This is a genomic window from Tropicibacter sp. S64 (assembly GCF_049803835.1).
Taxonomy (GTDB): domain Bacteria; phylum Pseudomonadota; class Alphaproteobacteria; order Rhodobacterales; family Rhodobacteraceae; genus Pacificoceanicola.
The window spans coordinates 57,672-112,491 of the sequence record NZ_JBNAGK010000014.1 but is presented as its reverse complement, the minus strand read 5'-3'; the positions used below and the strand labels follow the sequence as shown (position 1 = coordinate 112,491).

The 54,820-nt window shown below is 65.2% G+C and carries 59 protein-coding genes, 1 tRNA gene and 1 pseudogene (1 of these 61 running past the window's edge); 38 read left to right on the top strand and 23 right to left on the bottom strand.

Annotated features, from left to right (window positions below):
- Nucleotides 1-55: 55 nt before the first annotated feature.
- The 5 genes and pseudogenes from ACP159_RS20590 to ACP159_RS20570 all read left to right on the top strand — a co-directional run.
- Nucleotides 56-841 (top strand): annotated as a pseudogene (locus ACP159_RS20590) (ABC transporter ATP-binding protein); the annotation flags it as partial.
- Between the two features lie 171 nt (nt 842-1,012).
- Nucleotides 1,013-1,438, top strand: coding sequence for a TOBE domain-containing protein (locus tag ACP159_RS20585; RefSeq protein WP_425101636.1), 426 nt, complete (start codon nt 1,013-1,015; stop codon nt 1,436-1,438).
- 78 nt (nt 1,439-1,516) lie between these two features.
- Nucleotides 1,517-2,407 (top strand): ABC transporter permease subunit, encoded by an 891-nt coding sequence (locus ACP159_RS20580; protein ID WP_425101597.1) that lies wholly within the window; start codon nt 1,517-1,519, stop codon nt 2,405-2,407.
- Nucleotides 2,404-3,222 (top strand): ABC transporter permease, encoded by an 819-nt coding sequence (locus tag ACP159_RS20575; protein WP_425101596.1) that lies wholly within the window; start codon nt 2,404-2,406, stop codon nt 3,220-3,222. The genes ACP159_RS20580 and ACP159_RS20575 overlap by 4 nt, the downstream gene beginning before the upstream one ends.
- Entirely contained in the window at nt 3,219-4,508 is a 1,290-nt protein-coding gene (locus tag ACP159_RS20570; RefSeq protein WP_425101595.1) for an NAD(P)/FAD-dependent oxidoreductase, read from the top strand. The genes ACP159_RS20575 and ACP159_RS20570 overlap by 4 nt, the downstream gene beginning before the upstream one ends.
- 1 nt (nt 4,509) lies before the next feature.
- On the opposite strand, the gene ACP159_RS20565 is transcribed toward ACP159_RS20570, so the two are convergent.
- Together ACP159_RS20565 and ACP159_RS20560 are read right to left on the bottom strand one after the other, a co-directional pair.
- On the bottom strand, nt 4,510-5,193 hold the full coding sequence (locus ACP159_RS20565; RefSeq protein ID WP_425101594.1) for an EI24 domain-containing protein: 684 nt from the start codon (nt 5,191-5,193) through the stop codon (nt 4,510-4,512).
- The gene (locus ACP159_RS20560) at nt 5,190-5,768 is read right to left on the bottom strand and encodes a nitroreductase family protein (RefSeq protein WP_425101593.1); all 579 of its coding nucleotides are present in this window, start codon (nt 5,766-5,768) and stop codon (nt 5,190-5,192) included. The genes ACP159_RS20565 and ACP159_RS20560 overlap by 4 nt, the downstream gene beginning before the upstream one ends.
- Nucleotides 5,769-5,868: 100 nt before the next feature.
- Here ACP159_RS20560 and ACP159_RS20555 point away from each other — a divergent pair, with 100 nt between their 5' ends.
- On the top strand, nt 5,869-6,126 hold the full coding sequence (locus tag ACP159_RS20555) for a DUF167 domain-containing protein (RefSeq protein ID WP_425101592.1): 258 nt from the start codon (nt 5,869-5,871) through the stop codon (nt 6,124-6,126).
- Here the strand turns inward: ACP159_RS20555 and ACP159_RS20550 are convergent.
- Nucleotides 6,123-6,359 carry a hypothetical protein gene (locus ACP159_RS20550; RefSeq protein ID WP_425101591.1) on the bottom strand — a complete coding sequence of 79 codons (237 nt, stop codon included), beginning with the start codon at nt 6,357-6,359 and terminating at the stop codon, nt 6,123-6,125. The two genes, ACP159_RS20555 and ACP159_RS20550, sit on opposite strands and share 4 nt — an antisense overlap.
- Before the next feature lie 156 nt (nt 6,360-6,515).
- On the opposite strand from ACP159_RS20550, the gene ACP159_RS20545 reads away from it, so the two are divergent.
- From ACP159_RS20545 to ACP159_RS20530, 4 genes are all read left to right on the top strand, one after another.
- Nucleotides 6,516-7,241 (top strand): M48 family metallopeptidase, encoded by a 726-nt coding sequence (locus tag ACP159_RS20545; protein WP_425101590.1) that lies wholly within the window; start codon nt 6,516-6,518, stop codon nt 7,239-7,241.
- A 93-nt stretch (nt 7,242-7,334) separates the two neighbouring features.
- Complete coding sequence (locus ACP159_RS20540) at nt 7,335-7,598, top strand: DUF6455 family protein (protein WP_425101589.1); 264 nt, start codon at nt 7,335-7,337, stop codon at nt 7,596-7,598.
- Complete coding sequence (locus ACP159_RS20535; RefSeq protein WP_425101588.1) at nt 7,595-7,897, top strand: DUF6455 family protein; 303 nt, start codon at nt 7,595-7,597, stop codon at nt 7,895-7,897. The genes ACP159_RS20540 and ACP159_RS20535 overlap by 4 nt, the downstream gene beginning before the upstream one ends.
- A gap of 5 nt (nt 7,898-7,902) precedes the next feature.
- Nucleotides 7,903-8,175, top strand: coding sequence for a DUF6455 family protein (locus tag ACP159_RS20530; RefSeq protein WP_425101587.1), 273 nt, complete (start codon nt 7,903-7,905; stop codon nt 8,173-8,175).
- A 63-nt stretch (nt 8,176-8,238) separates the two neighbouring features.
- Here the strand turns inward: ACP159_RS20530 and ACP159_RS20525 are convergent, their stop codons facing one another.
- Entirely contained in the window at nt 8,239-9,219 is a 981-nt protein-coding gene (locus ACP159_RS20525) for a complex I NDUFA9 subunit family protein (RefSeq protein ID WP_425101586.1), read from the bottom strand.
- Between the two features lie 150 nt (nt 9,220-9,369).
- Between ACP159_RS20525 and ACP159_RS20520 the strand changes: the two genes are divergently transcribed.
- Nucleotides 9,370-9,456, top strand: a tRNA-Leu gene (locus ACP159_RS20520).
- A gap of 47 nt (nt 9,457-9,503) precedes the next feature.
- Here ACP159_RS20520 and ACP159_RS20515 read toward each other — a convergent pair.
- On the bottom strand, nt 9,504-9,866 hold the full coding sequence (locus ACP159_RS20515; protein ID WP_425101585.1) for a response regulator: 363 nt from the start codon (nt 9,864-9,866) through the stop codon (nt 9,504-9,506).
- Nucleotides 9,867-10,142: 276 nt separating this feature from the next.
- On the opposite strand from ACP159_RS20515, the gene ACP159_RS20510 reads away from it, so the two are divergent.
- The gene (locus tag ACP159_RS20510) at nt 10,143-13,217 is read left to right on the top strand and encodes a transporter substrate-binding domain-containing protein (protein WP_425101584.1); all 3,075 of its coding nucleotides are present in this window, start codon (nt 10,143-10,145) and stop codon (nt 13,215-13,217) included.
- A 141-nt stretch (nt 13,218-13,358) separates the two neighbouring features.
- Here ACP159_RS20510 and ACP159_RS20505 read toward each other — a convergent pair whose 3' ends face one another.
- From ACP159_RS20505 to ACP159_RS20475, 7 genes are all read right to left on the bottom strand, one after another.
- A complete protein-coding gene (locus ACP159_RS20505) occupies nt 13,359-14,096 on the bottom strand; it encodes a hypothetical protein (protein WP_425101583.1) in 738 nt (245 codons plus the stop codon).
- Nucleotides 14,093-14,908: a trypsin-like serine peptidase gene (locus tag ACP159_RS20500; RefSeq protein ID WP_425101582.1), complete on the bottom strand. Its 816-nt coding sequence runs from the start codon at nt 14,906-14,908 to the stop codon at nt 14,093-14,095. The genes ACP159_RS20505 and ACP159_RS20500 overlap by 4 nt, the downstream gene beginning before the upstream one ends.
- Nucleotides 14,905-15,705, bottom strand: a complete 801-nt coding sequence (locus ACP159_RS20495; RefSeq protein ID WP_425101581.1) for a trypsin-like serine peptidase — start codon at nt 15,703-15,705, stop codon at nt 14,905-14,907. The genes ACP159_RS20500 and ACP159_RS20495 overlap by 4 nt, the downstream gene beginning before the upstream one ends.
- 97 nt (nt 15,706-15,802) lie before the next feature.
- Complete coding sequence (gene glcF / locus ACP159_RS20490) at nt 15,803-17,092, bottom strand: glycolate oxidase subunit GlcF (protein WP_425101580.1); 1,290 nt, start codon at nt 17,090-17,092, stop codon at nt 15,803-15,805.
- 3 nt (nt 17,093-17,095) lie between these two features.
- Nucleotides 17,096-17,443 carry a hypothetical protein gene (locus tag ACP159_RS20485; protein ID WP_425101579.1) on the bottom strand — a complete coding sequence of 116 codons (348 nt, stop codon included), beginning with the start codon at nt 17,441-17,443 and terminating at the stop codon, nt 17,096-17,098.
- Nucleotides 17,443-18,567 (bottom strand): FAD-binding protein, encoded by a 1,125-nt coding sequence (locus ACP159_RS20480; protein WP_425101578.1) that lies wholly within the window; start codon nt 18,565-18,567, stop codon nt 17,443-17,445. Before ACP159_RS20480 ends, ACP159_RS20485 begins: the two co-directional genes overlap by 1 nt.
- A 42-nt stretch (nt 18,568-18,609) precedes the next feature.
- Nucleotides 18,610-20,058 (bottom strand): FAD-linked oxidase C-terminal domain-containing protein, encoded by a 1,449-nt coding sequence (locus ACP159_RS20475; RefSeq protein WP_425101577.1) that lies wholly within the window; start codon nt 20,056-20,058, stop codon nt 18,610-18,612.
- A gap of 136 nt (nt 20,059-20,194) precedes the next feature.
- Here ACP159_RS20475 and ACP159_RS20470 point away from each other — a divergent pair, with 136 nt between their 5' ends.
- From ACP159_RS20470 to ACP159_RS20460, 3 genes are all read left to right on the top strand, one after another.
- Entirely contained in the window at nt 20,195-20,605 is a 411-nt protein-coding gene (locus ACP159_RS20470; protein ID WP_425101576.1) for a CopD family protein, read from the top strand.
- A gap of 1 nt (nt 20,606) precedes the next feature.
- The gene (locus tag ACP159_RS20465) at nt 20,607-21,317 is read left to right on the top strand and encodes a DUF599 domain-containing protein (protein WP_425101575.1); all 711 of its coding nucleotides are present in this window, start codon (nt 20,607-20,609) and stop codon (nt 21,315-21,317) included.
- A 108-nt stretch (nt 21,318-21,425) separates the two neighbouring features.
- Complete coding sequence (locus ACP159_RS20460; RefSeq protein WP_425101574.1) at nt 21,426-21,707, top strand: hypothetical protein; 282 nt, start codon at nt 21,426-21,428, stop codon at nt 21,705-21,707.
- 2 nt (nt 21,708-21,709) lie between these two features.
- Here the strand turns inward: ACP159_RS20460 and ACP159_RS20455 are convergent, their stop codons facing one another.
- Nucleotides 21,710-22,789: a 2Fe-2S iron-sulfur cluster-binding protein gene (locus ACP159_RS20455; RefSeq protein ID WP_425101573.1), complete on the bottom strand. Its 1,080-nt coding sequence runs from the start codon at nt 22,787-22,789 to the stop codon at nt 21,710-21,712.
- Between the two features lie 3 nt (nt 22,790-22,792).
- Nucleotides 22,793-24,031, bottom strand: coding sequence for an aromatic ring-hydroxylating oxygenase subunit alpha (locus tag ACP159_RS20450; RefSeq protein WP_425101572.1), 1,239 nt, complete (start codon nt 24,029-24,031; stop codon nt 22,793-22,795).
- A gap of 442 nt (nt 24,032-24,473) precedes the next feature.
- Between ACP159_RS20450 and ACP159_RS20445 the strand changes: the two genes are divergently transcribed.
- From ACP159_RS20445 to ACP159_RS20380, 14 genes are all read left to right on the top strand, one after another.
- Nucleotides 24,474-25,205: a response regulator gene (locus tag ACP159_RS20445; protein WP_425101571.1), complete on the top strand. Its 732-nt coding sequence runs from the start codon at nt 24,474-24,476 to the stop codon at nt 25,203-25,205.
- A gap of 9 nt (nt 25,206-25,214) precedes the next feature.
- Nucleotides 25,215-27,506 carry a sensor histidine kinase gene (locus ACP159_RS20440; RefSeq protein WP_425101570.1) on the top strand — a complete coding sequence of 764 codons (2,292 nt, stop codon included), beginning with the start codon at nt 25,215-25,217 and terminating at the stop codon, nt 27,504-27,506.
- 47 nt (nt 27,507-27,553) lie between these two features.
- Nucleotides 27,554-27,952 (top strand): response regulator, encoded by a 399-nt coding sequence (locus ACP159_RS20435; protein ID WP_425101569.1) that lies wholly within the window; start codon nt 27,554-27,556, stop codon nt 27,950-27,952.
- 28 nt (nt 27,953-27,980) lie between these two features.
- Entirely contained in the window at nt 27,981-29,087 is a 1,107-nt protein-coding gene (locus tag ACP159_RS20430) for a sensor histidine kinase (RefSeq protein WP_425101568.1), read from the top strand.
- Between the two features lie 165 nt (nt 29,088-29,252).
- Nucleotides 29,253-29,705, top strand: a complete 453-nt coding sequence (locus ACP159_RS20425) for an RrF2 family transcriptional regulator (RefSeq protein WP_425101567.1) — start codon at nt 29,253-29,255, stop codon at nt 29,703-29,705.
- A 416-nt stretch (nt 29,706-30,121) separates the two neighbouring features.
- Entirely contained in the window at nt 30,122-30,370 is a 249-nt protein-coding gene (locus ACP159_RS20420; RefSeq protein WP_425101566.1) for a hypothetical protein, read from the top strand.
- Nucleotides 30,371-30,400: 30 nt separating this feature from the next.
- Entirely contained in the window at nt 30,401-31,243 is an 843-nt protein-coding gene (locus tag ACP159_RS20415; protein WP_425101565.1) for a formate/nitrite transporter family protein, read from the top strand.
- A 64-nt stretch (nt 31,244-31,307) separates the two neighbouring features.
- Entirely contained in the window at nt 31,308-33,032 is a 1,725-nt protein-coding gene (locus ACP159_RS20410) for a protein kinase domain-containing protein (RefSeq protein WP_425101564.1), read from the top strand.
- A 23-nt stretch (nt 33,033-33,055) separates the two neighbouring features.
- Nucleotides 33,056-33,523, top strand: a complete 468-nt coding sequence (cynS, locus tag ACP159_RS20405) for a cyanase (RefSeq protein ID WP_425101563.1) — start codon at nt 33,056-33,058, stop codon at nt 33,521-33,523.
- A 111-nt stretch (nt 33,524-33,634) separates the two neighbouring features.
- Nucleotides 33,635-34,327, top strand: coding sequence for a phosphatidylserine decarboxylase (locus ACP159_RS20400; RefSeq protein WP_425101562.1), 693 nt, complete (start codon nt 33,635-33,637; stop codon nt 34,325-34,327).
- Between the two features lie 3 nt (nt 34,328-34,330).
- Nucleotides 34,331-35,104: a CDP-diacylglycerol--serine O-phosphatidyltransferase gene (pssA, locus tag ACP159_RS20395; RefSeq protein WP_425101561.1), complete on the top strand. Its 774-nt coding sequence runs from the start codon at nt 34,331-34,333 to the stop codon at nt 35,102-35,104.
- Nucleotides 35,105-35,116: 12 nt separating this feature from the next.
- Nucleotides 35,117-35,785: a class I SAM-dependent methyltransferase gene (locus ACP159_RS20390; protein WP_425101560.1), complete on the top strand. Its 669-nt coding sequence runs from the start codon at nt 35,117-35,119 to the stop codon at nt 35,783-35,785.
- A 62-nt stretch (nt 35,786-35,847) separates the two neighbouring features.
- Nucleotides 35,848-37,080 (top strand): lytic murein transglycosylase, encoded by a 1,233-nt coding sequence (locus ACP159_RS20385; RefSeq protein WP_425101559.1) that lies wholly within the window; start codon nt 35,848-35,850, stop codon nt 37,078-37,080.
- Between the two features lie 54 nt (nt 37,081-37,134).
- Nucleotides 37,135-37,815, top strand: a complete 681-nt coding sequence (locus ACP159_RS20380; RefSeq protein ID WP_425101558.1) for a sirohydrochlorin chelatase — start codon at nt 37,135-37,137, stop codon at nt 37,813-37,815.
- Between the two features lie 119 nt (nt 37,816-37,934).
- Here ACP159_RS20380 and ACP159_RS20375 read toward each other — a convergent pair whose 3' ends face one another.
- From ACP159_RS20375 to ACP159_RS20345, 7 genes are all read right to left on the bottom strand, one after another.
- The gene (locus ACP159_RS20375; protein WP_425101557.1) at nt 37,935-39,578 is read right to left on the bottom strand and encodes a thiamine pyrophosphate-dependent enzyme; all 1,644 of its coding nucleotides are present in this window, start codon (nt 39,576-39,578) and stop codon (nt 37,935-37,937) included.
- Nucleotides 39,579-39,735: 157 nt separating this feature from the next.
- A complete protein-coding gene (locus ACP159_RS20370; protein WP_425101556.1) occupies nt 39,736-40,779 on the bottom strand; it encodes an AbrB family transcriptional regulator in 1,044 nt (347 codons plus the stop codon).
- Nucleotides 40,772-41,074, bottom strand: coding sequence for a DUF4387 family protein (locus tag ACP159_RS20365; RefSeq protein WP_425101555.1), 303 nt, complete (start codon nt 41,072-41,074; stop codon nt 40,772-40,774). The genes ACP159_RS20370 and ACP159_RS20365 overlap by 8 nt, the downstream gene beginning before the upstream one ends.
- Nucleotides 41,071-42,423 (bottom strand): acyclic terpene utilization AtuA family protein, encoded by a 1,353-nt coding sequence (locus ACP159_RS20360; protein ID WP_425101553.1) that lies wholly within the window; start codon nt 42,421-42,423, stop codon nt 41,071-41,073. Before ACP159_RS20360 ends, ACP159_RS20365 begins: the two co-directional genes overlap by 4 nt.
- Before the next feature lie 97 nt (nt 42,424-42,520).
- Nucleotides 42,521-44,023, bottom strand: a complete 1,503-nt coding sequence (locus ACP159_RS20355; protein WP_425101552.1) for a tripartite tricarboxylate transporter permease — start codon at nt 44,021-44,023, stop codon at nt 42,521-42,523.
- Complete coding sequence (locus ACP159_RS20350) at nt 44,023-44,463, bottom strand: tripartite tricarboxylate transporter TctB family protein (protein ID WP_425101551.1); 441 nt, start codon at nt 44,461-44,463, stop codon at nt 44,023-44,025. Before ACP159_RS20350 ends, ACP159_RS20355 begins: the two co-directional genes overlap by 1 nt.
- Nucleotides 44,460-45,419, bottom strand: coding sequence for a Bug family tripartite tricarboxylate transporter substrate binding protein (locus tag ACP159_RS20345; protein WP_425101550.1), 960 nt, complete (start codon nt 45,417-45,419; stop codon nt 44,460-44,462). Before ACP159_RS20345 ends, ACP159_RS20350 begins: the two co-directional genes overlap by 4 nt.
- Nucleotides 45,420-45,528: 109 nt before the next feature.
- On the opposite strand from ACP159_RS20345, the gene ACP159_RS20340 reads away from it, so the two are divergent.
- The 7 genes from ACP159_RS20340 to ACP159_RS20310 all read left to right on the top strand — a co-directional run bounded on the left by ACP159_RS20340 (nt 45,529) and on the right by ACP159_RS20310 (nt 51,177).
- Nucleotides 45,529-46,194 carry a response regulator transcription factor gene (locus ACP159_RS20340; RefSeq protein WP_425101549.1) on the top strand — a complete coding sequence of 222 codons (666 nt, stop codon included), beginning with the start codon at nt 45,529-45,531 and terminating at the stop codon, nt 46,192-46,194.
- Nucleotides 46,191-47,573, top strand: a complete 1,383-nt coding sequence (locus ACP159_RS20335; protein WP_425101548.1) for a sensor histidine kinase N-terminal domain-containing protein — start codon at nt 46,191-46,193, stop codon at nt 47,571-47,573. The genes ACP159_RS20340 and ACP159_RS20335 overlap by 4 nt, the downstream gene beginning before the upstream one ends.
- Nucleotides 47,543-48,571 (top strand): ABC transporter substrate-binding protein, encoded by a 1,029-nt coding sequence (locus ACP159_RS20330; RefSeq protein WP_425101547.1) that lies wholly within the window; start codon nt 47,543-47,545, stop codon nt 48,569-48,571. Before ACP159_RS20335 ends, ACP159_RS20330 begins: the two co-directional genes overlap by 31 nt.
- Nucleotides 48,572-48,741: 170 nt before the next feature.
- On the top strand, nt 48,742-49,692 hold the full coding sequence (locus ACP159_RS20325) for an aspartate carbamoyltransferase catalytic subunit (RefSeq protein ID WP_425101546.1): 951 nt from the start codon (nt 48,742-48,744) through the stop codon (nt 49,690-49,692).
- Nucleotides 49,689-50,228, top strand: a complete 540-nt coding sequence (locus ACP159_RS20320) for an aspartate carbamoyltransferase catalytic subunit (RefSeq protein ID WP_425101545.1) — start codon at nt 49,689-49,691, stop codon at nt 50,226-50,228. Before ACP159_RS20325 ends, ACP159_RS20320 begins: the two co-directional genes overlap by 4 nt.
- Nucleotides 50,225-50,794, top strand: coding sequence for an aspartate carbamoyltransferase catalytic subunit (locus ACP159_RS20315; RefSeq protein ID WP_425101544.1), 570 nt, complete (start codon nt 50,225-50,227; stop codon nt 50,792-50,794). The genes ACP159_RS20320 and ACP159_RS20315 overlap by 4 nt, the downstream gene beginning before the upstream one ends.
- The gene (locus ACP159_RS20310; RefSeq protein WP_425101543.1) at nt 50,791-51,177 is read left to right on the top strand and encodes a hypothetical protein; all 387 of its coding nucleotides are present in this window, start codon (nt 50,791-50,793) and stop codon (nt 51,175-51,177) included. Before ACP159_RS20315 ends, ACP159_RS20310 begins: the two co-directional genes overlap by 4 nt.
- A 78-nt stretch (nt 51,178-51,255) precedes the next feature.
- Here ACP159_RS20310 and ACP159_RS20305 read toward each other — a convergent pair whose 3' ends face one another.
- On the bottom strand, nt 51,256-52,137 hold the full coding sequence (locus tag ACP159_RS20305; protein WP_425101542.1) for a glycine-rich domain-containing protein: 882 nt from the start codon (nt 52,135-52,137) through the stop codon (nt 51,256-51,258).
- A gap of 180 nt (nt 52,138-52,317) precedes the next feature.
- Here ACP159_RS20305 and pyrC point away from each other — a divergent pair, with 180 nt between their 5' ends.
- Nucleotides 52,318-53,610 carry a dihydroorotase gene (gene pyrC, locus ACP159_RS20300; protein WP_425101540.1) on the top strand — a complete coding sequence of 431 codons (1,293 nt, stop codon included), beginning with the start codon at nt 52,318-52,320 and terminating at the stop codon, nt 53,608-53,610.
- A 10-nt stretch (nt 53,611-53,620) separates the two neighbouring features.
- A complete protein-coding gene (gene plsY, locus ACP159_RS20295; protein ID WP_425101539.1) occupies nt 53,621-54,211 on the top strand; it encodes a glycerol-3-phosphate 1-O-acyltransferase PlsY in 591 nt (196 codons plus the stop codon).
- A 119-nt stretch (nt 54,212-54,330) separates the two neighbouring features.
- Here plsY and ACP159_RS20290 read toward each other — a convergent pair whose 3' ends face one another.
- Nucleotides 54,331-54,820: the 3' portion of an alpha/beta fold hydrolase gene (locus tag ACP159_RS20290; protein WP_425101538.1), read on the bottom strand. Its footprint extends 290 nt past the window's final position; the window shows 490 of its 780 coding nt (coding positions 291-780); its start codon lies beyond the right edge, outside the window; its stop codon occupies nt 54,331-54,333.

The window sequence follows — 54,820 nt, the reverse complement described above, 5'->3', positions numbered from 1 at the left end:
AACACCCCCGCGCGGGCTCTTTTTCCCGCGCGGCTTTTCACGACCGGGAGCCCCCATGGCCGCATCCGTTTTCGCACCCTGGACCGATCCGGACCAGAAACCGCTGATCGAATTTCGCAACGTGACCAAGCGGTTCGGCGACTTTACCGCGATCGACAACCTGTCGCTCAAGATTTTTGAGAGAGAATTCTTCGCGCTGCTCGGCCCTTCGGGCTGCGGCAAGACGACGATGATGCGGATGCTGGCGGGATTCGAGACCCCGACCGAGGGCAACATCCTGCTCGGCGGGCAGGTCATCGACGACGTGCCCCCGAACAAGCGGGCCGTGAACATGATGTTCCAGAGCTACGCGCTCTTCCCGCATCTCTCCGTTTGGGAGAACATCGCCTTCGGCCTCAAGCGCGAGTCGAAGGACAAGGCGACCATCGAGGCGCGGGTCGAGGAGATGCTTCGACTGACGCGCCTGACCAAGTTCGCCAAGCGAAAACCCCACCAGATTTCTGGCGGCCAGCGCCAGCGGGTTGCCCTGGCCCGCTCGCTCGCCAAGGCGCCGAAGCTGCTGCTGCTCGACGAGCCGCTCGGCGCGCTCGACAAGAAGCTCCGCGAGGAGACCCAGTTCGAGTTGATGGACATCCAGGAAAAGACCGGCACCACTTTCGTCATCGTGACCCACGACCAGGAAGAGGCGATGACCGTGGCCTCGCGCGTCGCCGTCATGGACGAGGGACGGCTCGTGCAGGTCGCAACGCCGGACGTGATCTACGAGGCGCCGAACAGCATTTACGTTGCCGACTTCATCGGCGACGTGAACCTGATCAAGGGCACGGCCAGGGCCCGCGGCGCGACCACTGCTCCGCTGCCGGGCACCGAGCCGGAGAAAGTCCCGGAGCCGCAGGTCGCTGATCCGCAAGCGCCCGCGCCGGAAGACGACGCACGCCGTCCGCAGCCCAACGCCTATGGCAAGTGGCTGCACGATAACATCCTCGCTCCGGTTCTTGGCGAACGGGTCGAGGTGCCGGAACAGAAACGGCTTCCCGCGCCCACCCCCGAGGAAATTGCCACCGCGAAACCCATCGAGACCGCCGAGGACATCCCGGAGGGCGGCCTTGTCCTGACCTGGGCCGAGGGTCAGCCGGACCTGATCGTCGCCAATGGCGATCCGGAGTTGGACGGGCTGGAGGTGACTCTGGCGCTGCGGCCGGAGAAGCTCAACATCTCCAGGACCAAACCCGTCGGCGCGGCCAACACGCTCAAGGGCACGGTCATCGACATCGGATATCTCGGCAACATCTCGACCTATCACGTCGAACTGGCGGACGGATTGATGGTGAAGAGCCAGGTCACCAACACCCGCCGCATCGCCCGGCGCGACATCACCTGGCAAGACACCGTCTGGCTGACCTTCTCGGCCACGGCTGGCGTGGTGCTGACGGAATGAGCGCGGTCCGAGACAACGCCGCCCGCCTCCCGGGCCTGACCCGGGACCTCATGGCCCCGGAAGGAAAGGATCGACCGCATGCGTAAGGCCGTTCTCATCGCCGTCCCCTATGTCTGGCTTCTGGCGCTTTTCCTTGTGCCCTTCGCCATCGTCCTGAAGATCTCGCTTTCCGACGTCGCCCTCGCCCGTCCGCCGTACATGCCGCAACTCGACCCGTCCGCGGGCTGGGAAGGCATCAAGGCCTTCTTCGCCGATCTCGACTTCGAAAACTTCACCTTCCTCGCCACGGACGATCTTTACTGGAAAGCCTATCTCAGCTCGCTGAAGATCGCGATCATCTCCACCGTCCTGACCCTCCTGGTCGGATACCCGATCGCCTATGGCATGGCGCGCGCCAATCGCGAATGGCGGCCGACGCTGCTCATGCTGGTGATCCTGCCGTTCTGGACCTCCTTCCTGATCCGCGTCTATTCGTGGATGGGCATCCTCTCGACCGAGGGCGTCCTCAACCAGTTCCTGCAGGCCATCGGCGTGATTTCGGAGCCGCTGCAGATCATGAATACCAACACTGCCGTCTATATCGGCATCGTTTACACCTACCTGCCATTCATGATCCTGCCGATCTATTCGGCACTGGAAAAGCTTGACGACAGCCTGCTCGAAGCCGCCGAAGACCTTGGCTGCTCGCGTCTCTCCGCCTTTTGGCTGGTGACCATCCCGCTGTCGACCGGCGGCATCATCGCCGGCAGCTTCCTCGTCTTTATCCCGGCGCTCGGGGAGTTCGTGATTCCCTCTCTGCTAGGTGGCTCCGATACGCTGATGATCGGCAAGGTGCTCTACGAGGAGTTCTTCTCGAACCGGGATTGGCCGGTGGCCTCCGCCGTCGCCGTGATCCTGCTGGCCATCCTGATCGTCCCGATCCTGCTGTTCCAGCGCAACCAGCAACTGGCCCGGGAGGCGGATCAATGAAGCGGTTTACCTGGTTCAACGCCACATCGCTCACGCTCGGTTTCGCGTTTCTATACCTGCCGATGATCCTTCTGATCATCTACAGCTTCAACGAAAGCCGCCTCGTCACGGTCTGGGCGGGCTTTTCGACCAAGTGGTACGGCGAACTGTTCCGGAACGAGGAGTTTCTCGGCGCTGCCTGGGTCACGGCCAAGGTCGCCTTCTTCTCATCCTGCCTTGCAACGGTTCTCGGGACGATGGCGGCCTACGTGATCGTGCGCGCGGGGCGCTTCCCCGGTCGCACGCTGTTCTCCGGCATGATCTACGCGCCGCTCGTCATGCCGGAAGTCATAACCGGCCTGTCCCTGCTACTGCTGTTCATCGGTATCGGGCTGGAACGTGGCGTGCTCACGGTGGTGCTGGCACATACGACCTTCGCGATGTGTTATGTCTCTGTCGTTGTATCTTCGCGCCTCGTGTCCTTCGACCGCTCGCTCGAGGAGGCTGCGCTGGACCTTGGCTGTTCGCCCTTCGAGGCTTTCCGCCTCGTCACCCTGCCGATCATCGCACCGGCCGTGATCTCCGGCTGGCTGCTCGCCTTCACCCTGTCTCTGGACGACCTCGTAATCGCCAGCTTCACCACCGGCCCCGGCGCCACGACCTTGCCGATCAAGGTCTTCTCCGCCGTCCGCCTCGGCGTCTCGCCGGAAATCAACGCGCTCTCGACGCTGATGATCTCGATTGTCACCGTCGGTGTCATCACCGCGTCGATTATGTCGAAACGCGCGGCGGTGGCGCAGGCGCGCGACGAGCAGGCGGCGCTGCGCTCGGAATGAAGCGGCTCTACGAGGCGGCGGCTTACGGGCCGCAGCCCGGCAATTACTGGGTGACAACACGCCCCGCGACCAAGTGGCCCCGGCTGGAGTGTGACGCAAGCGTCGACGTCGCCATCATCGGCGGCGGCTTTACCGGGCTGAACGCGGCGCTGACCCTCGCCCGGAACGGCGTCGGGGTCATTGTGCTCGAAGCCGACAGACCCGGCTTCGGTGCATCGGGTCGCAATGGCGGGTTCTGTTGTCTCGGCGGATCGAAACTCCCCAGCGCCGTTCTCGAACGGCGGTACGGCGCGGCGGAAGCGGGTCTTTGGTCAAAAGCCGAGCAGGCCGCCATCGACCACGTCGCCCTGCTCCTGCAGACCCATGCCATTGACGCGGAAACCCATTCCGACGGCGAGGTCTGCCTGGCTCATACTCCGCGCGCTGCGCGCCGCATGGCTGGCAAACCCGGCTTCCTGACGCTGGCCGAGCTTCAGGCGCAGGGGCTGCACGGCCCCTGGTACGGCGGGTTGCACACGCCGAACGGATTCGCCCTCAACCCGCAGAAATACCACGATGGCCTGGCGAAGGCGGCGCAGGAGGCCGGTGCAGTGCTCCATGCGCACAGCCCTGTCACGGCGCTCGCGCGGACCGGGCCCGGCTGGACCCTGACCACCCCGCGCGGTTCCATAATCGCCCGCCGCGTGATCCTCGCCACCAACGGCTACTCCTCCGAAGACCTTCCCGACTGGCTCCGCGCCCGAACGATGCCGGCGCAATCGAGCGTCATCGTGACCCGCCCCATCACGCCCGGGGAGCAACAGGCGGCAGGCTATACGTCGACCCGGATGGCCTACGATAGCCGCACCCTGCTGCACTACTTCCGCCTGATGCCGAACGGCCGGTTCCTCTTCGGAATGCGCGGCGGATTGCGGGCCACGGCAGCGGCGCAGGGGGCCATCTCGCGCAAGATCCGGCAGGACCTGCACCGGATGTTTCCCGCCTGGCGACACGTCGATATCGAATACGAATGGAGCGGGCTTGTCTGTCTGCTGTCCGGGCTCGTACCCTTTGTCGGCGCAGTACCGGAGCACCCCGGCCTCTTTGCCGCCATGGGCTACCACGGCAACGGCGTCGCCATGGGCAGCTATGCCGGGCATCTCGTTGCGCACAGACTGCTGGACAAGGAACCCGGCACCCCCGCGCCGCGCTTCCTGAGCCAACCGCCGAGGCGCTTCCCTTTCGGGCAATCCCGCCGCGCCCTGCTTGCACCCGCATACTGGATGGCGGAGGCCTTCGACCTCTGACCTACCGCAGGCGATGGTAGATGTGGGTGAAGGTCGCTGCCCCCATGACCGGGATCAGCAGGTTCACCAGTGGCACCGTCAGAGGCACTGCCATCAGCGCCCCGGCCGCCCAGATCGTCAGCAGGTGCCGCCGCCAGAGCGCCTTTGCCTCGATCCGGCCCACGCGCCGCGCCGCAGCCAGCGTAAAGTATTCCCGTCCAAGCAGAAATCCGTTGAGGGCCCAGAAAATGAACGGCGCGAACGGAACGAGGAACAGATAGAGCACCAGCGCCGCAAGGTTGGCCGCGATCAGGATGCCGAGGAATGACAGCGTGTCGCGCAGCCCCTCCGAGAAGGAGAGCGGTACGGCGGGTGGCAACTGCGGATAGTGCCGTTCCTCGACCGCGTCAGCCACGTCATCGAGGAACAGCGACGTCATGGCCGAGGCCACCGGCACCATCAGGAATACCGACAGGACGAGGGTCAGAGGAATCGCAGCCCAGCTGATCACTTCGTCGACCCATGTGATCGTGCCGACCCACGGCAGCGTCATGCTGTCTCCGACCAGCCAGCCCACGCCCCAGGCAAAAGCGAGGTAGAAGCCGAACAGCAGCAGGATCGTCAGACCGATCCCGCGCAGCAGGACGCCGCGAAACCGTGGGTCCCCCATCTGGCCCAAGGCGGCAAAGAATGACGAAAGGATCATTCCGAAACCCAGGCGGTGATCGCATCCAGATCCGGGCGCGGGCGGTCCGGAGGCGCGGCGCCCTCGGTGCCGATGTGGATGAACCCCGCCAGTGTTTCGTTCTCCGCCAGTCCAAGGGCTTCGGTCAGGAACGCCCGGTCATGGCTCGCCCAGCCGGACAGCCAGTTCGCACCCCACCCGGACGCGAGAGCCGCGTTCAGCATGGCGAGACAGACCGCGCCAGCGGAATAGGTCATCTCGATCGCCGGGATCTTGTCGCTGGCCTTCTGCACCTCGACCACCGCCACGCAGAGCGGGCTAGTGGCCCAGGCGTGCTCGGCCTTCGCAATATCCTCTTCCGACTTGTTCAGACGGACACCGGCCTTCCGGGTCTCCGCCGCCATGCGTGCCATGGCAGCGCCCTCCAGCACGATGAACCGCCACGGCTCCAGCTTGCCGTGATCCGGCGAGCGGGCGGCAGCGGTTAGGATCGGCATCAGCGCCGCGCGGTCAGGCCCGGGCCCCTTCAGCGTCTTGGCCGGGCGCGAGCGGCGGGTCAGGAGGAAATCGAGAGCGGCTTGGTTCACATCGGGCATGTCGGGTCCTGCTTGCGTCAGTAGGCACCTATGTCTGCGCTCGGACGCGCGGTTTCAAGGCGAAGTTGCGGCAATGGCCCCGATCCGCTACGCCAAACCCATGAAAACCCCCAATCTCTCAGACCTCGCGCAGCCCGGCGCCTTGATCGCCGTGCGTGTCACGCCCAAGGCCTCGCGCAACCGGATCGAGCGGGACGGCGCGGACATCCGAGTCTATGTCACGACGGTCCCGGAAGGCGGCAAGGCGACGGCGGATGTGGTCAAACTGCTGGCGAAGGCGCTTGGCATCCCGAAAACGCGCCTTGCGCTGATCCGGGGGGAAACCGCGCGGGACAAGGTGTTCCGGATCGATCCCTAAGAACGCGGTCGCCGGGTATAGACCCCTTCGGGCAATTCCAGCGCGGCGATCAGGTCGTTGAGCTGCGTGATCGACAGCGTCACCGTCACCTCCGCGTTCCGGCGCGGATCGAATTGCGTGACGTTGATGCATTCCTCGAAGCCGGATATGACCACGTCCTCCTGAAGCGGCGCGGGTCCTTCGTCGACAAGGGTGATGACGGTGGCGTCGAAATCGTGCTCGATGCTGAACATGGGCGCAGACTAGGCGCGCCGCCCTGCCGCCGCAAGGTGCAGCGTCCGGTGCCACGGCGCAAAAGACACGCCTGCCCGACAAGCGGATATCCGCTCTGGTCCGGGGCCTGTGGCACACGTATTCTGGGAATCGCCCACCGCTTCCCCGGAGTCCCGATGCACCGCCTCCTGCCTCTCCTGCTGGTCCTGCTGGCTGCCTGTACCGAAATGCCTACGCCGACCCAGACGCAGCCGACCGCCGCAAAGGATACCCCTGCCGAGGCGGACGTACGGTTCAGGGCAACGAAGGCCGCCCGGCAATTCATCGACGTCGTCGAAACCGTCGAGCCGGTGGCGGAACGGGTCTGTCGCGAGCAATCGCGCGGGCTGAACTGCGATTTCCAGATCGTCGTCGACGACCGCCCCGGACAACCGCCGAACGCCTTTCAGACCGTGGACGCCTCCGCGCGTCCGATCGTGGCGTTCAACCTCGCGCTGATCGCCTCGGCAAACAATGCCGATGAACTGGCCTTCATCATGGGGCACGAGGCCGCGCATCACGTGCTCGACCACATCGCGAAGACCGAGCAGAGCGCGGCCATGGGTGCGGTGATCTTCTCCGGCATCGCGGCACTTGGAGGAGGCGATGCAGAGGCCATCCGGACCGCCGAGGAACTCGGGGCCACGGTCGGAGCCCGGACTTATTCCAAGGACTACGAACTCGAAGCGGACCGGCTCGGTACGATCATTGCCGCGCGCGCGGGGTATGACCCGGTGCGTGGCGCGCTATTCTTCAACCGCATCCCCGATCCGGGCAACCGCTTCCTCGGCTCTCACCCGCCCAACCGGGCGCGGATGGAGACCGTGCGCAAGACCTACGCCGCGATTCTCGCCGGGAGCTGACACCGGGCCTCTGTGTTGACCTGAGTCAAAGCGCATTTTTCCCTCTCTGGTAGTCTCGGGCCAATGGTCCATGCGAGAGAGGGAGCAAGGCCGATGCTGAGCCGCACCACATTGAAACGTCACGCGCATCTCGTCGACGAGATGGCGGCTGCACAGGGGCTCGACCTCGAAGAGCAAATTCTGCGTGGCAATCTCACGGTATCCGATCTGGAGGATGCGGTTCTGCGCTGCACCGGATGCAGCCAGCCCTGCACCTGCGAGACATGGCTAAACGCTCGGCAGGGACCGATCGAGGAGCCGCCGGCTTATTGCCGCAACACGGAACTGTTCTCCGACATCAAGAGGGCCGCGCAATGACGCCACAGCGCGACTGCGCCGAGAGCCGCCCGTTCCGCCCGCTCGGGTCCGAACGCAAGCACTACTGGCTGGTGCAACGCATGGCGAAGGCCACAGGGGTCGATCTCGTGGAGGCGATGGCGGGCCAATCCCTGACAAGTGAGGACTGGGCGCGGATGGTGACCCATTGCCGTGGCTGTGAGTGGGTTCAGGGATGCAGGCACTGGCTTGACGCGGCCGAAGACACTCCCCGCGCCTGCCCGGATGGCTGTGCCAACAAGGCCCGCTTTGCCGACCTGAAGACCGCCGAACGGGAGTAACCGGCATGAGACCCGCACTTGGGGATCCGTCGCAACATTTCTTCATGACCCGCAGCGTGGCCCGGGTCATGGGGCTGAACCTCTACGAGGACATGCAAAGCGGCCGCCTGAGTGCCGAGGCTTACGCCGCCATGGTCACCCGATGCCGAGGCTGTGCGCTGGTGGAGGCCTGCCAGGACTGGCTGGCATCGCGCACCGCCTTGTCCGCGACCCCACCGCCAGGATGCTGCAACGGTGCCCAGCTTTCGGCGTTGAGACCGCAGACCGTCCCGCAGTAACACCCCGACCGGAAACGAAAAACGCGCCCCGGGGGCGCGTTCCTCTTTGTGCGGGCTGGACAGTCAGACCCGAAGATTCTTGGCCGATTCCTTGATCGAATCGTACTGGCCCGACGGGCGATAGGGCCAGAGGTACTCGTCCAGCACCGCCTCCGTCGCCGTCGGACGGATACCGAGATCGGCGAGGCCCTTCGCGCCGTCGGACACCACGTTGTCGGAGCGCAGCGTCCGGACCTGATCGCGGGTGATCTGCGGCGGCACGAGACCAAGGCTGATGGTGTGCACCAGATCGGACACGGAGCCGATGATCCCCCCAATCAGGAACGGCATGTTCAGGACAAGGCGACGGCGGCGGATGGTTGCCAGCATCTCGTGAATCAGCTCGGAGAAGGTCGCCACATCCGGCCCGCCAAGTTCATAGACCCCGCCGGGCGCTTGCCCGAGGATGCCCTTGACCGCCGCTTGCGCCACGTCGTCGACGTAGACCGGCTGGAATTTCGTGTTGCCGCCGACCAGCGGGATGACCGGCGACAGGCGGGTCATCTTCGCGAAACGGTTGAAGAATGCGTCCTCCGGCCCGAAGATCACCGAAGGCCGCAGGATCATCGCACCAGGCATGTGCTGGAGCACACCCGCTTCGCCCTGCCCCTTGGATTTCGCATAGAGGCTCTCGCTCTCCGCATCGGCGCCGATCGCTGACAAGTGGACCATGCGCGCAACGCCCAGCTCTGCCGCGATTCGGGCGATGCGCTCGGCTCCTTCATGCTGGACCGCGTCGAAGTTGTTCTTGCCGCCCTTGTCGAAGGTTCCGACGCAGTTCACCACGGCGTCGGCGCCATTCATCACCGCCCGGACACTCTCGTCGTCGCGGATATTGCAGAAGACCGGCTCCACCTGGCCGACCGCGCCGTAGGGACGGACAAAGATCGCCTCGTTCGGGCGCCGCACTGCGACTCGAACACGCCACCCTTCCTTGGCCATGCGACGGGCGATATAGCGTCCGACGAACCCGGACCCCCCATATATGGTGACAAGCTTGGACATCTTGCATCTCCAGTCGGTGGTTTCGAGGTCAGAAATACCCCGCCGGTCCCTTGGCTGCAAGTTGCCGAGATGCCGCGCTTCGGCGTTTTGAAAAAGAGTGTTGACACCCCCCGGCAGGAGCCTTAAACGCCTCCCTCACCAACCCATCGTGCCCAGATGGCGGAATTGGTAGACGCGCTGGTTTCAGGTACCAGTGGCTTAACGGCCGTGGAGGTTCGAGTCCTCTTCTGGGCACCATGAAAAGCCCCTAAGGTGTTGACCTTAGGGGCTTTTTTGCCTTCTGCTCAGGTCAGTTTCCTGGCCAGAAAGGCGCCGAGGTCCTTCAGGCTCAGGGGTTTCGTCAGCACCTCGGTGTCCGCGTAACGCGCAGGTCGGTCGCTGTAGCTGCCGAACCCGGACATGAGGGCAATCGACAGATCCGGTCGCTGGGCAGCAACCCTGTCAGCGAGATCGAAACCGTTTTCCTGTCCGGACAGCGACAGGTCGATGAAAACCAGTTGCAAGGACGGAGTCGCGCCGATCAACGCCAGTGCCGCGGTGCTGCTGGTCTCGACGTGCGTTTCGTGGCCAAGCGCCCCGCAGGCCGCCGCCATCATCCCTGCGAACTCGAAATCATCGTCCAGAATCAGGATCTTCGGAGTCGCCATGGTATGACCTGAATGCCTCTACGCCGTTTGGAGTGTCCAGCCTGTCTCACGCAGACGGGCGCGGCGCAGCAGCCTGTCCGCTTTGACGATGTAGCACCCGTGGGGGTGCAGACAACCGCAGATTTGCACCTCTCCCGTGCACGGCGGCGGTCCCTCGGTCCCGCGTTAACACAATCCCTTTTGTTTTCCGCCATGACGTCGCGTAGTGTTGCGGCGTACCTCGCGCGACGGTCCCGGATCGTCGTGCACCCGAGTTTTCCGTTTCGAAAGGCCTGTATGCTGCCCCGACTGATACGCGTCTGCCTCGCCTGCCTGCTCTTCGGTTTGAGCAGCCACGCTGCAACGGCGCAGGAGGATCAGCTGACCGTTCCATGGGCCCCGGTCATCGGCATCTACGAAGACATCGACGGCACCTTGACCGGGTTTTTCGCCGATCTGGCGAATGCTGTCGCCAGACGCGCCGGGTTCACCCTCGAGTTCAAGCCCTACCCCACCCGGCCCGCGGCGCTCGCGGCGCAGGCCCGGGGCGAGACGAACATGATGGCCGGTGTCGTGCGTCTGCCGATCCTCGAGGGCAACGTGGTATTTTCCGATCCGCTGGCGGAAATGCCGATCTACCTGTTCGTGCTATTGGAACCGGGGCTCTTGCCCCCCTCGTCGGACATGACAGGCAAGAAGGTCGGTTTCGTCAGGAATACCGCGGGCAGCAATCTTGCGGATTTCGGCGGGGCTGCCGTGCCGGTGGCCTTCGATGACCCGTCCGCCGCCTTTGCCGCCCTGCTCGTCGGGCAGGTCGACGGCGTCGTGGCATTGCACAAGATCGGCGCAGACTTCCTGCAAAAATCCCGTCTCGATTACCGCATCCAGGTGGTCGAACCGCCGCTGCGAACCGAAGCCATCCACGTTGTCCTGTCCCCGGACAAGGCCGACCTGATGCCCCGGGTAAACGCGGCGCTCAACGCGATGATCGTGTCAGGCGAGATGGAACAACTGCTGCGGCGCTGGAACATGATCGCACCGGAACCGGCGCCCGATGTTCTGACCGTGGGCGTGACCGACTTCCCCCCCTACCAGGTCATCGACAGCGACGGTCAGTTTACCGGCTTCGGAGTCGAAAGCCTGCGCGAGATCGCCCGGCTTGCCGGTTTGCGGCTGCGCTTCGTGCCGATCTCGACCGCGGAATGGCAGCTCGGTCCGGTATCGGGACTCTACGACATGCTGCCGCCGATCAGCGTGACACAGGGCAAGCAGCGGGAGATGGATTTCACCATTCCAGTACAGCAGTCGCCCTACGCGATCTTTCTGCCCGCCGGGTCGGACCGGATCGGCACGGTCCATGATCTCGACGATCTGACCGGGCTGCGCGTCGGCGTGATGGAGCAGAATATCGCCCGGGAGCGCGCAGAAGCCCACGGCGGGCTGACCCTGAGCGTCTACACCAACCGCGATGCCCTGATCGACGCGTTGCTGACCGGCACCGTCGATGCCATCCTCTTTCCCTCCGCCACGACGCGCAGCCTGCTCGAAGAAAGAGGGCAGAGCGAGGCCGTGCACGAGGTCTTTCCCCCCTTCCACGTCTCGCAGCGCGCCGTCGCGCTGCGCTTCGGCCTGCCGGAGGTACGCGAGCGGCTGAACGCGGTGATTCCTGGATACCTGTCGTCCGAGGCCTATCTGGACTTGCGCCAGCAGTGGCTGGGCGAGCCCGTGTTCTGGACAGCCAAACGCATCCGCTGGGCGCAGGGACTGGCCGCGGGAACGGTGATCCTACTCGGGCTCGGATTGGTCGCGCAGGCCTTGCGCGGCAAGCGCAGAGCCCAGCAGCAGGCCCGCGATATGCGTCGTATCACGACGCGTCTCAGCGCGATTCTCAACACCACCCGCAGCGCCATCGTCGGCCTGCATCGCGACGGCCGGATCGCGGTGGCCAATCCCGGGGCGGTCTCCCTGCTGGGACTGGACGACGGGCCCTGGCCAGTGGACTGGCCACGCCACGTCCGGTTCGTCGAACCGGAAACCAACCGCCCGCTGGATGCGTCGGCGGACCCGATGCACAGGGCGCTTGCCGGAGCGACCATGGTGGCGGAACATGCCATCCTGCAAACCAGCGCGAACCACCCGGCCCGCCTCGTGCGCATTTCCAGCGCCCCGGTCGAGGCGCAGCGGGCCACGGACGTGGTTACGGTCCTCAGCATCGAGGATGTCACCGAACAGGAGAACACGCGGCAACAGGCCGAGCGGGCCGGCCGCCTCGACGCGCTCGGGCAACTGACCGGGGGCGTGGCCCATGACTTCAACAACATCCTGGCGACGATCCAGTACGCCGCGCAACTCGCCGAAACCACCGCCGACGAGACGCAGCGCAAATACCTCGAAGCCGCGCTCGGATCGGTGAAGCGCGGAGAGGCGCTGACCCGGAGGCTTCTGACCTTTGCCAAGCGCCAGCCGGGCCAGGACCAGACGGTGCGCGTTGCGGACGCCTTCGCCGATCTGCAATCTTTGGCCCAGCCGCTGCTCGAGAAGTCCATCACCCTGACCTTCCGCAGCCCGGACCCGGCGCTGACCGTCACCTGCGATCTCAGCCAACTCGAGAACGCGCTGCTCAACCTCGTGCTGAACAGCCGGGATGCGATCCTCGAAAAGAAGGAAAGTGGCACCATCACCGTGAGCGCCAGGTCGTTCGACACCGGGGATTCAGGGCGCGGCACAGTGGTCGAGATCGCGGTTCGGGACGACGGGCCCGGCATGCCCCCGTCCATTCAACGCCGCGCCATCGACCCGTTCTTCACCACCAAATCCCATGACCGCGGCACCGGGCTCGGCCTGTCCATGGTATACGGCTTTGTCGAGCACGCCGGCGGCGACATGCGGATCGACAGCGCCGAAGGCGTGGGCACGACCGTGACCCTGCGCATCCCGCAAGGCGCGGCCACCGTCCCGGGCAGCACGGACCTTGCGCCGGAAGGCGTGATCCCCGGCCAGGGGGAAACCATTCTGATCGTCGAAGATGAACTCAAGTTGCTGGAACTCACCGCCGAGGCTGTACGTGCCATGGGGTATACCGTGCTGACTGCCACGAACGGGCAGGAGGCGTTGGACCTGATCGCGCGGGAGAATCCCCCCTTTGATGTGCTGTTGACCGACGTTGTCATGCCGCAAGGGGTCGGCGGATTTGAACTGGCGCGGCGGGTCAGGGCCAGCCGGCCCGAGGTGCCGGTGGTCTACATGTCCGGGTACACGGGCATCGGGGAAGCCAATCGCGGCGACGTGGTTGGTCCTGTGCTTGGAAAGCCCTGCGCCCCGGACGAATTGTCCCGCACCCTGCGCCGCGTGCTGAGTGCCGCGCAGGCGTGACACTCCGGGATAGTTTGGCAGTCAGCCATGATCCATGAGGCTTGCGGAGGGCTGCGGACGTGTCTGGGCGAAGCGCGGATTGCGTGGCACCAACCCCAGCCGCCGCCGCCAGTCCGACTCCAACGCTCAGTGCGCAGGCCCTCAGGGTTTGACGAATTTCGCAGCCGGGGCGCGCCGTTCGAACTCCGGCGAAGCCGGGACACCCGGCCCTGATGCGTCTTCGCCCGCCACAGGCCCCGCGCGGACCCCGCGATTGATCCGCGCAGTCCCTGGCACATCCTCGGCGTTTGCCAGCGCATTGCCCCGCACCAGGGTACACAGGATCGCAGAATTGAACCCCGGATCGTCCGGCAGTCCAAGGCGGGCCGGGCATGTATCCTGCGGGTTTGCTGTGCGATCCGCTGCCAGAGCCCGGGTGACCCGCACCTCGGCAAGGCCGCCGGGCCCGGCATAGGGACGCGGCGGCAGGGCATCCGGCTCGGACAGCGTCCATGCCCCGGGCTCGACGGCAAGCAGGACGAGGCCATGCGACACGATCTGCACCTGATAAAGCGGCCCGGGTTGAGGTCCCGCACCCGCGGCGGCAATCCATCCAAGCACCGGGGCGCGATAGAGCGGCAAGCCGTCGCCATCGCGGATGAAGACCACGATCTCGGTCACCTGCGCATCCGCCTCCGCCTGCCGCAGAAGACACTCCGCCGCCACCGTGGCATGCCGCGGGCCAACAACGACCGCCGGACAGGTCCGGCCGCTGACCAGCAGGTCTCCGGCCTGAACCGGCTCCTCCAGAAGCGCGGGCGGCGTTCCCTGCGCCATGGCGTAACCGGAGCAGAGCACGCCGAGCAGCGCTCCTGGGGACAGGATACGCAACGGTCTCATGGCCGCACGAACTTCGCTCCCGAGGTCTGCGCCTGCGGCTTGCCCACCGTGATCCGCCGGGCACCGTTGGTCGGCTTGGGACGGGACCCATCAACGTAGAGCTGTCCCATCAACGTCTGAACCTGCTGCGGCAGGGTCATGCCGAACGCCCGTTTCTGGCCATCCGGCCCGCGCCCCATGGCGGAAATCACCGACAGGATGCGCAGCCGCCCGTCCACCATCCCGAAAACCGGAGCGCCGGACGATCCGAAGGTCACGTCACAGTCGAAGCCGAGGACACCGCCGCCGTAATGCTCCGTCAAGTTGCACCGCGCCTGCCGCGAGAGCACTTCCATCCGGCCCTGCCCGTAAGAAACCACGCTGACCTCCAAGCCGTCCGGCGGGGCGTCGGCCACGGCGAACGGATCGGCCTCACTCGAAAAGATCTCTGCGTCCAGTTTCAGCACCGCAAGGTCGTTGGCGATCATCGCCCCGTCGATCTTGCCGCCTGCTCCGGCCCGGTATCCGGCAGCCACGACATAGTCCGCCACCCGCCGCTCGGCGATGGCCTCACCATTCTGGTAGCCCGCCCGAAATCGCAGCCGGTCAGGCGCGATACGCGTCCCGCCCGCATCGAAGACGCAATGCGCGGCGGTCAGCACGAAGGACCGTGCGATCAGCGTGCCGGTGCACATCCCCTGCCCGGATTCGACCCGTCCCACCGCCTCCCAGCCGATCACCGCGCCACGGCTGGCCATGACGTCGAAATGCGCTTGCTGCGCAGAGGCGGGCTGGGCCAGAACGGCCAGAAGGAACAGCGCGACCGCTCTCATGGCTTCACGAATTTCGCGCCGGTTTCCTCGTTGCGGATGCCGGCCGACTGCCGGGTCAGTCCGCGCGGCAGGCCAGCCCCTTCCGACACCAGCGCCCGCAGGATCGCCAGCGGCGCGTCCAGCGAGATGGCCAACGAAACCGGCGCACCCGTGCTTTCGTCCCGCGCCTTGGCCGAGATGACGGAAACAAGGCTCGGCGTGCCGTCCGGTGCGATGGAAAAGACCGGCGAGCCAGACGCACCGAATTCCACTTCGCACGACAGAATCAGGATTCCGTCCTGCCGCGACAGGAGCTTGCACAGGTCCTGCAGGGTCGGCGCTTCGGACCGGTTGTGCGCGTAGGACACCACGCCGACCTCCGCCCCCTGATCCGGACGCTCCCCGGTGGCGAAGGGCATGATCGTCGTGTTCCGGATCGGATGCTGCAACTCGATCAGCGCAAGGTCCTTGCGTACGCGCTCCGTGTCCGCAGGCGCGGCGAAGTCGTAGTTCGGCAGGTGCACCGCCTGCCTAACCCTGCGATAGGCCGCAGCCCGCCCGTTGCGCCATCCGGCGAGAAACTGGATGTCGTCTATCGCCACCGGCGCGCCGGTGGAGGCGTCGAACAGACAATGGGCGGCGGTCACGACCAGCTTTGGCGAGATCAGCGCCCCGGTACAAAACGCATCCCCGGGCAGTTCCAGACGCCCGACCGCTTCCCAGCGGCGATCCCCTTCCTCAGTGCCACGCGAAAAGAAGCCCTGCGCCTGCAGGGTTGTTCCCCAGAGGAGGCTCAGAATCAAAAGAAGAAATCGCACACCGTTCGCCCGCAGTTATTGCTCACTCCGGATTAACCAGCAGCTGGGGCCAAATTAGGGCATCAATCGAAAAACCCGGTGCGCTGTGGCTTCCGCGTCAGCCTCTTTCCAACGCCCGCGGTTTGGGCCCCCCCGTGGCCCAGTCGAGCAGTTCGACCGTGTGAACGATGGGCACCTGTGTGCCGGAGCCGATCTGCATCATGCAGCCGATGTTTCCGGCGGCGATGATGTCCGGAGCCTTCGCCTCCAGCGTCCTGACCTTGCGGGTCTTCAACTGTTGCGAGATCTCGGGCTGGAGCAGGTTGTACGTGCCCGCCGAGCCGCAGCACAGGTGACTGTCCGCCGGTTCGACCACCTCGAACCCGGCCCGTTTCAACAGATCCTTGGGATGGGTCTTGATCTTCTGGCCATGCTGAAGCGAACAGGCCGCGTGATAGGCCACACGCAGTCCTTTCGCCGCGCCCTCCGGAATTTCCAGCATCGTCAGCACTTCGGAAATGTCTTTCGCCAATCCGGCCACCCGCGCGGCGTCATCCGCCAGGGCGCTGCCTTCGAACATATGGCCGTAATCCTTGACGGTCGTCCCGCACCCGGACGTGTTGATGACGATGGCATCGAGGCCGTCGCCCTCGATCTCCGCCCTCCACGCCTTGATGTTGGCGGAGGCGGAGGCATGACTGAGGTCCTCCTTGCCCATGTGATGGGTCAGCGCCCCGCAACATCCCGCACCTTTCGCCACCACGACCTCGACCCCGAGCCGCGTCAGCAGCCGGATGGTGGCGTCGTTGATGTCGGTGTTCAGAGCCTTCTGTGCGCAGCCGGTCATCAGCGCCACCCGCATCCGCTTCGCGGCCTTCGGCGCGAAACTCTGCGGATCGTCGTTGCGGCTGACCGGCGGGATGGTCTTTGGCGCCATGTGCAGCATCGCCTTCAGGCGCGGGTCCGGCATGAACCGCGCAAAGGGACGGCCGATCTTCGCCCCGAGCAGCGCCAGCCGGAACCGCCCTGGATAGGGGATGATGCGCGCCAGGATCCAGCGCAGGGCACGGTCCGACCACGGCCGGTCGTAGTGTTTTTCGATATAGGCCCGGGCGTGGTCCACGAGGTGCATGTAGTGCACGCCGGAGGGGCAGGTCGTCATGCAGGCGAGACAGGACAGGCAGCGGTCGATGTGCTTGACGGTCTTTTCGTCAGGCACACGCTCGTTCTCCAGCATGTCCTTGATCAGGTAGATGCGCCCGCGCGGGCTGTCGAGCTCGTCGCCCAGCACCTGGTAGGTCGGACAGGTTGCCGTACAGAAACCGCAATGCACACAGGTCCGCAGGATCTTGTTGGCGCGGGCGGTCCCTGCATCCTCGAGCTGTTCTTCGGTGAAATTCGTTTGCATGCGTCAGACCATCAGTCGGGCCGTGGCCAAACCGAACCACGGCAGGGTTGTCGAGAGCAGCGCCACGATGGTGACGAGGCGGCGTGCGCGAGGCGCGGTGAGGCGGCGCAGGACGGCATGACCCGTCATCGCCACCGCCAGCACCCAGGCCAGCCAGAGCAGGATCAGAGAGGAGAGCATCCGCATCGGCCCGAGGCTTTGCAGCATGAGAGCGAGCATGACACAGACGATCGACGCGAGCCCCAGCCCGATGAGCAGCGACAACCGCGTCGGCAGGCGGAGCAGCAACGCGCACAGAAGCGGACCCGCCACGAAGATGATGACAAAGGCAAAGAAGGGCATCGCGGACATCAGCCCATGATCCCTTGGTTCAGGATTGCCCTCGGGTCGAACTTCTGCCGGATGCCCTGCGCAAGGGCCGCCACGGGCGCGGGCTCCGGCTGGAACCGGGCAATCCGCTGGCGGGTCCCGGAAGAGGCGCGGATCAGGGTGGCGTGGCCTTTGAAACCGGAGGGCCGGATATCGTCACCCGGCTCCGTTTCGACCCAGACCAGACCGCCGCCCCAGTCATACAGCACTGAGCGGACCGCGCCGCGCCGCCGCAGCACATCGACCAGACCCGGCGCATCGGACGGCTTCACGGACAGCCGCCAGACATCGCCTTGCGTGCCCGTCATCGGATGGACATCGCGAACCCAACGCCACCCGGCGGCCACCCTCTCGGGATCGGAGTCCACCGTAACATCGTGGCTAGCGAACATCTCCCGCAGTCGCCCGGCGCGATAGGCCACCGAGCCTTCGAACCCCTCGATCCGGATCATCGTCACAGGGTGCCCGTCGATGCCGGAGGGCGTATGGGCGGCGCCGGTCACGTCATAGGGCGAGCCAAGAGCCTTCGCCATGGCCCCGACCGCCTCCGCGTCGCTCAACCCGTCGATCAGCACACAGGCCGCCGCCTCCGGCTTCGGCAGGACCTTCAGACTGACCTCCGTCAGCACGCCCAAGGTGCCGTAGCTCCCCGCCATCAGCTTCACGAGATCATATCCGGTGACGTTCTTCATCACCCGCCCGCCGTTCTTCACCACCTGCCCCAGACCGTCGACAAAGCGCACACCGAGCAGGAAATCCCGCGCCGCGCCGGCCTGCACGCGCCGCGGCCCGCTGACGTTGGCGGCGAACACCCCGCCGATCGTCGGCTCTCCCGCAGTGCCCAGAAGCCCGCGCGCGTCCATCGGCTCGAAAGCCAGCCGCTGCCCTTCCGCCTCAAGCGCCGCTTCGATCTGCGCCAACGGCGTGCCCGCCTTCACCACCAGCGTCAAAGATCCCGGATCATACAGCGAAATCCCGGTCAGCCCGCCGGTCTCCAGCACCTCGCCCGGCGCGTCCACGCCCCGCGTGCCGCCGCCCTGCACCCGCAGCGGCCCCGCCGCCCCGGCAATGATCTCGGCCAACTGGCCTTCTGTCTCAGGTCTCATGTGTTTCTTCTTGGTCCAAATACCCAAAACGGGGCGAAGCCCCTACTCCGCCGCCATCCGGCTCGCCCGCCGTGCCTCGGAGGACGCCAGCGGGAAGACCTTGGCGGGATTCAGCAGCCACGCCGGGTCGAACACATCTTTCACAGCCATCTGCGCTTCCAGATCGACCGGATCGTACTGATCCACCATCAGGTCCCGTTTCTCGATCCCCACCCCATGCTCGCCGGTCAGGCAGCCGCCGACCTCGACGCAGAGCTTGAGGATTTCCGCCCCGAAGGCCTCGCAGCGCTCCAGTTGCCCGGGTTGATTGGCGTTGAACAGGATGAGCGGATGCATGTTCCCGTCCCCCGCGTGGAAGACGTTGGCAACGTCGAGGCCGAACTCCTTCGACATCTCGCCGATCCGCCGCAGCACGTAGGGCAGTTCGGACACCGGGATGGTCCCATCCAGACACATGTAATCGTTGATGTTCCCCATCGCACCAAAGGCCGACTTGCGCCCCAGCCAGATTCGCGCCGCCTCGTCCGCCGACTTCGCCTCGCGCAATTCGACCGGATTATGCCGCCGGGCGATTTCGGTGATTTTCGCCAGTTGTTCGGCAATCTCCGCCTCGGAGCCTTCGACCTCGACGATCAGCAGCGCCTCGCAATCGGGATAGCCCGCCTTGGCGAAGTCTTCAGTGGCGCGGATACAGGGGGCGTCCATGAACTCGATGGCGACCGGCAGCACACCCGCCTTGATGATGTCACTCACGCAGGCGCCCGCGACCTCGTTGCTGTCGTAGCCGATCAGCACCGGCCGTGCGCCCTCGGGCTTGCGCAGGATGCGCAGGGTGGCTTCGGTCACGACGCCAAGCTGGCCTTCGGAACCGCAGACAACCCCGAGCAGATCGAGTCCACCGGCATCGAGATGTGCGCCGCCCAGTTCGACCACCGTGCCATCCATCAGCACCATGGTCACGCCCATGAGGTTGTTCGTCGTCACGCCGTATTTCAGGCAGTGCGCCCCGCCGGAATTCATCCCTATGTTCCCGGCAATCGCGCAGGCCAGCTGCGACGAGGGGTCCGGCGCGTAGAAGAAGTCGTTTTCCTCGACCGCGCCCGTGACGGAGAGGTTCGTACGCCCGGTCTGCACCCGGATGAAGCGGTTCTCGTAATCCGTCTCCAGCACCTGGTTCATCCGTGCCACGCCAAGGATCACACTGTCCGCGGTGGGCAAGGCGCCCCCGGCCAGCGACGTTCCCGATCCGCGCGGCACCACGGGCACCCCCTCCTCGTGACAGATGCGCAGCACGTCCGAGACCTCCTGCGTGTTCGACGGCAGGACCGCCACCAACGGCGGACACCTGTACGCCGTCAGCGCATCGCACTCGTAGGCGCGGGTTTCGGCGGGATCGTCGATCACCGCGCCCTCTGGCAGCACCTGCCGCAGACGGGCAACGATGCGCGGTTTGCGGGCGATGATCCCGGCGTCGGGCTGTGGCATCTGCATGGATAAGCCTCCTCTCCTCCCCGCAATCGCGGCAATTGGTCAACTTATATAACCAAAATACCCGGTTTGCGAGTCCCAAAACGCCAAGAGTCCGGCCCCCCTTGCGCATTTCGGCGGATCAAGGTCATTTGCCCCCATGGCATGGGTCAAGATCATACACATTCTTTGCGTCATGGGGTGGATGACCTCCATCTTCGCCGTGCCGCGCGCGATCATCTACTGGAAACGCGACTTCCAGAAGACCGGCGAACAAGGCCCCCTCGGGGATCTGACGTACCGGCTCTACCGGTTTTCCTTTGGTCTCGGCGTGATCGCCATTTTGACGGGTCTCTGGTATGCCCACTGGCTCGGCTGGCCGGCCTGGGTGCACCTGAAACTGACCCTCGTGGTGCTGCTGGCGCTGCACTATCTCTGGACCGGCAGGCTGGTGAAGCGGGCGCAGCAAGGCATTTTCACCGAATCCGACATGTATCTGCGGATCTTCAACGAAATCAGTGTCGTCGGAACCATCGCGGTCCTCTGGGTCGTCGTGGTTCAGCCGTTCTGACATGGACATCCTGTCCGAGCTTTCGTTGTTCTCGCGGGCGGATTACTTCGCTCTCGGCCTTCTGATCCTGTCGTGGTTCATCTCGACGCGCGTGATCGAGCATTCGCCGAAATCCCGCCCCTCCACGTCCAGCCTGATGGCAGCCTACCGGCGTGAATGGATGGTGCAATTCGTCACCCGGCAGCCGCGCATCTTCGATTCGCAGATCGTCGGGCAATTGCGGCAGGGCACGGCTTTCTTTGCCTCCGGCTCCATGATCGCCATCGGCGGCGGGCTGGCCCTTCTGGGCAACACCGAGCGCCTGCGCGGGCTGGCGCAGGACCTGACCCAGCAGACCGACCCCATGGTCGTCTGGGAGATCAAGGTGTTCGTGATGCTGGCCTTCGCGGTGAACGCCTTCCTGAAGTTCGTCTGGTCGCATCGCTTGTTCGGCTATTGCGCCGTGCTCATGGCCTCCGTCCCGAACGACGCCGAGGACCCGAACGCCATGCCCCGCGCGACGAAAGCCGCGGAGATCAACATTCTCGCCGCGCGTGGCTACAACCGCGGATTGCGCTCGGTCTACTTCGGCATCGCCTCGACCGCCTGGCTGGCGGGGCCCTGGGCGCTCATGGCGGCGACCGTGTTTACCGCGGGCGTGATCCTGCGCCGCGAATTCGCCTCGCAGTCGCGCGCTGTTCTGATGGACCAGGGCGATCACACGCAGACGTGACCTGCTCCTGCAGTCGCCTCGTCTAGGCTGCCTGCCATGCGACGCGCCGCTCCTCTTGCCAGCTTGCTCCTCGCCGCCCCCGCGTTGGCCGATCCGCCGGAGGTGCGCATGGCCCAATGGGCGCACGGCGGCGGAGCCGGTCGCATCGTCGTCACGCTCGCCCACCCGGACACCGGGTGGGACCATTACGCGGACGGCTGGCGGGTGGAACTGGAGGACGGCACGGTGCTCGGCACACGGGTGCTCGTGCATCCGCATGAAGCCGAACAACCGTTCACCCGCTCGCTCGGCGGTGTCGTGATCCCCGAAGGCATAGAAGCCCTGTATATCCGGGCCCGGTGCCTCGTGGACGGCTGGAGCGCCGCGCGTTTCAGGCTCGGCCTGGACTGACGTCAGACGTCGAGTTCCACCTCGCCGATCGGATTGGAACAACAGGCGAGGATGTAGCCGTCCTCGATGTCGTCGTCCGAGATGCCGCCGTTGTGCACCATGTGCACCTGCCCCGACAGCTTTTTCACCTTGCAGGTGCCGCAGACGCCGAAGGTACAGCCCGACGGGATATTGAGTCCGGAAGACTTCGCAACTGCCAGAACCGTGTCGGTTTCCGTGCAATTCGCCGTGACGCCGGACTTCGCGAAAAGGATCGAGGCGTCCGCCTTGTCATCGAGCACCAGGTCGTCCTGCTCCGGGGCCTGCTCCTCGGATTTGACCGGGGCCTGGAAGCTCTCCTGGTGGTAGTGCTCCATGTCGTAGCCCAGCGCGATCAGCATCTCGCGCACGGCGTTCATGAACGGCTCCGGACCGCAGCAGTAGACCTCGCGTTCCAGGTAATCGCCGGCAAACAGGCCGATCATGATCTGGTTCAATCGCCCGCGCAGGCCCGTCCATACCGTGTAGGGATCATCTTCCTCGACGATGAACCACAGCTTCATCGACGGCAGGCGCGAGGCCATCATCTCGAGCCGCGCCCGCCCGATGATCTCGGAGGGGCGGCGGGCGCAGTTGACGAGCACGATGTCCGGCGGCGTGCCGCGGTCATAGAGGTAGGTGACCATCGACATGGACGGCGTCACACCGGAGCCTGCGGAGATGAACAGGTACTTCTTCTTCTCCTTCGGCGGCAGGGTGAAGATGCCCGCCGGTCCGGAGGCCGTGATCTGCATCCCCGGCCGCAGGTGATCGAGCATCCAGCGCGTGCCGATGCTGTCCGCCTGCGCCTTGACCGTCACCGAAATGCACAGGGGACGGGATGGTGAGGACGAGATCGTGTAGGTCCGCCAGACCGTCCCGCCCTGCGCAGGCAGTTCGAGCGTGACGAACTGCCCCGGCAGGAACTTGAACATCGCGCCCGACGGCGAGACGAAGCTGAACGTCGCCGTGTCAGGGGCTTCGGGCACGACGGAGCAGCATTCGAGCGGCTCGGAGTCGACCCAGATGCCCGCGTCGGCTTCGGCAAGGAAGGGCTGGTTCATGGCTTACTCCGCTGCAACGGCGCGCGGGCCGGTGATCGCGTCGATCATGGTCTTGGCGTACCAGTCGACGAACTGGATGTTGCCCTGCTCGTGGGTCGGCGAGTACGGACCCGGCTCGTAAGCCGGCGACAGGATGCCGCGCTGGTTGTTCTCGACCACCTCGCGGTCCTCGTCGTTGGTGGCGTTCCAGACTTCGGTCAGACGCTTGACGTCATAGTCCTGACCTTCCACCGCATCCTTGTGCACCAGCCACTTGGTGGTCACCTCGGTCTCCATCGGACCGATCGGCGTGATGCGGAAGACGATGGAGTGGTCCGACAGGAAGTGGTTCCAGGACACCGGGTAGACGAACAGATGCAGCGATCCCGCGTCCTTGAACGGGAAGGACGAGTTCGGCTTCTGCACGGCGACCTTGCCGTCCAGGGTGTAGCTCTCGGCCGTCCCGAGCAGCGGAATGCGGATGAACCGCCACTCACCCTGATCGGAAATCCGGAATTTCGACGGTGCGCCAACGGCCTCGCAACGCTCGGCGTGCTTGCTCAGGATGTCCGAGAGATTGCCTTCGATCTCGTCGCTCGCGGCGAGCGGATCCTCGGGATAGACCCGGCAAAGCGACGGGTGGTTGCCGGAGCAGTGATAACACTCCCGGTTGTTTTCCCACACCAGCTTCCAGTTGCCGTGCTCGACGATGGTCGTCTCGTAGGCGATCTTGGAATTCTCCAGGTCGTGCGGCGCAAGATAGCGCTTGGCCTCGGCCTCGTAGCCGGAGAAATCCGGTGCGTGATCGGCAAGGCAGATGTAGACTAGGCCGCGGACGGTGCGGCAATGCACGGGCTTGAGCCCATGTTTCGACGCATCGAAATCCGGCCCCATGTCGCGCGCCCAGAGCAGGCGGCCGTCGAGTTCGTAGGTCCACTGGTGATACGGGCAGACCAGCTTCGGATTCGTGCCCTTCTTCGTCTTGCACAGCACCGAACCCCGGTGTCGGCAGGAGTTGTGGAACGCCCGTATCACCCCGTCGCTGCCGCGCACGATGACAACCGAATAGGCACCGACCTCGTAGACCACGTAGCTTCCGGTTTTCGGCACCTCGCAGGCGGGAATCGCGAAAAGCCACTGGCGATACCAGATCTTTTCCATGTCGACCTGGAACACGCCGGGATCGCAATACAGATCCTGCGGCAGGGAGTGGGCGGGTTTGCGACGCATGAGCTGGGCCAGAACATCCGGTTCACGCAGCATGGGTAGTCTCCTGTGGAGGACCGATGCGCAGGGGAAGGGCCTGACACCGGCCGGAACATCATGTGAGAGGCGGCAGACCACGCGCACGCAAAGGCGCACCGGACCACAGCCGAGCCGGTCCCACCCTCTCACCATTTCAGAAAAGCGCATCATCCTTTTGCGACTTTCGGGAAATCTATCGCGACTTGGGCCTGTTTTCGGGCCGAACGCGGCCGATTTTCGGCATCGGCCGCGCCCGAAAATTCAGCATCTCGCGCGGCACGCACACAACCAGGGCGTTATCTTCTCGGGATTGGTCGGAACCGGATAACGGGCATTTTAATCATTATGACCGTGCGAACAGGGCTCGATTCACATTTTCTTAGGGTGCCGGAGAGACTGTGTTCCGGAAGGACGGGGGCGTCAGTTGAACAGCAAACCAGCAATGTGGAGAGATCACGCCATGGCCACCGCCGCGCCCCAGATGCAGTATGCACCCGAACAGGACGTCACCGAGCCGCTGAAGGTCTTGTTCCTGGATGACCAGCAGCCGGATCGCAACCGTCTCAAGCGGTTCTGCCGCAAGGCTGGCCTGAAATTCCAGCCTTACGACGCCGCCAACCTCGACGAGTTCCGCGCGATTCTCGATCAAGACGTGATGGATATCGTCTTTCTCGACTACTACCTCGACATGGAGACCGGGTTCGACGCGCTGAAGATCCTGACCGCGCACGAGGAGCAGGTCGACGCCGTGCCGATCATGGTCACCAGCGTCGCCCGTCACGACATCGCGGTGGAGGTCATGCGCAACGGCTGCGCGGACTATCTGACGAAGGAAGAGCTGAGCATCGAAAGCGTGCGCAAATCCATCGTCTCGGCCCTCGAACGCAGCATCCTGATTGCCGCCATCGGACAGGCGACCTCGCCACGGGCCGCGATGCGCGTCTCCATGACCCGGGTGTCGAAAACCTGCGGGCCGGAAATCCGCGCCGTGCTCGCCGCGACCCTGCGCCACGTGCGCGGCCTGCGCAACAGCACGCAGAGCCAGTCCACCATGGCCGCAAATCTTGACGCGCTTGAGAAATCCTGCAGCGACATCAATATCTTTCTGGACGAAATCAAGGAGATCCTCGACGGTCATTCCGAGATCCTCACGCCACGCGCCAAGCCTGACACGCTGCTCAGGCTACGCTGAATACCTGGGATGATACACAGCACCCCGGGACACCGCCCCACGCTCACGCTGAGGGGAAAAATCATCGGCCTGATCCTGGCGGCAACAATCGGATCGTTGCTCGTCCTCTCCGTGGAGAACTTCTTTTCCACACGGACCCGCGAGCACGCTCTGGCGCTGGAGGCGCTCGAAGTGGAGGCACAGCGCTATGCCGACCAGATCGAAAGCCTGTTTCAGGGGATGGAAAGCGATGTCGTGCTGCTCGCGACGATGCCGACGACCGACGCCATCGGGGCGCTTCTGGACGAAGCCCCCGGGACAAGACGCGACGAGGCCCTGAACGCGCAGCGCGCGCGTCTCGAGTCCTTCTATTCGAAAATGTTGCTTGCGCGGCCGCACTACTCCCAGCTGCGGCTGATCGGACGGGACGACAACTGGCGCGAACTCGTCCGGGTAAACCGGGTCGAGCGGCGCATCGAAGTCGTTCCCGGGAAAGATTTGCAGCAAAAGGGCGATGAGCCGTACATGCAGCGCATTCGATACCCCATCAGAGGGCGAAACTACTTCTCGAACATCACCCTGAACCGCGAACACGGTCAGGTTGATGGCCTCGCAACCATCCGCATCGTCCGGCCCCTGTTCAATCACAACAACAAGCCATATGCGGCAGTCGTCATCAATGCCGACGTGGCGGCACTGCTGCACGAGGCCGCCCCCAATGTCGCGGACAACATCCGCACAACAGCGGTGACGAGCAATCTTGACTACATGACGTTCGAGTCCCGGACTTCGCAGCCGCGGCTGCACTTCCACACCGATTCCGACTGGACCGAAACCACCGCCATCCGCGCTCTGCTTGCATCCGACGGATCGCAGGCGGCGATGTTCCATGACGACCATGCGGTCTACATCCGGGAAGTGAGAGCGACCGGGACCGACCGTCCCTTCTCCCTGTACATGATCACGGAAAAGAGCCGCGCGGACCTGTTCGCCGCGGCGAAAGACAGGCTGAAGAAGGACGCAATCATCTCCTTCGCGCTGATCGCGATCGCAGGGTTTGCCGCGCTGATTACTGCCAGCCGGTTGACCTTTCCCTTGCGGGAATTGCGGCGAAAGATCTCTGCGTTGGAAGACAGCAGCGAACCCATCGAACTCGGAGCCCTGTCGAAGGACGAGGTCGGCGACCTCGCCGGGATCTTCATGACCCGGTCCAACGATCTTATGCCCGCCGCCCTGCGAGCCCGAGCCGTCTTCGATTCCGCCGGCCACGCGATCATTGTCTTCGACGAAAACGGCCTGATCGAAGAGGTAAACGAAGCCGCGGCGCAGCTGTTCGGGGACGAGGCGACGGCGTTGGTCCGGCGCCCGGTCTCGGAATTGCTGATGAGCGACCAGATCTGTGGTCTGAACTGTTTCAAATGCACCGGGCCGCAGCATTGCATCGACACGACGGTTTTCGGCAGGCATCGGGACGGGCACAGGATCGCCTTGGCGATTTCGGTTGCCAGAACGCGCTACGCCGGCGCCAACCACGTGATCGCGGTGATGCAGGACGTCACCGAGCAGAAGCGGGCCGAGGCCAAGATCCAGCGCCTGGTCAACGACCTTGAGCGGTCGAACGCGGAACTCGACCAGTTCGCCTACGTCGCGTCGCACGATCTCAAGGCGCCGCTTCGGGTGATCGAGAACACGTCGAACTGGCTTGCAGAGGATCTCGAGGATGTCCTGACCGAGGACACCCGCGACAGCCTCGACCTGTTGCGCAACCGCGTGGGCCGCATGACCCGCCTGCTCGACGCACTGCTGGCGCATTCCCGCATCGGGCGGGTACCGGTGGACCGCGACTGGATCAGCTTCGACGTGATGATCGACGAGATCGAAGGTTTGCTCGATTCGCATGACGGCTTCGAGATTGCCGTCGATCCGGAGTTGCTCCGCTGCACTGTCATCCGTCTGCCGCTGCAAACGGTCCTGCTGAACCTGATCAGCAATGCCATTCGGCATCATGACCGCGATCGAGGCACCATCCGGATCGGATTCCGCGATCTCGGCGATGTTGTGGAATACAGTGTCGCCGATGACGGACCGGGTATCCCGGAACGCTTTCACCAGAAGATCTTCGAGCCGTTCCAGACCCTCAAGCCGCGCGACCAGGTCGACACCAGCGGCGTCGGTCTTGCGATGGTGCGCAAACATGTCTCGCTCGTCGGCGGGACGATCAGGCTCGAGTCCGACGGCGTCCGCGGGACCACCTTTTTCGTCGTCTGGCCCAAGGACGACGACCTCTCCAACCACTGCAACGACAGAAGGCTTGCATCTTGAACTGCGAAGGACCCACCTACTCTCTCGCCCCGCTGCATATCGTCCTCGTGGAGGACGACGACGGCGACGCAAAGGCCGTCAGCCGGGCATTGGCGCGAAGCCCGGTTCGCACTGTATTGCACCGGGTCTCCGACGGCATCGAAGCCCTGAAACTGATGCGCGCAAGGGGTAGCGCACTCGCGGACACCTATATTGTCCTCGCCGACCTCAACATGCCGCGCATGAACGGCATCGAATTTCTCGCCGAATTGCGCCGTGACCCCATCCTGCGCAGAACCGTCGTCTTCATGGTCTCGACCTCGGACTCCGAGGAAGATCGCAATGCCGCCTACAACTTCTCCGTCGCCGGCTTTTCGCCCAAACACAAACTCGGGAAGAATCTTGAGAAATTGATAAAGGTTTTGGACGACTATGCCCGGATCGTGGACCTGCCCCGGATGCCATGATCACCGGAGCACCGAGCCAGGGAACGCCATGCAAACCATATCTGTCCTGATCGTGGAAGATGACGACGCCGACCGGAAATGGATCCGGCGCCTGCTGTCGAGAACCGAATACGAAGTCAGGATCAAGGATGCCGTCTCGGTCGAACAGGCGCTGGATTTCGAAGAACCGGATGTCCATGTGGTGTTCCTCGATCACCGGCTCCCCGGGGCCAGCGGTCTCGACTTCATTGCGCAATTCCGGCGGACCTGGCCGAAGGCCGCGATCTTCTTCCTCACCGGCCAGGGCGACGAGGAACTCGCCAAGTCGGCCATCAAGTTCGGCGCGACGGATTACGCTCCGAAATCAAACCTGAACCAGAATGCCATCGACCGTATGCTGAAGAACGGTCTCAGCCAGGCCCTTGCGCAATGGCGGCTCGACGAACAACGGCGGGATCTGGCGACGTTCACCGAAGTTCTTGTCCACGACTTCCAGGCACCGATTCGCGCCGCCGCCTACCTTGCGGAACAGATCGAGGAGGACATCGAGGACGGCGACATGCAGGAGGCGCGCGAAGGGCTGCGGATGTTGCGCAAATCCGCGACCCAGATGCAGGAGATGCTGCGAAGCCTCGCGGACCATGTGCGCCTTGATCGCGACGAGATCCTTTCGGAGACAACGGCGCGTGACCTTATCGACCGGGCACTGACGGCGCTCGACCGGGAAATTGCCGAAAGCCGGGCCGTTGTCGATGTGGACTCGGACGCGCTGGACCGGCCCATCTTCTGCCATCCCCCGCAGATCGCGCAGGTGCTGCAGAACCTTGTCGCCAATGCCATCAAGTATCGGGGCGACAACCCGCCCCGCATTCGTCTTGCAGCGCAGTTCGAGGAAGGCAACCGCGCCTTGTTCACGGTGTCGGACAATGGGATCGGCGTACCGGACGATCAGAAGGACCGCATCTTCGAGCCCTTCAAGCGAGTGTCCACGCACAACGGCATTTCGGGTACGGGCCTGGGACTTGCAACGTGCCGCAAGTTCGTCTCGCGGCACGGAGGGGCGATCTGGTGCGCAGACGATCCGGACGCTGTCACCAGTATCTGCTTCCGGATACCCGCCGGGAGCATGGGAACAAACGAGCAACACCTCAATTGACAGTCCCCCGACACTGTATCCCTCGCCCCGGCCCTGGTGCGGGCTGACCGACCAGCCATTTTACCGCGCGGGGCCGTTGTCGGGGGCCCGGTGGTCAGGACAATTGATTGATTTGATTATGGCTGTATATATTCAAGAACCTGAAGCATTTCGAAGACCCGATCCATGCGCCTTTCAAAGTTCACCGATTATTCGCTTCGGGTCTGCCTGTACCTCGGCGCTCATGCCGGTCGCCGCGTGCCGATTTCGGAGATCACCCGGGCGCACGATCTGTCGCACAGCAACCTGATGAAGGTGGTGACCCAGCTGGTGGACGGCGGGTTTCTGCAATCGACGCGCGGACGCAGCGGCGGTGTCGAACTGGCCCGTCCGGCACAGGAGACGAGCGTCGGGGCGATTGTGCGGTACATGGAGGGAGATGCGGCGATGGTCGATTGCAGAACCTGCATCCTGTTCCGCAAATGCGGTCTGGTGCCCGCCTTGCACCGCGCCAAACTCGCCTTCTATGCCGAACTGGAAGACATCAGCCTCGCCGACGCTATGACCGCCCATCCGGCGACTCTCGGTATTCTCGAAAACGCCGCGGCAACCGAATCGGATTCGGTTTTCGCCCGGTAAACCGCTGCAGCGCGTCGGCCCGGTCAGACCTGTTCCTAGGCGCATCGGACTCGCCAGCACGAGAAAACCCGTTTGCGACATGCCTGTTTTTGAACCGGCCCGCCCAAAATCCGGCCGAAACTCCCGCATCTTCGCAAGGCACCGCCGCAAAGGGCGGCAGTACCGGACATATCAGGGCATTTCTTGTTGCCTTCAAACAATTCATCCGAGATGAAGATATGAGAGCGACGGGGGCTGCCCCGGTGCTCGCCGCAACGGCGCGGCATTTCAGTCAAGACGCCTCATACGGGGCATGCGGCAAAGGTGTCGCATAGGGACCGGCTCGGAGCCGGACTGCCCCTGGCCGGGAAACCTGACCGAAATCGCCGCGGCGCCCGACTTCCGGCTCCGCGTTCATCCCTGAACCGGAGTGTCGCATGTCCACGCATCACCGCGTTGTTTATCGCCACCGCATTGCAATGGGCTGGCCGCTCGACCCCGTATTCCGGGTTCCGGCCAATCGCGTGGATCGCCCGCACCAGATCCGCACGATGGTCCGCGAGGGCCCCCTTGCGTTCCTGCAAAGCCTACCCGGCGGCGGCAATCGGAATACCGCCACCCAAAATCACCCCCGCGCGTCCGCCGGGGCCGCGGACCTCCTCCCCTTCCCGACACGTCGCGCCTGACGCGCGCCCTCACCAGAAAGGACCAAACCCATGTCATACGTCATGCCCAAGGAATTCGCGGCCAAGATGGTCGATGCCGGCGAATCCAAGATCTTCATGTCCACCAAGGACACCCTGATCCGCGCCTATATGGCCGGAGCCATTCTTGCTCTCGCCGCGGCCTTTGCCGTGACCATCGCGGTCAACACCGGCAACTTCCTTGTCGCCTCGCTGCTCTTCCCCGTCGGCTTCTGCATGCTCTACCTCATGGGATTCGACCTGCTGACCGGCGTGTTCACCCTCGCGCCGCTGGCGGTCGTCGCCAAGCGTCCGGGCTGCACCTGGTCCGGCGTCTTCCGCAACTGGGGCCTCGTGTTCTGCGGCAACTTCGCGGGCGCGATGACCACGGCGATCCTGATGGCCATCGTCTTCACCATGGGTTTCTCGACCGAACCGAATGCCGTCGGACAGAAGATCGGCCAGATCGGGGAATCGCGGACCGTCGGCTACGCTGCCGCAGGCGCCGCAGGGATGCTCACCGTCTTCACCCGTGCCATCCTGTGCAACTGGATGGTCTCCACGGGCGTCGTTGCCGCAATGATGTCGACCTCGACCTCGGGCAAGATCATGGCGATGTGGATGCCGATCCTGGTGTTCTTCTACCTCGGGTTCGAGCACTCCATCGTCAACATGTACCTCTTCCCCTCGGGCATCATGCTCGGCGGCAACTTCACCTGGTTCGACTACCTCGCCTACAACGAGATTCCGGTGATCCTCGGGAACCTCGTCGGCGGTCTGACCTTTGTGGGCGGCATGATCTACATGACCCACTTCAAGGAAAGCCCGAAGCGCAACCTCGTCCGCAATGACGACAGCGCCGTTCCGGCCGAGTAACTCTCCCTGACTGATGCGGGCTGCCTCTCGGGGTGGCCCGCCTTTTCCTTCCCGGAGTTCCCCCATGCCCAAGGATGCGCGTGCCAAGCCCGGCCTGACGGTCGCCATCGGCCAGCATTCGTCTGCCGGGCAAAAGCCGGAGAACCAGGATTTCCACGGGGCGCTGATTCCCGCCGGGCAGATGCTGGCTCTCAAGGGCATCGTGCTGGCCGTCGCGGACGGGATTTCCTCCTCCGCCATCAGCCGCGAGGCCGCCGAGCTTTCGGTCAAGGCCCTGTTGACCGATTACTACGCCACCCCGGACGCCTGGACCGCGCGCACCGCCGCGACGCGGGTAATTACCGCGACCAATGCCTGGCTCTTCGCCCAGAACCGGGCCTTGTCGGACATCAACGCCGGGCGGGTCTGCACCCTCTCCACCTTGATCCTCAAGGGCCGCGAGGGCCATATCCTGCATTTGGGCGACAGCCGCGTGAGCCGGTTCGACGGCGCCAGTCTCGAGCCGCTGACGGAAGATCATCGGGTCGTCCTCTCCGCTTCCGAAAGCTACCTTGGCCGCGCCATGGGCATGGCGGGCAAAGTCCAGATCGACTACCGCCGCCTGCGCCTGCGGGTCGGTGACGTCTTTCTTCTGGCCAGCGACGGCGTGCATCAGCATGTCTCTGCAAAGACCGTGAAACAGGCGATGGAGGCCCCATCCCTGGATGAAGCCGCCGAGCGTATCGTGCAGGCCGCGCTGGACGCGGGCAGCGACGACAACCTGACGGTGCAGATCGTCCGGATCGAAAGTCTGCCCGAGGCCGACGACATGCCCGGTCTCGACGCCGCGGGCCTGCCCCTGCCGCGGCAGGTGAAGCCCGGCGACGTCATCGACGGCTTCCGCCTCCTGCGCGAGATCCACACCACCGCCCGCAGCCGCGTCTTCCTCGCCAGCAGCCCCGATGGTTCGAAGGTCGCCTTCAAGGTGCCCTCCGCCGAGATGGCGCAGGATGCAGCCTACCTCAATCGCTTCGTCTTCGAGGAGTGGATCGCCCGGCGCATCGCCTCCCCGCATGTGCTTGCCGCAGCAAAGCCGCCGGAGCAGCGCACGGCGCTCTACGTCGTCACCGAGTTCGTGGAAGGCACGACCCTGCGGCAGTGGATAACCGACAATCCCAAGCCGCCTTTGGGAAAGGTCCGCGACATCGCCACCCAGCTCGCCGCCGGGCTGCGTGCCTTCCATCGCCGCGAGATGCTGCATCAGGACCTGCGCCCCGAGAACGTCATGATCGACAGCAACGGCACGGTTAAGATAATCGACCTCGGCTCGACCGCTGTCGCCGGTGTCGAGGAGGCCGCGCCCGGCACGCTCGGCGAGCTGCCCGGCACCTTCCAGTATACCGCGCCGGAGTATCTGTCGGGCGAGCCCGCGTCGTGGCGCTCCGACCAGTATGCGCTTGGCGCGATCCTCTACGAGATGCTGACCGGCCGCCTGCCCTACGGTCCCGCCGTGGCGCGGATCACCAACCGCCGCGAGCAGATGCAGCTGAGCTACCTGCCCGCCCGCGATGCGGGAAATGGCCTGCCTGCCTTCATGGATGCCGCTCTGCGCCGCGCCTGCCATCCCGATCCGCTGCGCCGCTACGACGCGCTTTCGGAATTCGTGCAGGACCTGAAAACCCCCGGCCCCACGTTCCGCGCCACCCGCCACGTCCCGCTGGCGGAGCGCAATCCCGTCCGCTTCTGGCAAGGCGTCAGCGCCGCGCTGGCGCTCGTATGCCTGATGCTTGCCTATCACCTCACCAACTGACCCAAAGACAGGAGAGAGAGACCATGAAGGACCTGATTTCCGGAGAGCTTCTGACCAAGGAAGACGTCACCGCGCTGATCATCATTGCCAGGAAGAAGGCCAAGCTGGGCTGGACGGCGATTGCCGAAAAGATCGGCATGTCGCCCGTCTTCACCCATTCCGCCTGCATGGGCATGAACGCTCTCCCGCTGGAGAAAGCAGAGAAGCTGGTTTCCCTCCTTGGCCTGCCGACCGAGGCTGCCGAGGTGCTGGCAGAGAGCCCGAACAAGGTCTTTGCCCAGACCGTGCCCACCGATCCCTGCATCTATCGCTTCTACGAGATCGTCGGAGTGTATGGCCCGACACTGAAAGCGCTGATCCACGAGGAATTCGGTGACGGCATCATGTCGGCCATCGACTTCGACATGTCCGTGACCCGGGTGCCGCATCCCAAGGGCGACCGCGTCAAGGTCGAGATGTCCGGCAAGTACCTGCAGTACAACGCCTGGTGACTCCCGCTCCCGCGCCGACCATCGTGAAGGCGCGGGGGGTTGTCTTGCGTTGAAGCGGCCTGACGGAACGGGTAAGAGGGCCGTGGTCCACTACAGGAAGGCAGCCTGCCCATGCGAATGCGCGACACGTTCATCAAACCGATGCACCCGGAAGGGCGCCGGTTCGTTGCGATCTTTGCCGCCATTGCATTGGCCCTGTTCCTGATTTCTGATTTTCTCGGTTGGATCGGGGTCGGCCTGACCGTCTGGTGCTACTATTTCTTCCGCGACCCGAAACGCGCCACGCCGATCGGCGACAGCCTCATCATCAGCCCTGCCGACGGCGTCGTTTCTCTGATCGAACCGGCCATTCCCCCCGCCGAGCTTGGCATGGACGACAAGCCCCTGACCCGAGTCAGCGTCTTCATGAGCGTGTTCAACTGCCACGTGAACCGCGCGCCGGTGGGCGGCACGATCAAGGCCATCGCCTACCGCCCCGGCAAGTTCCTCAACGCCTCGCTCGACAAGGCCAGTGCCGACAACGAGCGCAACAGCCTGTGCATCGAACGCGCAGACGGCACGCAGATCGCCGTGGTCCAGATTGCCGGCCTCGTGGCGCGGCGCATCGTCTGTTTCTCCAACACCGGCGACAACATCGAGGCGGGCGAGCGGTTCGGCCTGATCCGCTTTGGCTCCCGTCTGGACGTCTACCTGCCCGAAGGCGTGCAGCCCATGGTCAGCCTCGGCCAGACCATGGTGGCGGGGGAAACCGTGCTCGCCGACCTCGCCTCGCACGCGCCCGCCCGCCTCGCCCGGACGCGCTGAGCCATGACTGACCCGGACGACATCCCGGACGATCCCGCCACGCCGGAGACCCGGCGCGAGCGCAGCAAGCTGCCGATTCTGCACCTGTTGCCCAACCTGCTGACCATCGCCGCCATCTGCGCGGGCCTCACCGCCATCCGCTTCGGGTTCAACGGCGAGTATGAGAGCGCGGTGAAGCTGATCCTGCTCGCAGGGGTCCTCGATGGTCTCGACGGGCGGCTGGCCCGCCTGCTGCGCTGCCAGAGCTCCGTCGGCGCCGAACTTGACTCCCTTGCCGACTTCCTCAATTTCGGCGTCGCCCCTGGCCTGATCCTGCACGCCTGGGCGCTGCACGACTTCCGCGGCATGGGCTGGATCGCGGTTCTGGTCTATACCATCTGCTGCGTCCTGCGACTCGCCCGGTTCAACGTGATGAGCCGCATGGAGGACAAGCCCGCGGGCGATCACTTCGTCGGCGTGCCCTCCCCTGCCGGAGCGGGCCTTGCCATGCTGCCGATGTATATCGCGTTCCTCTATCCGGACATGGACCACCTGCCCGCCGAACTGATCGCGCTGTACCTGCTGCTTGTCGGCTTCCTGATGATTGGCCGCTTGCCCACACCGTCCTTCAAGAACTTCACGATCCGCCGCGAACACGCCCGCTTCCTGATCGTCGGAGCAGTGCTGATTGCCTCGGCATTGTTCACCTATCTCTGGGCGACCCTCGTGATTGCTGCGGTCGCCTACATTCTTGGCCTGGTCGTGGCCTTCGTGTCATGGCGCAGAAACAAAGCCTGAGGATCTTTCCCCTTGGATATCGAAGCCGTCAAATCTTCCTACGCCCGCTGGGCGCCGATCTATGATCGCACCTTTGGCGCGGCGACCCATGCCGGACGGCAACGGGTTGTCGATTACATCAACCGATGCGGCGGCCCGGAGGTCCTGGAAGTCGGCGTCGGCACCGGTCTGGCCTTGCCGCATTATCGCGCGGGTCTGAGAGTGACCGGCATCGACTACTCAGACGAAATGCTGCAAAAGGCCCGCAAGAAGGTGCGCGAACGCAGGCTCGATCCCGTCACGGCCCTGCTCCAGATGGACGCCCGCTCGCTGGACTTTCCGGACAACCGGTTCGACACGGTCGCCGCGATGCATATCGTCTCCGTCGTGCCCGAGCCGGAGCGTGTCATCGCGGAGATGGCCCGGGTCTGCAAACCCGGCGGGCGCATCGTGATTTCCAACCATTTCGCGGAGGAAAGCGGGTTTCTCGGCCTGATCTCCAAGCTCTCCGCACCGCTGGCCAACATCATCGGCTGGCATTCGGATTTCGAACTGGCGACGATCCTCGGCGAGCCCTCGCTGCGGGTGATCGAACAGGAAACCCTGCCGCCGCTGGGCATGATGACCTTCCTCGTCATGGAAAAATCGAAAGCGGAGGCCGTCGCCGCCGGCAAGGATGTGCCTTTGGCCGAGACCACCTGAGACAGCCGCGCCGCAAGGCGTTACCATGGGCGCATCCTGTTGTTTTCGAACGAGGCCCCACGATGCTGCGTATCGTCCTTCTTGCCGTTCTGCTGCTGCTCCCGGGGCTGGCCACTGCCCAGAACAGGGCCGCCATCGAAAAGCAGTTCCAGTCCTGGCTACAGTCCGAGATATGGCCCCGCGCCCGCGCGAAAGGCGTCTCGCGGGCGACCTTCGAGGGGTCGTTCCGGGGGGTGACGCTCAACTGGGACCTGCCGGATCTCGTTCCACCGGGAAGCAAGCCCTCCGGTCCGCGACAGCAGCGGCAGGCCGAGTTCGGCTCCCCCGGAAAATACTTCAACCGAGGCTCCATCGACGGCGCGACCTCCGTCGGCCGCACAATGATGAAACGCCACGCGCAGGCGCTGGCCGCCACCGAGCGAAAGACCGGTGTGCCGGGCCGCATCATCCTCGGGATCTGGGGGCGCGAGAGCGGGTACGGACAGGTCCCGATCCGCAACAATGTCTTCGAGGTTCTGGGGACAAAAGGCTTCATGAGCACCCGCGCCGCGTATTTCGCCGATGAACTCGTCGCCGCCCTGCAGATCGCTCAGGCGGGTCACGCTCCGGAAAGCGCAATGAAAAGCAGCTGGGCCGGCGCTCTGGGCCAGCCGCAATTCATGCCGTCGAATTTCCTGAAATACGCGGTGGACGGCGATGGCGACGCGCACGCGGACATCTGGCGCTCCGAGGCGGACACCATCGCCTCCATCGGCAACTATCTCGCGAAACACGGCTGGGTCAGCGGGCGCGACTGGGGATTCGAGGTCGAGGTTCCCGCGTCGGTCTCCTGCGCCCTGGAAGGCCCGGATCAGGGCAAGCGCATCAGCGACTGGCAGGCCATGGGCATCCGCCGCATAAGCGGCAAGGCCTTCCCGGAGCACGAGGCGAAGGCAGAAGGCTTCCTTCTCATGCCCGCGGGACGCAGCGGTCCCGCCTTCATCGTCACGCCGAATTTCTACGTCCTGAAGGATTACAACATGAGCGATCTCTACGCGCTCTTCGTCGGCCATGTGGGCGATCGCATCCAATACGGCATGGGCGATTTCAGCGGAAGCTGGGGGAAGGTTGGCGGGCTGCTGCGCTCCGACGTTGCCAGCATGCAGCGCGCATTGGAGAAGATGGGCCATGACGTCGGCGGCGCGGACGGCCTGCCGGGCTTCAAGACCCGCCGCTCCATCGGACGCTGGCAGGAAGCGACCGGGCAAACCGCCACCTGCTTCCCCGAAGCGGCGATGAAATCAAAGCTGCGCTAGCCTTGGATGGCGGGGCTTCTATATCCACGGAGAATGCCCTGAAAGGACCGGAACATGCCGCACACCGCCATCATCGTGAGCCACGGCCAGCCGTCCGAGCCGGAGGTCGGCGAGGCGGAGATTGTCGCGCTGGCGCAGGCGGTTCAGGCACATCTGCCGGACATGACCGTGCGCGGGGCGACCCTTGCGAAGGAGGGCGCACTGGAAGCGGCGATCAGCCCCGGCGCACTGGTCTATCCCTTCTTCATGGCCGATGGCTGGTTCACCCAAAAGGCGCTGCCGAAGCGGCTGGCCGGGTTCGACGTGACGCAGCTTGCGCCCTTCGGCCTCGACCCGGACCTGCCCGACTGGACGGCGGAATGGCTGCGCGAGGAACTGGACGAGGCGGGCTGGACGGCACAGGAGACCGCGCTGTTCATCGCCGCGCATGGTTCGGGACGCAGTGACAAACCTGCATCGGTGACGAAGGGCTTTGCCGAACAGCTGGGCAAGCGCCTGCCCTTCCGCACCATTCGCTGCGGCTTTGTCGAGGAAACGCCGTTTCTGGCCGAGAGTGCGGCGGGGTTGGGAGAGAAGGCGATTTGCCTGCCCTTCTTCAACATGAAGCGCGGGCATGTGCTCGATGACCTGCCGCAAGCGCTTGAAGAGGTTCGGTTCAGCGGCCTGCGGCTGGAACCCTTCGGCTGCCAGCCGGGCCTGCCGGAGTTCATCGCGAAACGCCTCGGGCGGAGCTGACCCGGAAACTTTCAAGGTTTCCGGATCGAAGTCTTTGCAAGACTTCGCCCCCGCCCGGCACTAACCAATAATTAATAACCCACTGAAATAGAAAGGAAAAACCTTACCCGTGGGTAAGGTCATGCCAGCCGCTTGCCCGGTGCCAGCAGGTCGCGGTCCTGCACGATCTCGATGAGGTTGACCCCGCCCTGTGCCCGGACCTCCGCCAGAGCCGCAGCGAAGCTGTCCAGATCCGTCGCGCGATACGCCCCGGCGCCGAAGGACTTCGCGAAATCGACGAAGTCCGGGTTGACCATCTCGGTCCCCGAAACCCGTCCCGGGAACTCGCGTTCCTGATGCACCCGGATGGTGCCGTAGCGCGCGTTGTTCACCACGATCACCGTCAGCCGCAGGCCGTATTGCACCGCCGTCGCCATCTCCTGACAGGTCATCATGAAGCAGCCGTCCCCGGCGAAGGCATAGACCTCGCGCTCCGGCGTCGCGACGGCGGCCCCGATGGCGGCGGGCAGGCCGTAGCCCATGGAGCCCGATGTCGGCGCAAGCTGACTGCGCGGGGTCCTGTAACGGTGGAAACGGTGCAGCCAGGCGGAGTAGTTCCCCGCGCCGTTTGTCATGATCGCGTCTGCCGGCACCGTCTCGGACAGGTGCTTGTAGAGCGGCGCGAGCATGTCGTTGTTTACGGAGCTTGTCGCGTTGAACGCCTCGTACGCCCCCCGCAGCCTTGCCCGGCGCTCGGCAAAGCGCTCCGGCGCGATCGGCTCCCATTCCGCCACGGCGCGGCAGAAACTCTCGGTGTCGGAAATCAGCGTGATCTCCGGCTCATAGACCCGCCCCGGTTCTTCCGGTGCAGGGAAGACATGGGCCAGCCGCTGGCTCGGCACCGGCGGTCTGGGGTTGGTATAGCCGTTCGTCGTCATCTCCCCGAGGCGCGGGCCGATGGCGATGAGCAGGTCGGTCTCCTCCAGCGCTTCGGACAGATACGGCACCTTGCCGACGGCGAAATGCCCGGCGTAGCTCTCGTGATCGTTGTCGAAGAGCCCCTGCGCTCTCAGGCTGACCGTGACCGGGATTCCCTGCTTCTCGGCAAAGACCTGCAAGGCGGCGATCCCCGCCTCCGTCCAATTGCCGCCGCCCGCCATGATCAGCGGCTTTTCCGCCCCGGCAATCGCCTGTTTCAAGGCTTCCAAGGTGTCCGGCGCAGGCTGGTAGCGCGGCGCTTCGACATAACGCGGCGCAGGCGGCACCGCGACCTCGTCGTAAAGCATGTCCTCCGGCAGCGCGATCACCACCGGCCCGGGCCGCCCGGACATCGCCACCCGGTAAGCCCGCGAAATGTACTCCTGCATCCGGGACGCATCGTCGATCTGCGTGACCCATTTGGCCATCTGGCCGAACATCCGGCGGTAGTCGATTTCCTGAAAGGCCTCGCGCTCGACCATGTCCCGCGCCACCTGCCCGATGAAGAGGATCATCGGAATGCTGTCCTGAAACGCCACATGCACGCCCGCGCTGGCATTGGTCGCGCCCGGGCCGCGCGTGACCATGCAGACGCCGGGACGGCCGGTCATGCGGCCATGGGCATCGGCAGCCATCGCCGCGCCGCCTTCCTGCCGACAGGTCACGAAGTCGATGCCCTCGCGCGCGTGCATCGCGTCCAGCACGGCAAGGTAACTCTCGCCCGGCACGCCGAAGACATGGGTTGTTCCCTGCGCCACCAGCAGGTCGACAAGGTGATCGGCGGCGCGGCGGGTGGTGGCGGTCATGGGAGTCCTCATACGGGTTTTGCACGTTGTCCGACATATGCCTAAGGGCATTCCGCGGAAGCGTCCAGCGCCGAGGCCGCGGGGCGGAGCCCCGCGCTACAGGCAGTCGCGGCAGGCTAACACCGTGCGGTACCGAACACCGCCCCGTAGGCCGGGGCTATGCCCCAGGCCCCTCGCGGCGGGCGACCCAGCGGGCCACGACCGGGGCCAGCGTGATGACGAGGATCAGCCGGAACAGGTGGTGCGTGACGACGAACGACAGGTCCGCGCCGACGACGATGGCAATCACCACCATCTCCCCCTGACCGCCCGGCAGGAACGACAGGAAGCTGTCGAGGTGATCCGCGTGGGCAACCCAGTGGATGAATTCGATGAACCCGAGGCTGATGACCGACAGCAGCAGCGCGAAACCCAGCCCCGCGCCGACATAGAGCTTCAGCTCGCGCCCGGTGATGCCGACGTATTTCACGCCCACGCCGATACCGATGAAGAACTGCGCGGCCCAGATGATCTCCGCAGGCGGGCGGTGCGAGATCACGCCGGTCAGTGACAACGCAGCCGTCAGGATCATCGGCCCTAGCAGCGACGCGCCGAACAGGCCGACCCGCTCCGCGACTTTCCAGCCCACCAGCGCCGAAGCGATCATGAGGGCAATTTCCACCGGGTCGGTGTCCCGCGCCGATTGCCCCGGCGGCGCCGACAGGTCCACCTGCCAGAGCCATTGCATCAGGATCGGCGCGATGGTCACGATCACCAGCACCCGCGTCGCGTGGATCAGCGACATGGCCCGGACGTCGCCGCCCGCCTCCTCGCCGAAGATCAGCATATCCTGCAAGCCGCCGGGCATGGCCGAATAGAAGGCCGTCGCATGGTCCATGCCGAAGACCTTGCGCAGCAGAGGGTAGCCGGTCAGGCCGATGATGAGGACGAACACCGGCACGAACACGAGCGTGTTCAGGTAGGAAGGGATCTGTGCCACCACCTCCGGGTTGATCGAGCTGCCCACCGCCACGCCGAGGAACGTCCGCATGAAGGTGCCGAAGATCCCCATTCCCCGAAGCGGCATCCCTGCCATGCCCGCGCAGAGGCAGGCCAGCATCGGCCCGAGTAGCAGCGGCAACGGCAGGCCGATCTGGACAAAGAACGCCGCGCCGAGGGCCGCGATGACCAGCGTCAGCGCCATGCCGGCGGGTTTACTCAAGGATCATCTCTTCCAGCAGCACCGCGTATTGTGCCCCGTGCTGGTCACGGTCGAGAGGGGCACCCTGCGGCACCGGCCTCGGGAAGCTGAACTTGATGACATTCAGACGGGCGATGTCGAAGCGTTTCAATTGCGCGGCATCGACACGATAGAGCGCGGCCACGGCTTCGGTCGAGAGCCTGTGACGGATGTCGTCAAACGCGTCCTTCGTGCCGCAGAACAGGTCCACGGTGACCCAGAACGGCCCGGCGTTCTTCGACCGGATCTTGACGGTTTCCTCGGCAAGCGTGGTCATGCGCGGAGCGCCTCCGTCTCTATGCGGAAGGCGTCCATGGGGGTGTCGAGGGTCAGGATGTGGTTCATGGCAAATTCATAGAGCGCCCCGCGTTCGGAATGCGCCGGGCTGTAGGGGAACGCAAAGGTCGGCAGTTCCTCGTCCCGGGTCAGCGGATAGTGCAGCAGGAACGGGTTGATGAGCTTGGCAATCTCGGTGGCATCGGCCTGCGTCGGCGCGGTGACGATGACGAAGGCACCCACCTCGGTCGGATCGCCCTTGCGGGCCTCCAGCGCCCCGAGTGCCGAGTCCACACCGATCAGGCGAACGTCGATCGTGTAGCTGTCGCGCGGCAGATCGAGGGACGCGGCCAGTTTGCCATCGAGGAAAGCCAACAGCTTGTCCGCCCACTCCTGCGCGTTCTCGACGTAGCGTCGGTTGCGCAGCGTGGCGAGGAGCGTTGTCTGGTAGCCTGCGGTGCGGGCGGCTTCCAGTTTGACGGTGTACGTCCCCGGATGCCATTCGGCGCCGGTCACGCGCACGGAACGCTCGTCCACGGCGATGTAATCGGCGTTCGTCACGTCGAGATGCCCGCCCGGCTCATAGAGGATGAACGGGTCGGAATTTTCGTAAAGCATATGGGCACAGACCGAATGCGGGGTGCATTTCGCTCCGTCCGCCAGCGGGGTCACGGTGAAGCCTTCGCGGTCGAAGTCGATCTGGATGACGCCGGAGGTCGGATCGCTGGAGCAGAGCGCCCCGCATTCGCCGATCTTGGCACCATGCCATGCCGCGCCGGGGTGTTCCTGCCTTGCCAACGGCAGGGCGGCGATGATGGCGGTGTCGGTGGTGCGCCCCGCCAGCACGATGTCCGCGCCGGTCTCAAGTGCCGCCTGCACCTGCTCCGCCCCGGCGAGAGCGACGATGGCGGTCATGGACGCGAGGTCTTCGCGGGAAAGCGCGGGGGCCGGATCGAGCGGCGTGATGGCGTCGAAGCGGGCTTTCAGCCTGTCCGGGGATTGCTGGGAGTACAGCCGGGCGACCTTGACCGATTGGCCCAGCTCCTGCGCCAGTTCCTTGGTAATCTGATACATCCAGTCCACATGCGCATCCGCCCCGGCGGTGCCGCAGGTGCCTATGACCAGCGGCACGCCCGCCTCCGCCCGCGCCTTCATCAACACGCGCCATTCCGCCTTGATCGCAGCGCGGGCATACTTCGAGGTGCCGGTGCCGAGGGAGGCCGGGCCGCTGTCCGTCGAGCCGCCGTCGATAGCGATAAGATCGGGCTTTGCCGCGACGCCGCGCCAGAGGGCCGCCTCGTCGAAGCCGAGGCCGAGGACGCCGGAGGGGATCAGGATACGGGTTGGCATGGGGTGTCTCCGGGTGACGGGAGGGCGATGGCGCGGGGCCATACGGGGTCGTTAAAGCGGATCGGGCGGGGATTGAAGCCCCCGCCCGATCACGATTTCAGTCGGAGATCGCCTGCGGTTTCTTCATGACGGTCCGCAGGTACAGCGGTGCGATGAACCCGGCGATGGCGAAGACCCAGAGCCCGATGGCGATCGGGGAGCCGAAGAGATAGCTCACGTCACCGTCGGACAGCGTCATGGCGCGGCGCAGCGCGTCTTCCATGGCGGTGCCGAGCAGGATGCCGAGGATCACCGGAACGGTCGGGATGTCGAGTTTGCGGAACAGCCAGCCCATCACCCCGAAGCCCACCATCAGCAGCAGGTCGAAGTAGCTTCCGGTCAGCGAGTAGATACCCACGAAGGAGATCATCGTCACGCCGGGCAGCAGGATCGCCGGGGGCACCATGAGGATCCTCACGAAGACCTTTACCATCGGCACGTTCATGGCAAGCAGGACGAAGTTCGCGATGAGCAGCGTGGCGATGAGGCCCCAGACAACCTCGGGGTTGTCGGTGAACAGCGTCGGACCCGGGGTGATATTCAGAGTCATCAGGAGCGCGAGCAGCACCGCCGTGGTGCCGGAGCCGGGTACGCCCAGCGTCAGCATCGGGATCAGCGCACCACCGGCGGCGGCGTTGTTGCCCGCCTCAGGCGCGGCCACGCCCCGCGGATCGCCGGTGCCGAAGCGGCCTTTCGACCCGAGCCAGGACTTCTCCGCCATGTAGGCGAGGAAGGAGCCGAGCGAGGCTCCCGCCCCGGGCAGCACACCGGCGACGAAGCCGATCAGCGAGCCACGCATCATGGTGCCGGAGGAGTCCTTCAGGTCGGACCAGGGCACGCGCACCTTGTCGAGCTTGACCCCGATGGAACTGGACTTGCCATGGCTCTCGATGAAGACGAAGACCTCCGCGATGGCGAACAGGCCGACGATGGCGACGAGAAAGTCGATGCCGTCCATCAGGTGCAGGTTGCCGAAGGTAAAGCGCGGCGTGCCGCCGGACCCCTGCCCGATCATGGCGATGGCGAGACCGATGAAGGACGCCATGGCCGCCTTGGCCTGGTTGTTCGACGCGATGCCCCCGAGGGTGGCGAAGGCGAGCAGATACAGCGCGAAATACTCCGCCGGACCGAACTTGTAGGCCAGACGCGCGATATAGGGCGCAAGCAGCATCAGGAAGATCGTCGCGACAAAGGCGCCGACGAAACTGGCGACGCCGGAGATCACGAGGGCGTCCCCGGCCCGGCCCTGTTTGGCCATGGGATAGCCGTCGAGCGTCGTCATCAGCGCCGGCTCGTCGCCGGGGATGTTCAGCAGGATCGAGGAGATCCGCCCGCCGTACATCGCGCCGTAGTAGACGGAGGTGAGCAGCACCAGCGCCTGGGTCGCATCGAACCCCATGGTGAAGGTGATGGGAATGAGGATCGCCACGCCGTTCGACGGCCCGAGACCGGGCAAGGCGCCGATGATGGTGCCGAGAAAGCAGCCGATCACCGCCAGCAGCAGCGTATAGGGAGACAGCGCGATCGAGAAGCCGAGCGCCAGGTTCGAAAGAAGATCCATCAGCCGATCATCCCTTTGGGAAAGGGCACGAGGCCGAGGCCTAGTGCATAGCGGAACAGGACGAAGAGCCCGATCGACAGCCCGATGCCCGTAAGCGCGGCAAAGGCCGGGCGCGGCGAGAGTTGGTAGCTGAGCACACCGGCGGCAATCGCCGTGGGTACGATGAAGCCGAGGGGCTTGAGGGCATAGGCATAGCCGACCATCACGACGATGGCGACGGCAAGGGAGAGCAGCGTGCGCGTTTCCGGCCAGTCGGCCTCCGGGTCGGGTTTCAGGACCATGAACAGTCCCGTGATGATGATGCCGCCCGCGATCAGGTAGGGAAAGGACTTGGGGCCCATCGGGTCGGGAAACAGCGGCACCTGGATCGTACTGGCGCTGAGGGCATACCCCAGCGCCAGCAGGATCATGACCGCTCCGAAGATGCGGTCACCGGTCACTGGAGCACGCCGATTTCTTTGGAGAGCTCGACGGTCTCGGCCACGACGCCATCGACCCAGGACTGGAAGTCGCCGCCGACCTTGGTGAACGGCGCGAGACCATTGGCCTTCATCGCCTCCTGCCACTCGGCGCTGTCCGCCACCGCCTGCAGCTTGTCGGCCCAGGCCTGGAATTGCTCGTCGGTGATGTCCTTCGGCACGTAGAGGCCACGCCAGTTCACCGCGACCACGTCGAGACCCTGCTCACGGGCGGTCGGGATGCCGTCGAAGCCCGGCACGCGCTCTTCGGTCAGCACGCCCAGCGCCTTCACTTCACCGGAGTTGATGAAGCCGACGATCTCGGACATGTCGCCGGTCATCGCGGTGGTGAAGCCGCCGACCGTCTGGGTGACCGCGTCCGCGCCACCGTCCACGCCGATGTACTTGACCGCGCGGATATCCTCGATGCCACCGGCCTTGAGGACCTGCAGAACCTTCAGGTGGTCGAAACCGCCCGCGGCGGAGCCGCCGGCGAAAGAGACGTTCTCACCGGCCTTCACCGCTTCGACGAGGTCGTTCAGGCTGTTCATCGGGCTGTCCTTGGCCACGACGATGACGCCCGGATCGGCGCCGATGGCCCCGACGAAGCGCACCTGGTCGGCGGTCATGCCGGCAAAGGCATTCTGCGCGAGACGGGTGGTGGTGGCCGAAGACGCCGCGACGATCAGATCGGGATCGTCGCCGCGCTCGTTGACCACATGCGCGAAGGCGAGACCGCCACCGCCACCGGCCATGTTGGTGACCTGAACCGGCGCGTCGACCTGGCCGATGTCATACAGGATCTTGCCGATCTGACGGCAGGTGAAATCCCAGCCGCCGCCGGGGTTTGCCGGTGCGATGCACTCGGTTGCGAAGGATGCGGTGCCGACGAGCGTCAGCGCGGCGCTCGTGACGAGCGCGCGGATGGACATTTTCATGGTATTCCTCCCAAAAGGTCCGGCGCCCCCTCCCGGGACGCCTTGCATCGCGCAAGATTGGGCGACAACCTGACAGTAACCTGTCATCCGTCGGGGGCGAGGAGAAAAAATGCGATTTCTGCTGGTGGAGGACAGCGCGGACCTGGCCGAGACCGTCCGCACGCAGCTCGCCATGGATGGCCACGCCGTCGATCACGCGGCGACGCTGGGCGAGGCGGAAGACCTGCTGGCGGTCGCGCCCTACGACCTGATCCTGCTCGACATCATGCTGCCGGACGGCGACGGTCGCGACTTCCTCGCGAGGCACCGCGCGGCACGGGAAGCGACGCCTGTGATCGTGATGACGGCCCGCTCCGCCGTCTCCGACCGGGTTGCCATGCTCGACAGCGGCGCGGACGACTATATCACGAAGCCTTTTGATTTTCTTGAGCTTTCTGCCCGGGTCCGGGCTGTGCTCAGGCGACGGAACGGCCATGCGGAGAACGTCCAGACCTTCGCCGGGCTGACCTTTCACCCGATGGAAGCGGCGATTTCCTTCGGCGATGAACGGCGCGAATTGCGCAACCGGGAATTGCGCCTGTTCGAGATCCTGATGAGCGCACCGGAGCGCATCTTCTCCAAGGCACAGCTGTATGACCGGCTGTTCTCGGTGAGCGAGGCGGTCAGCGACAACGCCATCGAGGTCTACGTCGGACGGCTGCGCAAGAAGCTGGACGGCAGCCGCGCAAGGATCGAGACGGTGCGCGGCGTGGGCTATCGGCTGACGTCGGGATGAGCCGGACCCGCCACACGTTTTCCATTCGCCGCCGCCTGACCGCGCAACTTCTGGTGGTCGCGGCGGTGCTGTCGGGGCTGCTGTTCTACTCGATTCGCACGGTGGCGGATGCGGCGGTGGAGCAGACACAGGACCGGATCCTCGGCGCGGCGACCCTGGCCATCGCGGAAGAGTTGCGCGGCGGTGCGGAGGGGATCGACATCGACCTGCCGTATTCGGCGTTCTCCATGCTGGGAGCCTTGGGGAACGACCGCATCTTCTACCGCGTGGACGTGAACGGTGCGCTGGCCACCGGCTATGCGGACCTGCCTTTGCCCGACACCATCCCGTCGGGCCTCAATCCGGAGTTCTACAATGCGGTGCAACTGGGCTACGCCGTCCGGGTTGCGGCGGTCGGACGCTCCGTGCTGGTGGAGGGCAGGCCGGTGCCTGTGCTGGTCGCGGTTGCGCAGACGCGGTCCGTGCAGGACAGCATCGTCGCCGGGTTGACCAACCGGGCGCTGCTGCTGGGAGCGGGGTTCTTCTTGCTGGCGGCGCTGCTGGCGGTGGCGATGGCGCGCTCCGTACTGCAGCCGGTGGGCGACCTGGCGGATGCGGTGACCCGGCGCGGCCCGCAGGACCTGCGCCCGGTGCGGAGGCAGGTGCCGGAAGAACTCGGGCCGTTGGTCAATGCGCTGAACGGCTTCATCGGGCGGCTGTCCGGGGCGTTGTCACGTACCGAGACCTTCATCGCCGAAGCGGCGCATTACATCCGCACGCCGCTGGCGACCTTGCGGGCGCAGACCGAGATTGCCCTGCGCCAGTCCGAGGACGAGGCCGCGCGGGAGCAGCTTCGCAAGATCATCCGCCTGGCCGACAACACCGCCCGCTCCGCCAGCCAGCTCCTCGATCATGCCGCCGTCATCTATCGCACCGACCAGCGCAGCGACGAGGACATGGACCTTGGCCGGGTGACGGAAGGGATCGTGGACGGCTTTCGCCCGTCCGCCGAGCTCCGGGACATCGACCTCGACTACATCGCGCCGGACGCGCCGGTGACCATCGCCGCCGACCGGCTGCTGATCGAAACGGTGATCCGCAACCTGATCGACAACGCGATCAAGTATTCGTCGGAATTCGGCGAGGTCTCCATCACCCTGGAGCGGACGGACACCCAGGCGGTCCTGACCGTCGCGGACACCGGGCGGGGCCTCGCCGGGCTGCGGCTCGACGCCCTGGGAAAGCGCTTCGAGCGCGGGGGAAACGTGGCGGACGTGGTCGGCTCGGGCCTTGGCCTCGCCATCGTGACCGAGGTGGCGGCGGCTTACGGCGGGACGCTGGACCTGACAGACCGGGAAGGAGGCGGCGCATGCGCGCGTTTTTCGTTGCCCTTGGCGTGATGCTGCTGGCCTGCCGGGCCATGGCGTTCGAGGTGGAGGAGGACCGCTGGTTCCGGGCCGATCCGGAAAAGGCCGTCCTGACCGTTCTGTCCTCCACGGACACCCGCATCTTCGCGCCGCTGATCGAAGCCTATCAGGCGGAGCACCCGGGCATCTCGGTCCACTACGTGGTGAGCAACACGCAGTCGGTATTTGACGCCATCGCCGGAGAGGGCGCGGCCTTCGATCTCGCCATATCATCGGCCATGGACCTGCAGATGAAGCTCGCGAACGACGGGCTGGCCCTGACGCACGGCTCGGAGGCCACCGCCCGCCTGCCCGCCTGGGCACACTGGCGCGACCAGCTGTTCGGCTTCACGCAGGAGCCGGTGGTCATGGCGGTTTCGCGCAGGGCTTTCGGCCCCGGCCCGCTGCCGCAGACGCGGCAGGACCTGATCGCGCTGATGCGCGACAGACCGGAGGTCTTCGACGGGCGGATCGGCACCTACGATCCGGCGGCGAGCGGCGCGGGATACCTGTTCGCAAGCCAGGACGCGCGGCAGTCGGATACCTTCTGGCGCATGTCGGAGGTCATGGGCGGGCTGTCGCCGCGGCTGTATTCCTCCACCGGGGCGATGCTGGATGACCTGCAATCGGGTCAGCTGGTGCTGGCCTACAACGTTCTTGGCAGCTATCTCGCCGACCGGCTGGACGGTTGGCCCGATGGCGCGATGGTGGAACTGAGGGACTTCACACAGGTCCTGCTGCGCACGGCACTGGTGCCGACCACGGCGCCAAACCCGGACCTCGGGCGCGGCTTCATCGATTTCCTCATCTCCGATGCCGGCCAGACCCTGATCGCCGAGCGCACCGGATTTTCCCGGATCGACGAGGCGGCGCTGGCCGGGGGGCCGCACCTGCGCCCGATCCGGCTCGACCCGGGCTTGCTGATCTATGTCGACCCGCTGAAGAAGTCGCGCTTTCTCGAGGAATGGCGCGCGGCGGTGGTGCAACGGTAGAACCTGCCAGCCGCCACTCCCCCACCCTGACCCTCCCCAAGGGGGAGGGAACCCGCGCCACGACCGACCCTCCGCACATCGCCCAGCGCAGCCCCGCCGACTCCGCAGCCTTCCTCTTGCCCAAGGCTTCCCCGCTTCTTATTACGATCAAAGCACAACACGAGGGCCCCATGCGTTTCGATCACCGCCACCTTCTGGGAATCGAGCCCCTGCGGCCCGAAGAGATCGCCACCGTTCTCGATCTCGCCGACAAATACGTCGCCCTCGGCCGACGCCGCGAGAAAAACGCCTCGGTACTGGCGGGGCTGACGCAGATCAACATGTTCTTCGAGAACTCCACCCGGACACAGGCCAGTTTCGAACTTGCCGGAAAGCGGCTCGGGGCGGATGTAATGAACATGTCGATGCAGGCCTCCAGCATCAAGAAGGGTGAGACGCTGATCGACACCGCCATGACGCTCAACGCCATGCACCCGGACCTGCTGGTCGTCCGTCATCCGCATTCCGGCGCGGTCGATCTGCTCAGCCAGAAGGTCAACTGCGCGGTGCTGAACGCCGGGGACGGCAAACACGAGCACCCGACGCAGGCGCTGCTCGATGCGCTGACCATCCGCCGTGCCAAGGGCCGGCTGCACAGGCTGAACATCGCGATCTGTGGCGACATCGCCCACAGCCGCGTTGCCCGGTCCAACATCCTGCTGCTGCACAAGATGGAGAACCGCATCCGCCTCGTCGGCCCCGCGACCCTCATGCCCTCCGGCATCGAGCATTTCGGCGTCGAGGTCTATGACAACATGGAAGAGGGCCTGAAGGATGTCGACGTGGTGATGATGCTCCGCCTTCAGAAGGAGCGCATGGACGGCGGGTTCATCCCCTCCGAGCGCGAATATTACCATCGCTACGGCCTCGACGCCGAGAAACTCGCCCACGCCAAACCGGACGCCATCGTCATGCACCCCGGCCCGATGAACCGCGGCGTCGAGATCGACGGCACCATCGCCGACGACATCAACCGCTCCGTCATCCAGGACCAGGTGGAAATGGGCGTCGCCGTGCGCATGGCCGCCATGGATCTGCTGGCCCGCAATCTGCGGGCGCGTCCGAAAGAGGTCATGGCATGACGACCATGAACATCAACGGCTCCGAAACCGGGACCTTCCGCCTGTTCCACCTCGACCTGCCGCCCGAAGCGGTCGAGCGGTTCACCGCCATGGCCGGGACCGGCGAATGGCCGCTGAAATACGGGCTGGGGGCGACGAAGCTGCGCCCGGCCTTCGTCGACGTGGTGGACATCCGCGATCTCGGCGACATGCCGCTGTCGCGTTACCTGGTGGAGGCGCACAATGCCTCCGGTCCGGATTTCAAGGCGGCGAAACCGCAAATCGACGCGCTCAAGGGCCATGTCATCGTCCTGCCCAGCCAGGCCTTCGACAACACCTCGCAGACCCTGACGATTGCCGCCCCGCTGCGCTGGATCGGCACCTTCCACGAGGACCAGGGCAGAACGCGCGGCGCGAAGCTGCGCAGCGCCTCCGCGCAGGGCACCCTGACCGGCCCGGACGCCAACGACCCGCCGGGCAGCACCAACACGCTCAAGCTGGTGCTGGCCGCGGTCGCGGTGGTCATGCTGATCGCCATCATCGTCGCGCTGCTGTGAGAGCGGCGGCGCAGCCTGCGCCCCCGGGCTGGGAGGGCCTGCTCGACCCGGGCGAGGAGATCCTCTGGCAAGGCCGCGCCGGCACCGGCCTCTCCCTGCCCAACCCGGAGCCGATGCGCCACGTCATCGGTGTGTTCTTCGTCGGCTTCTCGCTGTTCTGGATGAACCTGACCGCCGACATCGCCGGAAACGTCCCCGGCCCGGTCAAGGTCTTCCCCGCCTTCGGACTGATCTTCTTCTTCATCGGCCTGTGGAACGCCGGGCTCTTCGTGCTCTGGGACGCGTTCAAGCGCAGCCGCACCACCTACACCCTCACGAACCGCCGCGCCTTCATCGCCACGGACCTGCCGGTGCAGGGCAAGACCCTGTCCAGCTACCCCATCGACCGCTCTTCCGTCCTCGAATTCCACGGCGACGACCCCGGCTCGATCTGGTTCGGCGAACGCACCGTCCGCACGAAGAACGGCAGCCGCACGCGGCGCATCGGCTTCGAACAGATCGACGACGCCCGGACGGTCTACCGCCTCCTGCGCGACATCCAGCAAGACCCGCGGAGCAAGCCATGACCGAATTCCGCCCCGACGCCCGCGTCTACCTGCAATCCCTCGCCACCCTCGCCGCCGTCTTCATGGCTGCCGGGATGGCGATCCTCTGGTTGATCGGCAATCCGCACGTCTGGACCGGGGCGATCGGCGGGCTTGCGGCGGTGGTGGTGCGAGGCTGGTATCTGCGGGACGAGGCTTTGGGCGAGGTCTGGACGCTGGACGAAACCGCCCTGCACGGCCCCGGCGGCCGTCATGTACTCTTGTCGGAGCTCGCCGAGGTCAAACGCCTCGGCTCGGGCGTGCAGCTTGTGACGAAGGGCGGTGACAAGCATGTCATCAAGTTTCAGACGGACCCGGACGGGGTGGTGGCCAAAATCAAGACGGCAGCCCCGCCCGACTACTGACCATCGGTCCGTCCATGGAAGAAGGCCCCGCGTCAGCGACGCAGGGCCTCGAATGGATTTCCCGATCGGCGTGTTCCGTCAGGCGCTCTTGCGCCGCCGCGCCACCGCGATGAAACCAAGGCCGCCAAGCAGCAGAGGCAGGGTCGCAGGCAGCGGAACAGCGGACATCACTGACAACTCGTACTGCGCGATCACCACGCCGTTCGCCCCGGACCCTGCAATCTGGTAATTGCCCGAATAGCCGCCCGAACCGCCACCGGCGCCATAGCCCTGGCCACCCTGACCGGCGGTGAAAGAGGTGGAGATGCCATTCCCGCCACTAAGCCCGAAACCGTTGACGAGGATACCCCCGCCGCCGCCGCCGCCCTGGTGCGAGCCCGCACTCTGTGCGCCGCCCGTGCCTGCTGTGACGGAGGCATCGGTAATCAGCGCCAGCAGCGCCCCCCATTGGGACGTGCCCTGACCCGTCCCGCCAGCGTAAGTCACGCCATTGATGCCGTTGGAACCGCCAGTTCCGCCTGCGCCGCCACTGCCGGCGTTCCCGGCACCACCGCCGCCAGAGCCGCCTGCGGCTGGAGGCGATCCGAAAAATCCTGCGGCGTTGCCGCCGCCCGCTGCCAACAAGTTGCCGAAGCTGGACGTTGTTCCGCCGTTACCAGCGCAGGCGTTGCCCGCACAGCCGGCGCTCGCGCCACCCTGACCCACCGTAACTGCGTAGACATCGCCCGGATTGACCGCGAAGGTGCCCCCGGCGAGGTAGCCACTCGCGCCGCCGCCGTAATGCGAACCCGCCCCGGCGCCGCCACCGCCGATCATCAACAGCGTGATGCTGGTGACCGCATCGGGGATCGTGAATGTCGTCGTGCTCTCGAAAACGCTGACCGTGGCCGCGTTCGCCGCTGCCCCGGATACGGCAAGGATGGCCGCTGCCACCGTTGCTCTGAATGCCTTGAAAATCATCAGTCTGCCCGCCCATTAATCATCCGTTAGCTTTGATGATCGCGAACCCCTGTGCTGTCAATGGGGATTGAAGTCCAATGGTTAACCTTTGGATCATCATTTCTGACCCGATCCGAGGACGGTTCCCCCTCTCCCCGTTTTGCCGTAGGAGTATCCCGAACCACCCGCAGACGGCTGACCATGACCCGAACCCTTCTTACCAACGCCCGCCTGATCGACCCCGAAGCCGACGCCATCATCGAGGGCGCGCTTGTGCTGGAGGCCGGGAAGATTGCCGAAATATTGGTGCAAAGCGCTGATTTGTCAGAGGATCACCTGACAGACACCAATCGCATCGACTGCGGCGGTGCCTTCCTCGCGCCCGGGATCATCGACATCGGCGTGAAGGTCGGCGAGCCGGGGGAGCGACACAAGGAGAGTTACAAGACCGCGGGTCTCGCCGCGGCCGCCGGAGGCGTGACGACCATCGTCACCCGCCCCGACACCCTGCCCGCCATCGACACGCCGGAGGTGATGAACTTCATCCGCGAGCGGGCCGAGGACGATTGCCCGGTGAACGTTCTGCCCATGGCCGCCCTGACCAAGGGCCGCGCGGGGCGGGAGATGACGGAGATCGGCTTCCTGATGGACGCGGGCGCGGTGGGTTTCACCGACTGCGACCGCGTGGTGACGGATACCAAGGTGCTGGCCCGTGCCATGACCTACGCCCGCAGCCTCGGCGCGCTGGTCATGGGACATCCGCAGGAGCCAGGGCTGTCGCAGGGGGCCGCCGTGACCTCCGGCAAGTTCGCCACCCTGCGCGGCCTGCCTGGCGTCTCGCCGATGGCCGAGCGCATGGGCCTCGACCGCGACATCGCGTTGATCGAGATGACCGGGGTCAAGTACCACGCCGACCAGATCACAACCGCCCGTGCCCTGCCCGCGCTGGAACGGGCGAAACGGAACGGCTTCGACATCACGGCCGGGACGTCGATGCACCACCTGACGCTGAACGAACTGGACGTGGCAGACTATCGCACCTTCTTCAAGGTCAAGCCGCCGCTGCGTTCCGAAGACGACCGTCAAGCGGTGATCGAGGCCATCCGGACTGGCCTCATCGACGTCATCGGCAGCTTCCACACGCCGCAGGACGAGGAGAGCAAGCGCCTGCCCTACGAGGAAGCCGCCGCCGGGGCGGTGGGTCTCGAAACCATGCTGCCGGTGCTGCTGCGCCTCTACCACGCGGGAGAGCTGGATCTGCCGACACTGTTCCGCGCCCTGTCGCTGAACCCGGCGAAGCGGCTTGGCTTGCCGGCGGGACGGTTGGCCAAAGGTGCACCCGCCGACCTCGTGCTCTTCGACGCGGACAAGCCGCTGATCCTCGACCGCTTCAAGCTGCGCTCCAAGTCCAAGAACTCCCCCTTCGATGGCGCCCGTCTGCAGGGTCGGGTGCTCGGCACCTGGGTCGCGGGCCAACGCATCTTCACCGCCTGAGGAGACCCCGATGGACCTCGCTTCGCTGCTCTGGATCGTGATCGGCTACGGGCTCGGCTCGATCCCCTTCGGTATCGTCATCAGCGCCGCCCTCGGCCTCGGCGACCTGCGCAAGATCGGCTCCGGCAATATCGGTGCCACCAACGTCCTGCGCACCGGCAACAAGAAAGCCGCCGCCGCCACGCTCCTGCTCGACGGCGCGAAAGGGGCCATGGCGGTGCTGCTGGCGCGGCAGTTCGGCCCCGAGGGGATCGCGCAATGGGCGGGGCTCGCCGCCTTCCTTGGCCATTGCTACCCGGTCTGGCTGAAGTTCCGGGGCGGCAAGGGCGTCGCCACCTACCTCGGCGTGGTGCTCGCGCTCAGCTGGCCCGTGGGCCTCTTGTGCTGCGCCACGTGGCTCTTCGCCGTGCTCCTCACCCGCATTTCCTCGGTCGGGGCGCTGACTGCCGCCATGTCCACAACGGTCTGGATGTTCATGATGGCCCGGGTCGACCTGCTGGTGGTCGGCACGATCCTGACCTTCCTGATCTACTGGCGCCACCGGGCGAACATCAAACGCCTCAAGGACGGGACCGAACCGAAAATCGGCAAGAAATCCTGACGCCACGAGACGCTCCGACGTCCCCTGTTTCTTCTCTTTGAAAATACTCGGGGGCTCCGGGGGCAAAGCCCCCGAATGAAAATTTTGCGAAGACAAAATTTTCCCCCGGTCGGGTCTGGTCACAGACCCGAAATCCCCCGCGCCACCGCCTCCGCATGGGTCAGCACCAGCATGTGTCCCGCGCCCGGCACCACCACGTCCCGCGCATCTGGCAGCCGTTCCATCAATCCTGCATGAACCTGCTCGATGATCGGCACGGTCTGCTCGCCCCGGATCAGGGTCACCGGACAGCGCAGGGCCTCCAGACGGCCCGGGGCCAGCAGGCCGTGGCTGTCGCGCCAGAGGCTCGGTTCGGTGGCGGCGACGAAGGGCATGCCAAGAGCCATACCTTCCTGCACCGCCGCCGGAAAGCTGTCCCAGGGAATGCCGCCGCCCCAGATGGCATTGAAGCAGCGGGCAGCCGCCGCGTGATCCCCGGTCTGGAACACCGCGAAGAACGCTTCTTCCCGCTCCCGGTGCGCCTCGACCCCCTCCCGCCCTTCGGCGGCGGCGAAGAACACCGGCTCGATCAGGGTCAGCGCAGCCACCCGTTCGGGCGTCTCCAGCGCC

Bases quoted from the DNA above. Each gene is read 5' to 3' on its own strand.
- ACP159_RS20580 (WP_425101597.1), top strand. From the start codon at position 1,517: ATGCGTAAGGCCGTTCTCATCGCCGTCCCCTATGTCTGGCTTCTGGCG.
- ACP159_RS20575 (WP_425101596.1), top strand. From the start codon at position 2,404: ATGAAGCGGTTTACCTGGTTCAACGCCACATCGCTCACGCTCGGTTTC.
- ACP159_RS20570 (WP_425101595.1), top strand. From the start codon at position 3,219: ATGAAGCGGCTCTACGAGGCGGCGGCTTACGGGCCGCAGCCCGGCAAT.
- ACP159_RS20565 (WP_425101594.1), bottom strand. From the start codon at position 5,193: ATGATCCTTTCGTCATTCTTTGCCGCCTTGGGCCAGATGGGGGACCCA.
- ACP159_RS20560 (WP_425101593.1), bottom strand. From the start codon at position 5,768: ATGCCCGATGTGAACCAAGCCGCTCTCGATTTCCTCCTGACCCGCCGC.
- ACP159_RS20555 (WP_425101592.1), top strand. From the start codon at position 5,869: ATGAAAACCCCCAATCTCTCAGACCTCGCGCAGCCCGGCGCCTTGATC.
- ACP159_RS20550 (WP_425101591.1), bottom strand. From the start codon at position 6,359: ATGTTCAGCATCGAGCACGATTTCGACGCCACCGTCATCACCCTTGTC.
- ACP159_RS20545 (WP_425101590.1), top strand. From the start codon at position 6,516: ATGCACCGCCTCCTGCCTCTCCTGCTGGTCCTGCTGGCTGCCTGTACC.
- ACP159_RS20540 (WP_425101589.1), top strand. From the start codon at position 7,335: ATGCTGAGCCGCACCACATTGAAACGTCACGCGCATCTCGTCGACGAG.
- ACP159_RS20535 (WP_425101588.1), top strand. From the start codon at position 7,595: ATGACGCCACAGCGCGACTGCGCCGAGAGCCGCCCGTTCCGCCCGCTC.
- ACP159_RS20530 (WP_425101587.1), top strand. From the start codon at position 7,903: ATGAGACCCGCACTTGGGGATCCGTCGCAACATTTCTTCATGACCCGC.
- ACP159_RS20525 (WP_425101586.1), bottom strand. From the start codon at position 9,219: ATGTCCAAGCTTGTCACCATATATGGGGGGTCCGGGTTCGTCGGACGC.
- ACP159_RS20515 (WP_425101585.1), bottom strand. From the start codon at position 9,866: ATGGCGACTCCGAAGATCCTGATTCTGGACGATGATTTCGAGTTCGCA.
- ACP159_RS20510 (WP_425101584.1), top strand. From the start codon at position 10,143: ATGCTGCCCCGACTGATACGCGTCTGCCTCGCCTGCCTGCTCTTCGGT.
- ACP159_RS20505 (WP_425101583.1), bottom strand. From the start codon at position 14,096: ATGAGACCGTTGCGTATCCTGTCCCCAGGAGCGCTGCTCGGCGTGCTC.
- ACP159_RS20500 (WP_425101582.1), bottom strand. From the start codon at position 14,908: ATGAGAGCGGTCGCGCTGTTCCTTCTGGCCGTTCTGGCCCAGCCCGCC.
- glcF (WP_425101580.1), bottom strand. From the start codon at position 17,092: ATGCAAACGAATTTCACCGAAGAACAGCTCGAGGATGCAGGGACCGCC.
- ACP159_RS20485 (WP_425101579.1), bottom strand. From the start codon at position 17,443: ATGTCCGCGATGCCCTTCTTTGCCTTTGTCATCATCTTCGTGGCGGGT.
- ACP159_RS20480 (WP_425101578.1), bottom strand. From the start codon at position 18,567: ATGAGACCTGAGACAGAAGGCCAGTTGGCCGAGATCATTGCCGGGGCG.
- ACP159_RS20475 (WP_425101577.1), bottom strand. From the start codon at position 20,058: ATGCAGATGCCACAGCCCGACGCCGGGATCATCGCCCGCAAACCGCGC.
- ACP159_RS20470 (WP_425101576.1), top strand. From the start codon at position 20,195: ATGGCATGGGTCAAGATCATACACATTCTTTGCGTCATGGGGTGGATG.
- ACP159_RS20465 (WP_425101575.1), top strand. From the start codon at position 20,607: ATGGACATCCTGTCCGAGCTTTCGTTGTTCTCGCGGGCGGATTACTTC.
- ACP159_RS20460 (WP_425101574.1), top strand. From the start codon at position 21,426: ATGGCCCAATGGGCGCACGGCGGCGGAGCCGGTCGCATCGTCGTCACG.
- ACP159_RS20455 (WP_425101573.1), bottom strand. From the start codon at position 22,789: ATGAACCAGCCCTTCCTTGCCGAAGCCGACGCGGGCATCTGGGTCGAC.
- ACP159_RS20450 (WP_425101572.1), bottom strand. From the start codon at position 24,031: ATGCTGCGTGAACCGGATGTTCTGGCCCAGCTCATGCGTCGCAAACCC.
- ACP159_RS20445 (WP_425101571.1), top strand. From the start codon at position 24,474: ATGGCCACCGCCGCGCCCCAGATGCAGTATGCACCCGAACAGGACGTC.
- ACP159_RS20440 (WP_425101570.1), top strand. From the start codon at position 25,215: ATGATACACAGCACCCCGGGACACCGCCCCACGCTCACGCTGAGGGGA.
- ACP159_RS20430 (WP_425101568.1), top strand. From the start codon at position 27,981: ATGCAAACCATATCTGTCCTGATCGTGGAAGATGACGACGCCGACCGG.
- ACP159_RS20425 (WP_425101567.1), top strand. From the start codon at position 29,253: ATGCGCCTTTCAAAGTTCACCGATTATTCGCTTCGGGTCTGCCTGTAC.
- ACP159_RS20420 (WP_425101566.1), top strand. From the start codon at position 30,122: ATGTCCACGCATCACCGCGTTGTTTATCGCCACCGCATTGCAATGGGC.
- ACP159_RS20415 (WP_425101565.1), top strand. From the start codon at position 30,401: ATGTCATACGTCATGCCCAAGGAATTCGCGGCCAAGATGGTCGATGCC.
- ACP159_RS20410 (WP_425101564.1), top strand. From the start codon at position 31,308: ATGCCCAAGGATGCGCGTGCCAAGCCCGGCCTGACGGTCGCCATCGGC.
- cynS (WP_425101563.1), top strand. From the start codon at position 33,056: ATGAAGGACCTGATTTCCGGAGAGCTTCTGACCAAGGAAGACGTCACC.
- ACP159_RS20400 (WP_425101562.1), top strand. From the start codon at position 33,635: ATGCGAATGCGCGACACGTTCATCAAACCGATGCACCCGGAAGGGCGC.
- pssA (WP_425101561.1), top strand. From the start codon at position 34,331: ATGACTGACCCGGACGACATCCCGGACGATCCCGCCACGCCGGAGACC.
- ACP159_RS20385 (WP_425101559.1), top strand. From the start codon at position 35,848: ATGCTGCGTATCGTCCTTCTTGCCGTTCTGCTGCTGCTCCCGGGGCTG.
- ACP159_RS20380 (WP_425101558.1), top strand. From the start codon at position 37,135: ATGCCGCACACCGCCATCATCGTGAGCCACGGCCAGCCGTCCGAGCCG.
- ACP159_RS20375 (WP_425101557.1), bottom strand. From the start codon at position 39,578: ATGACCGCCACCACCCGCCGCGCCGCCGATCACCTTGTCGACCTGCTG.
- ACP159_RS20365 (WP_425101555.1), bottom strand. From the start codon at position 41,074: ATGACCACGCTTGCCGAGGAAACCGTCAAGATCCGGTCGAAGAACGCC.
- ACP159_RS20360 (WP_425101553.1), bottom strand. From the start codon at position 42,423: ATGCCAACCCGTATCCTGATCCCCTCCGGCGTCCTCGGCCTCGGCTTC.
- ACP159_RS20355 (WP_425101552.1), bottom strand. From the start codon at position 44,023: ATGGATCTTCTTTCGAACCTGGCGCTCGGCTTCTCGATCGCGCTGTCT.
- ACP159_RS20345 (WP_425101550.1), bottom strand. From the start codon at position 45,419: ATGAAAATGTCCATCCGCGCGCTCGTCACGAGCGCCGCGCTGACGCTC.
- ACP159_RS20340 (WP_425101549.1), top strand. From the start codon at position 45,529: ATGCGATTTCTGCTGGTGGAGGACAGCGCGGACCTGGCCGAGACCGTC.
- ACP159_RS20335 (WP_425101548.1), top strand. From the start codon at position 46,191: ATGAGCCGGACCCGCCACACGTTTTCCATTCGCCGCCGCCTGACCGCG.
- ACP159_RS20330 (WP_425101547.1), top strand. From the start codon at position 47,543: ATGCGCGCGTTTTTCGTTGCCCTTGGCGTGATGCTGCTGGCCTGCCGG.
- ACP159_RS20325 (WP_425101546.1), top strand. From the start codon at position 48,742: ATGCGTTTCGATCACCGCCACCTTCTGGGAATCGAGCCCCTGCGGCCC.
- ACP159_RS20320 (WP_425101545.1), top strand. From the start codon at position 49,689: ATGACGACCATGAACATCAACGGCTCCGAAACCGGGACCTTCCGCCTG.
- ACP159_RS20310 (WP_425101543.1), top strand. From the start codon at position 50,791: ATGACCGAATTCCGCCCCGACGCCCGCGTCTACCTGCAATCCCTCGCC.
- ACP159_RS20305 (WP_425101542.1), bottom strand. From the start codon at position 52,137: ATGATTTTCAAGGCATTCAGAGCAACGGTGGCAGCGGCCATCCTTGCC.
- pyrC (WP_425101540.1), top strand. From the start codon at position 52,318: ATGACCCGAACCCTTCTTACCAACGCCCGCCTGATCGACCCCGAAGCC.
- plsY (WP_425101539.1), top strand. From the start codon at position 53,621: ATGGACCTCGCTTCGCTGCTCTGGATCGTGATCGGCTACGGGCTCGGC.